Origin of the sequence: Pseudomonas sp. RIT-PI-a, assembly GCF_001187875.1 — a bacterium.
Classification (GTDB): domain Bacteria; phylum Pseudomonadota; class Gammaproteobacteria; order Pseudomonadales; family Pseudomonadaceae; genus Aquipseudomonas; species Aquipseudomonas coleopterorum.
On sequence record NZ_LGIR01000029.1, the window covers coordinates 1 to 54,249 of the forward strand.

Genomic DNA, 54,249 nt, shown 5'->3' on the forward strand with positions numbered 1-54,249 from the left:
TCACTCGGGAGGGCGGGCGGGCACAAGTGACCCTGCGCGATGAAGACGGCGGCGAGCAGGTGTTGCGTGTGGACGCCAGCAGTGTCGTGCTGCAGGAGGGCGATGACGTGTCCGAAGGCGATCAGATCGGCGTGACCCGGCACTGGACGGCCGGACCGATCGCCTGGGGCTTGTGGACCACCCTGTGGCTGTCGCTGGTGTCGGGCGTGGTCGGGCTGCTGCTGGGTCTGGTCACCGGTCTGTGCCGACTGTCGAGCAATCCCACCCTGCGTCATCTGTCCACCGTGTATGTGGAGCTGGTGCGCGGCACGCCGCTGCTGGTGCAGATCTTCATCTTCTACTTCTTCATCGGTACCGTACTCAACCTCTCGCGCGAGTTCGCCGGTGTTGCGGCACTGGCGTTGTTCACCGGCGCCTACGTCGCCGAGATCGTGCGCTCGGGCGTGCAGTCCATCGCCAAGGGGCAGGGCGAGGCCGCCCGTTCGCTGGGCCTGGATGCCGGCCAATCGATGCGTTACGTGATCCTGCCCCAGGCGTTCAAGCGTGTATTGCCACCGTTGGCGGGGCAGTTCATCAGCCTGGTCAAGGACACGTCGCTGGTTTCGGTGATCGCCATCACCGAGCTGACCAAGAGTGGTCGCGAGGCGATCACCACGTCGTTCTCGACGTTCGAGATATGGTTCTGCGTGGCAGCCCTGTACCTGGTCATCAACCTGCCGCTGTCGTATTTCGCCAGCCGGCTCGAGCGGAGGCTTGCGCAAAGTGATTGAAGTACGCGACCTGTTGAAGGTGTTCAATACCCGCGGCCAGGTGGTACGTGCGGTGGATCAGGTCAGCACTCAGGTGGCCAAGGGCGAGGTACTGGTGGTCCTGGGGCCTTCGGGCTCGGGCAAGTCCACGTTCTTGCGCTGCCTCAATGGCCTGGAGGCGTTCGATCAGGGCTCGGTGAGCATCGACGGCCTGCGCCTGGATGACCCCAAGACCAACATCAATGCCTATCGGCGCGAAGTCGGCATGGTGTTCCAGCACTTCAACCTGTTTCCGCACATGACCGTGCTGGAAAACCTCTGCCTGGCGCAGAAGGTGGTGCGCAAGCGCGGCAAGGCCGAGCGCGAGGCCAAGGCCCGTGCGTTGCTGGCCAAGGTCGGCATCGGCGAGAAGGCCGATGCGTTTCCGTCACGGCTGTCCGGCGGCCAGCAGCAGCGCGTGGCCATTGCCCGTGCGTTGTGCATGGACCCCAAGGTGATGCTGTTCGACGAGCCGACTTCGGCGCTCGACCCCGAGATGGTCGGTGAAGTGCTGGAAGTGATGAAGACCCTGGCCGAGGAAGGCATGACCATGGTGTGCGTTACCCATGAGATGGGTTTCGCTCGGGAAGTGGCGGACCGGGTGCTGTTCTTCGACCACGGCCGCTTGCTGGAAGACGCGCCTCCGGCCGAGTTCTTCGATGCACCCAAGGACCCCAGGGCACAGGCGTTCTTGCGGCAGGTGTTGTAGTTCCGCTGCTTGGGTGACTGTGGGGCCTCTTCGCGGACAGAGGGCTCGCCGCCCGCCCCGCTCCCACAGGAGTACGGCAGGAGTTGTGGGTCTGTTGCCTGGCTGACTGGCTGTGTTGGCCTCTTCGCGGGCAGAGACCCGCTCCCACAGAAGTACGGCGGGGGGTGTAGGGTTGTTGCCTGGCTGACTGGCTGCTGGCCTTTTCGCGGGCAGAGATCCGCTCCCACAAGAATCTGCGGCGATCTTGTGGGAGCGGGTCTCTGCCCGCGAAGAGGCCCGCAAGCCCACCACCCAACCTCAAACCTTGAACTGCCCCACCAACCCCTGCAGGTGTGTCCCCAGCCGCGCCAGCTCGATGCTCGACGCTGCGGTCTCCTCGCTCGCCGCCGACGTCTGCTCGGAAACCTCGCGCACATTGAGCACGCTGCGGTTGATCTCGTCGGCCACCACGCTCTGTTGCTCCGCCGCTGCCGCGATCTGCTGATTCATGGCCTGGATCGCCGACACCGTGCGGGTGATGTCGCTCAACGACTGGCCGGCACGGCGAGCCAGTTGCACGCTGCTGTCGGTCATTTCCCGGCTGCTGTCCAACGCGCTCGACACCTGATGAGTCCCTGTTTGCAGGGACGCGATCAACGCCTGGATCTCTTCGGTCGATTGCTGGGTACGTTGGGCCAGGCTGCGTACTTCATCGGCCACCACGGCGAATCCACGACCGGCCTCGCCGGCGCGGGCCGCCTCGATCGCCGCGTTGAGGGCCAGCAGGTTGGTCTGCTGGGCCACGGAGGTGATCACATCGAGCACACCGCCGATCTTGCTGCTTTCCTGCTTCAACTGGTTCATGGCTTCGCTTGAATGCAGCACTTCGGCCGCCAGACGTTCGATCTGGCCCACCGCCTGGCTGACCACCCGATCGCCTTCGCGTGCCTGCTGATCGGCAGCCACAGCGGCCTCGGACGCCTCTTCGGCATTGCGCGCGACTTCCTGCACGGTAGCGGCCATCTCATTCATGGCGGTGGCGACCTGATCGGTTTCGACCTTCTGCGCATTGACCCCGGCACTGGTCTGCTCGGTGACCGCGGACAACTCCTCGGCCGCGCTGGCCAATTGCGTCACGCCTTCGCTGATGCCGCCCACCAGTTCACGCAGGTTCAAGGTCATGCGCTGCAAGGCCAGCTGCACCTGGCCCAGTTCGTCACGCCGAATAATGGCCGGCGACTGTCTCAGGTCGCCGGACGCAACTCGTTCGACACTGGCCAGGGTCTGGCGCAGGGGGCCGACGATCTGCGCGGTAATGGCCCATGCCGCGGCAATGCCAAGCAAGGTTGCCAACGCTGCCGCTGTTGCCAGCCACGCTTTGGCACGGGCCGTATCGGCATCGCGCTTGGCGGTCTGCGAGTCGCCGAGTCGATCGCTCAGATCAAGCAGCGAGGTCCCCAACGTCGTCATCTTGTCGATGCTCTGAAGAGTGGCCTGCTGATTCTCGCTGAATTGCGCCACCGCGGCGCGGTAGGCGCTCAAGGCTTCTCCAGCCTGCTGCAGGCGCCCGGTGAGTTCACTGGATACGCTGGCCTGTGCAGCGGCGACCGAGGCGATCGCCTGGTCGATGGCCGTCAGTGCCGGCTGGCGCGCTTCGTCCTTGGCGCTGTAGGTGTAGCCACGCACCTGGAAGCGAGCTTGCTGGATCAGCCGACTGGTTTCCACCAGCGTGCTGAACGCCGACAGGTCACCTTGGCCGAGCAGGGCTGCCTGCACCTGATTGACTTCGGCAACGGCGCGGTCGGCGGTGCTGCCCAATTGACTGCGCGCGGCCTCGCGACCCTGGATCGACAGCAGCGACGCGGCGAATGCCTGGCGATAGGCCTGGGTAGCCGCTATTTCCTGTTCGACCAGCGCTATATCTTCGGACATCACGAGGGTGTGCTGTGCGATCACCAGGTTGGCATCGAGCTCATCGAGCAGGCGAGTGACGGTGTCGGCACCGGAACTGCCTTTCTGCAATTCGAACGATTGAGCGGCGATGCGCAGGTCGCGCATGCGGTCATCGAGTATGGAAATGCTGGTGATCTTGTCGGCCCGCTCGATCAAGCGGGACAAGCCAAACCAGCCGGTGGCGGCGATCAGCAGCGTAAGCAGTAGCACCAACCCGAAACCGATCCCCAGTTTCAGGTTGACGCTCAGATTGCCCAGGTAACGGGCAAAGGTGTTCGACATGATTGAAGCTCCCTTTCAGGCCGACGGCGTGATTGTCGGCAGTTCAAGGGCATCGGCGTGAATGGAAGAAACTCGATAGTGGCATGTAACTAAATGCGGCGGCCGCTGTCACCTTCAGCTGTAGCCGCTTCAGAACAGCCGGGCGAGCAACACCGCCACCGCAGTTTCGACCCGCAGAATGCGTTCGCCCAGCTGGACAGGCTGCAGGCCCGCCTCCTTGAGCAGATCGATCTCGTAGGGAATCCAGCCGCCTTCCGGGCCGATGGCCAGCGTGACCGGCTCGGCGAGCTGGCGCGGGCAGGGCGGATAGTCGCCGGGGTGCCCGACCAGGCCCAAGGTGCCGGCGCACAGGGCCGGCAGGCGATCTTCGACGAAAGGCTTGAAGCGCTTTTCGATCACTACTTCCGGAAGCTGCGTGTCGCGGGCCTGTTCCAGACCCAGCACAAGCTGTTCGCGAATCGCGGCGGGTTCCAGGAAAGGGGTCTGCCAAAAGCTCTTCTCGACCCGGTAACTGTTCACCAGCACCACCTTGGCGACCCCCATGGTGGCAATAGTCTGGAATACCCGACGAAGCATCTTCGGCCGGGGCAGCGCCAGGATCAGGGTAAGCGGCAGCTTGGCCGGTGGTGCCTGGTCGAGCACCACGTCCAGCTCGGCTTCGTGACCCTCGAGACGGACCACTTCGGCACGGCCCATCAGGCCGTCGAGCTTGCCCACCCGCAGGCTGTCGCCCAGCTCCACGCGGTGCACGGCCTGCATATGGGTGAAGCGGCGGTCGCGCAACACCACCTTGTCCGGCGCGATGAAATCGGCCGTTTCGAGCAGCAGCAGGTTCATGCCCGGGTCGCGGGCGGCTGGTCGTTGCGATCGTCTTCCTCGGCGGGTTCGTCACCCCGCTTGCGGATCAGTGCGCCGAACAGGATGCCGATCTCGAACAGCAGCCACATCGGCACTGCCAACAGCGTCTGCGAGAAGATGTCCGGTGGAGTCAGGATCATGCCGACCACGAAGCAGCCGATGATCACATAGGGGCGAATCTTGCGCAGGTACTTCACGTCGACCACGCCGATCCACACCAGCAGCACCACTGCTACGGGAATCTCGAACGCCACGCCGAAGGCGAAGAACAGCGTCATGACGAAATCCAGGTAGCTGGCGATGTCGGTGGCCATGGTCACGCCCACAGGCGTGGCACTGGCGAAGAACTTGAAGACCAGCGGAAAGACCAGGAAATAAGCGAAGGCCATCCCGGCATAGAACAGAAAGATGCTCGACACCAGCAACGGTATGGCGATGCGCTTTTCATGCTTGTACAAGCCCGGCGCGATGAAGCCCCAGACCTGATGCAGGATGATCGGCACGGCCAGGAACAGCGAGACCATCATGGTCAGCTTGAACGGGGTGAGGAACGGCGAGGCCACGTCGGTGGCGATCATCGTTGCGCCAGCCGGCAGGTATTCGCGCAGCGGCGCCGATACCAGGGTGTAGATCTGTTGGGCAAACGAAAACAGCCCGGCGAAGACCAGAAAGATTACGGCAACGCAGCGCAGCAGCCGCGTGCGCAGTTCGGTCAGGTGCGAGACCAGCGGCATGGGCTGGTCATTTTCCGGAATTTCGCTCATGGGGCTCGCGGTGGCTGTGTAGGTTCATTGGAGGTGACGGGTATCGCGACCGCTGCGGCGCTGCTGGTATCGCGCTCGATCACGTCGGCCTGTTGCGCGGCAGTGGCCACGCTGGTCGGGGTGACGGCGGCGCTCACCGCATCGCGGTCCAGCACCGGCTGTGCCTGAGCTCCTGGCGCGATGGGATCGGCCAGCGGCGCAGGAGGCTCGCTCGGCCGCGCAGGACGCTGCGGGTCGAGAATCTTGCGCGCCTGCTCCTCCAGCGACAGCACGTGCTCGTTGTGCAATTGACGACGAATCTCGTCGGCGCCTATCTCGCGCTCGACTTCGGTCTTGATCGCATTGAAGCTGCGTTTCAGACGCCCGATCCACAGCCCTGCGGTTCGCGCGGCGCCGGGCAGTCGTTCAGGGCCCAGCACCAACAGGGCGATGAGGCCCACGAGCATGAGTTCACTGAAGCTGATACCGAACATTGATCAGTCTTTCCTGATGGGTTCTTCGACTTTCTGATGCTGGCCGTCGAGGGTGTGCGGCGGGGTCAGCGGCGAGCTGGCCTGCGGGTGCACCGGCTGGGTGGGCTGTTCGGCAGCCGGTTTGTCGTCGTCGTTCATGGCCTTGCGAAAGCCTTTTATCGACTCGCCCACGTCGGTGCCCAGGTTCTTGAGTTTCTTGGTGCCGAAGACCAATACCACGACGATCAGGATGACGATCCAGTGTTTCCAATCAAACAGACCCATGATTCAACTCCTCCAAAAAAACATTTCAGGCTGACGGCAGGCGGGCGGCTTTCTCATCGTGACCGGACAGACCGAAGCGGCGGTCCAGTTCATCGAGTACAGCCTGTGGGTGTTGGCCGAGTTGTGCAAGCATGACCAGGCTATGGAACCACAGATCGGCGGTTTCGTAGATGACATCGCTGCAGTCGCCGCTGTGCGCGGCGTCCTTGGCGGCAATGATGGTCTCGACCGATTCCTCGCCCAGCTTTTCCAGAATCTTGTTCAAACCCTTGGCGTACAGGCTGGCGACATAGGAGCTGTCGGCGCTGGCGCCCTTGCGTTCTTCGAGTACCGCGGCAACGCGGTCCAGGGTGTCATTCATGGCCATGGCCTGTGTGATAGATGGCGTCGGGGTCTTTCAGGACCGGATCGACGACGGTCCATTTGCCGTCCTCGAAGACCCGATAGAAGCAGCTTTGGCGGCCGGTGTGGCAGGCGATGTCGCCGATCTGTTCGACGCTGAGCACGACCACGTCGGCGTCACAGTCCAGGCGCAGTTCATGCAGCTTCTGCACGTGGCCGGACTCCTCGCCCTTGCGCCACAGCTTGCCACGCGAGCGTGACCAATAGATGGCCCGGTTTTCGGCGGCGGTCAGCGCCAGTGCTTCGCGGTTCATCCAGGCCATCATGAGGATGCGCCCGGTCTTGTGATCCTGGGCAATCGCCGGCACCAGGCCGTCGCGGTCCCATTTGATCTCGTCCAGCCAGTCTTTCATGTGCGACTCCGACAACAGAGAGGGCTAGTGTGCCAGCCGATGGCGCCACTGGCTATCGGCGCACGACCAGGTACAAGCCCGATGCCAGCATCAACCAGGCCGGCCAGGCCTGCACACTGTCCAGGGCAATGCCGGAGACGGCGGTCACTGTCCCACCCACCAACAAGGCACCGCCGAGCAGCCGCAGGGCCCACCGATCATGGCGTTGCTCCCAGGGCGGTGGTGGATCCTTGCGATGAGGCTGAGACATCCGTTCGAGTAGATCGCGGGTCATGTTGGCCAGATGCGGCAATTGCTCGACCTGCGATTGAACATTCTGAAACAAAGATTTCGGGCTGACCCGCTCGCGCATCCAGCGTTCGAGGAACGGCTGGGCGGTGCTCCACAGGTCCAGGTCCGGGTACAGCTGGCGGCCCAGGCCTTCGATATTGAGCAAGGTCTTCTGCAACAGCACCAGTTGCGGCTGCACTTCCATGTTGAAGCGCCGCGCGGTCTGGAACAGGCGCATCAACACCTGGCCGAAGGAAATGTCCTTGAGCGGCTTCTCGAAGATCGGCTCGCACACGGTACGGATCGCCGCTTCGAATTCGTTGAGCTTGGTTTCCGCCGGAACCCAACCCGAATCGATGTGCAATTGGGCGACGCGGCGGTAGTCGCGCTTGAAGAAGGCGAACAGGTTGCGCGCCAGGTAATCCTGGTCTTCGGGGGTCAGGCTGCCGACGATGCCGCAGTCGATGGCGATGTAGCGCGGGCTCCAGGGCGCCACGGTACTGACGAAGATATTGCCCGGGTGCATGTCGGCGTGGAAGAAGCTGTCGCGAAAGACCTGGGTGAAGAAAATCTCGACACCGCGCTCGGCCAGTAGCTTCATGTCGGTGCGCTGGTCGGCCAGGGCGGCCATGTCGGTGACCTGCACGCCGTAGATGCGCTCCATCACCAGCACCTTGGGCCGGCACCAGTCCCAGTACACCTGGGGCACGTAGAGCAGATCCGAATCTTCGAAGTTGCGCCGTAGCTGGCTGGAGTTGGCTGCCTCGCGCAGCAGGTCGAGCTCGTCGTAGATGGTCCGCTCGTAGTCGGCGACCACGTCCACCGGGTGCAGCAGGCGGGCGTCGGCCGACAGTCGCTCGGCCTGGCGGGCCAGCAGGAACAGCCAGGCCAGATCCTGGCCGATGACCGATCTGAGCCCTGGACGGATGACCTTGACCACCACCTCTTCGCCAGTCTTGAGCCGCGCCGCGTGCACTTGGGCCACCGAAGCCGAAGCCAGCGGCTCGACGTCGAAGCGACTGAACACGTCGGTGATCTTCGCCCCCAGCTGCTGTTCGATCAGGGCCATGGCCTGCTTGGGATCGAACGGCGGTACGCGGTCCTGCAGCAGCATCAGCTCATCGGCGATGTCTTCGGGCAGCAGGTCGCGGCGGGTGGAGAGGATCTGCCCGAACTTGATGAAGATCGGCCCCAGGTCCTGCAACGCCAGGCGCAGGCGCGCGCCCCGGTTGAGCTCCTGGCGGCTGCGCGGCAGCCAGCGCCAGGGCATGGCGAAACGGGTGATCTTCAGCCACCACGGCAGTGGCAGGGCGAACATCAGGTCATCGAGGCGGTAGCGGATCACGACGCGCTGGATGCGCAACAGACGGCGGACGGCAAGCAGCTTCATGCGTTATCGCTGGAGTTGTGGGATCGGGCGAGGCGCTCAATACGCGCCTCGAGGCGTTCGACATCGACTTTCAAAGCATCCAGCTCATTGAAACGGGCCTGGGCTTCCTGCTCGCCTACCAGGGTACGCGCTTCCTCGGCCAGGTATTCGCCCAAATTCTGGGTCGCCGTGGCCAGACCTTCACGGGTCCAGCCCGTGCGGCTGCGCAGGTGCCCGGCCAGCAACGAGGTCGGCACCGGGCCAAGCCAGCGTGAGACTTCGTATTCCCAGTCCAGTTCAAGGTCCTGCAGCACCTTCACCAGCTCGAGCAGGGCAGCGCTGTCGCCGTCCAGATCGACCTGGGGGCTGTGCAGCACGGCGGTCTTGTCTTTGCGCAGCGCCAACTGCACCAGGCTGGCGGCCGGCGCCCGCAAGGTGCAGTCGGCCGGCGTGGCCCATTGCTGGGCCAGCATCAGGCCATTGCCACTGGGCAGGACGTAGAGCGTAAAGGAAGGCTGGCGACCCTGGATGGCAATCACCTTGCCATGCAGGTGCGCCAGGCGCGGCAGCGCCGTGGCGTCCAGACGCAGCACACGGTTGAGGCCGTGTTCGACACTGGCGATCAGGCCGCCGAGCAACATCAGGGCTTGATCCCGCGGTGCAGCGCGACGATGCCGCTGGTCATGTTGTGGTAGGTGACGCGGTCGAAACCGGCCTGCACCATCATGGCCTTGAGGGTTTCCTGATCAGGGTGCATGCGGATCGACTCGGCGAGGTAGCGGTAGCTTTCCGAATCATTGGTGATCAGTTTGCCGGCCAGCGGCATGAAGGCGAACGAATAGGCGTCGTAGACCTTGGACATCAGCTTGTTGGTGGGCTTGGAGAACTCCAGCACCAGCAGGCGACCGCCCGGCTTGAGCACACGCAGCATGGAGGCGATGGCCGCTTCCTTGTGCGTGACGTTGCGCAGACCGAAGGCAATGGTCACACAATCGAAGTGATTGTCGGGGAACGGCAGCTTTTCGGCGTCGGCCTGGACGAACTCGATGTTGCCGGCCACGCCACGGTCGAGCAGTCGGTCACGACCGACCTTGAGCATGGAGGCATTGATGTCGGCCAGTACGACCTGACCGGTCGGCCCGACCAGATCGGAGAACTTGCGTGCCAGATCGCCCGTACCACCAGCGATGTCCAGCACTCGGTTACCCACGCGCACGCCGGACAGTTCGATGGTGAAGCGCTTCCACAACCGGTGCATGCCGCCGGACAGCACGTCGTTCATCAAGTCGTACTTGGCCGCTACCGAGTGGAACACCTCGGCGACCTTTTCGGCCTTCTGGCTTTCCGGTACGTGCTTGTAGCCGAAGTGAGTGGTGGGTTCGGCATCGCCGCCTTTGCGCTGATCATTCATATCGCTGTCACCAGGAAAAATTACGCACCATTCTAAGCCGCACAAGGGCGCTTTGTCTTGGCGCGATGGATTGCCAGGGCATCCGCGTTAAACTGTGCGCCATTGAACCCATTACCCGGAGTCCCCGATGACCCAGATCAACGTCGAACGCAAACACAATCTGGGCCGCGATGCGGCGCGGCAGAAGGCTGAGGTGGTGGTGCAGAAGCTGATCGACCGCTATGACGTGCAGGCCACCTGGCAGGGCGATACGGTGGCGGTCAAGCGCAGCGGCGCGCAGGGAACCGTGCAGATCGACGACGAAGCGATTCGAATCGACCTGAAGCTGGGCATGATGCTGGCGATGATGAGCGGAACGATCCAGAGCGAGATCGAAAAGGCGTTGGACAAGGCCCTGGCGGCCTAGAGCATCAACCTCACCACGGACTCGGCGGGGTCGCGGGATTTTCCAGCGGCGCGCAACTGTTCCAGGTAGTCGGCCCAGAGCTGCTCCTGGCGCAGCGCCAACTGGTACAGGTAGTCCCAGGTGAACAGGCCGCTGTCATGGCCATCGTCGAAAGTCAGCTTCAAAGCGTACTGGCCAGCTGGTTCCACCTTGGTCAGGCCAACCCCCAGTTTCCCCACCTGCAGAATCGGCTTGCCGTGGCCCTGAACCTCGGCGGACGGCGAGTGCACGCGCAGGAACTCGGCGGGCAGGTGGAACACCTCGTCGGGACCATACGTCAGGCTCAGGGTCTTGGAGGCCTTGTGCAGGTTGATGGCGCTCGGGATTTTGCTCATGGTCGTTCTCGATATCCCAGCAGTGCCTGCTCCGTGGCCGCTGACCGCTCCTACGAACCCAGCCTGCGGGAACGATCATTGACGTTGCCCGCGAGCCGCGTCCCGTAGGAGCGGTCAGCGGCCGCGAAGGCCGCACCACGGCATGACAGGCCGTACTACAGAATGTAGCGCGACAGGTCTTCGTTCTGCGCCAGCTCGCCCAGATGGCTGTTCACATACTCGGCATCGATCTGGATCGGCGCTTCGCTGTGCGCGGCAGCCATGTCACCGGCGCTGAACGAGACTTCCTCCAGCAACCGCTCCAGCAGCGTGTGCAGGCGACGGGCACCGATGTTCTCGGTCTTTTCGTTGACCTGCCAGGCGATCTCGGCCAAGCGCTTGATGCCTTCGGGCACGAACTCGATGTTCAAGCCTTCGGTCTTCAGCAGCTCGCGATACTGTTCGGTCAGCGACGCATGAGGCTCGCTCAGGATGCGCTCGAAATCCTGCGGGCTCAATGCCTTGAGTTCGACGCGAATCGGCAGGCGACCCTGCAACTCGGGCACCAGGTCGCTCGGCTTGCTCAGGTGGAAGGCGCCCGAAGCGATGAACAGGATGTGGTCGGTCTTGACCATGCCCAGCTTGGTGTTGACCGTGCAGCCTTCGATCAACGGCAGCAGGTCGCGCTGCACGCCTTCACGGGACACGTCGGCGCCACCCACGTTGCCGCGCTTGGCCACTTTGTCGATTTCATCGATGAAGACGATACCGTGCTGCTCGACTGCTTCCAGCGCCTTGGCCTTGAGCTCTTCTTCATTGACCAGGCGACCGGCCTCTTCGTCGCGGACCATTTTCAGCGCGTCCTTGACCTTAAGCTTGCGGCTTTTCTTCTTGCCCTTGCCCATGTTGGCGAACAGGCTCTGCAGCTGGTTGGTCATTTCTTCCATGCCGGGAGGGGCAGAGATGTCCACGCCGCCCATCTGCTCGGCCACTTCGATCTCGATTTCCTTGTCGTCCAGCTGACCTTCGCGCAGACGCTTGCGGAACAGCTGGCGGGTGTTCGAATCGTTGCTCACCGGCTCTTCGTTGAAGCCTGCACGGGCAGCAGGCAGCAGCGCGTCGAGAATACGCTCTTCGGCTGCGTCTTCGGCGCGATGGCGGACCTTAACCATTTCCTGCTCACGCAGCAGCTTGATGGCCGCATCGGCCAGGTCACGGATGATCGATTCGACATCGCGGCCCACGTAGCCGACTTCGGTGAACTTGGTCGCTTCGACCTTGATGAACGGCGCATTGGCGAGCTTGGCCAGGCGGCGTGCGATTTCAGTCTTGCCGACGCCGGTCGGGCCGATCATCAGGATGTTCTTGGGCGTCACTTCGACGCGCAGCTCTTCAGGCAGCTGCATACGCCGCCAGCGGTTGCGCAGGGCAATGGCGACGGCGCGTTTGGCATCGTCCTGGCCAATGATATGGCGATTGAGTTCGTGGACGATTTCGCGGGGGGTCATGGACATGGTGTGTTCCGGACTCGAAGGTTCAGTGCGCGTGGTCTTCTGTGAAGATCATCCCAGGTGGGCGCGGCGACTGATCACTGGGCGAGATCCTGCTCCTCGATGGTCATGTTGTGATTGGTGAACACGCAGATGTCGCCAGCAATGCCCAGGGCGGTCTCGACGATTTCACGAGCGCCCAGCTCGGTCTTCTTCAACAGTGCGCTGGCAGCGGCTTGCGCGAAGGCACCACCGGAACCCATGGCAATCAGCCCGTCTTCGGGTTCGACGACGTCACCGTTGCCGGTGATGATCAAGGAAGCATCCTTGTTGGCCACGGCCAGCATCGCCTCCAGGCGGCTCAGCGAGCGGTCGGTACGCCACTCCTTGGCCAGCTCCACGGCGGCACGGACCAGATGGCCCTGGTGTTTCTCGAGTTGACCTTCGAAACGTTCGAAGAGGGTGAAGGCGTCGGCGGTGGCACCGGCAAAGCCGGCGATGACCTGACCGTGGTACAGGCGCCGGACTTTCTTGGCGTTGCCTTTCATCACGGTGTTGCCGAGGGAAACCTGGCCGTCGCCGCCCATGACGACTTTGCCATGACGGCGGACTGAAACGATGGTGGTCAAGGGGAGAGTCTCCACGCAGCGGGGCGAAAATGCCCTGATGGAAACGGATATGGGGGTGGGTGAGGGGATTTCAACCTTTGCAGGTTGTGGGGCGCGTGGAGACAGCTTGCGGCGTATCAGGAAATTTGCGGTGGGCCCTTCGCGGGCAGAGCCCGCTCCCACAGGGCCCCGCTCCCACAGATGCTGCGCGCACCTGTGGGAGCGGGGCGGGCGGCGAGCCCTCTGCCCGCGAAGGGCACACCGCCGATGTGCAGACTTACTGCCGAATCTGCCTTTGCTGCAACAGCAGGTTACTAAATCCACTGCCCGCCAGTTGCTTCTGCGCCACGGTCAGTTGCTCGCGGTTGCTGAACGGACCCACCAGTACCCGGTACCAGGTGTCCTCCTTGACCGTTCCGGACTCGACGTTCACCGACTGCCCCAGCAGGATGATCTGCGCCCGTACCCGGTCGGCGTCCGCCTGCTTGCGGAACGAACCGGCCTGCAGATAGAACTGGGTGGTCGCCGCGGGCTTGATCACGGGCGGGGCCGGCGGCGGAGTCGCGCCGCTGAGCGCCGCCTGGGCGCGGGCTGTATCGATCTTGGCCGCTTCGGCCGGCGTGCCGGGGGCCTGGGCCGGAATCGGGGGTGTCTTCTCGGGAACCGCCTCGGGCGGCACGATGACCTCCGATTCCGGCAGCAGGGTGTAGAAGTCGTACTTGGGCTTGACCGGTGCCTGAGGGCTGGGCGGGGTCTTGTTCGCCTCGGCGATCTTCTCCGCCTTCGCCTGCTCGGCCTTGACGCGCTTGACGTCGCCGTTGCCCGGCTCCAGCTTCATCAGGAACACCACGAACGCGCCCACGCTCAGGCCGATCGCCAGCCACAGCCAGCCCGGGATGGGCTTCTTGGCAGGTGCGGAATTGCGGCTGGCGCCACGTTTGGGTGCAGGTTTCTTCTTGGCAGCCAACTTACATACGCTCCAGTGTTTCCAGGCCCAACAGAGCCAATCCTTGCTTGAGGGTGCGGCCGGTCAGCGCCGCCAGGCGCAGGCGGCTTTGTTGCTGAGCGGGGTTTTCGGCCGCCAGGATCGGGCAGTTCTCATAGAAGCTGGAGAACAGCCCAGCCACATCGTACAGGTAAGTACACAGCACATGGGGCGTGCCTTTCTCACCGACGGTGTTCAGCACTTCGGTGAATTGCGCCAGCCTGGCCGCCAATTCCTTCTCGTGTTCGGCTTCCAGCACGATCTGGCCTTCGACGTCCGCGAAATCCTTGCCCAGCTTGCGGAACACCCCGGCCACACGGGTGTAGGCGTAGAGCAAGTACGGCGCGGTATTGCCTTCGAAGTTGAGCATCAGGTCGAAGTTGAAGCTGTAGTCGCTGGTGCGATGCTTGGACAGGTCGGCATATTTCACCGCGCCGATCCCCACGGCCTTGGCGATCACCCGCAGGTCAGCCTCGGCGACCTCGGGGTTCTTTTCCTTGACCAGGGTGTAGGCGCGTTGCTCGGCTTCGTCGAGCAGGTCGACCAGCTTCACGGTGCCGCCGTCGCGGGTCTTGAACGGGCGGCCATCGGCGCCGTTCATGGTGCCGAAGCCCATGTGCTCGGGCTGCATGCCATTGCTGATGAAACCGGCGCGCCGCGCCACCTCGAACACCTGCTGGAAGTGCAGGGCCTGACGCTGATCGACGAAGTACAGCGCGCGGTCGGCCTTGAGCACGTTGCTGCGATAGCGCAGCGCAGCCAGGTCGGTAGTGGCATACAGATAGCCGCCACCGGCCTTCTGCACGATCACCGGCAGTGGGGTGCCTTCGGCGGTCTTGAATTCTTCGAGGAACACGCACTGCGCGCCGTTGCTTTCCACCAGCAGGCCCTTGGCGCGCAGGTCGGCGACCACGTTGGCCAGGTCGTCGTTGTAGGCGCTTTCGCCCATCACGTCGGCCGGGGTCAGCTTGACGTTCAAGCGCTCATAGGTGCTCTGGCAGTGGGACAGGGAGATTTCGTTGAAGCGCTTCCACAGCGCCAGGCACTCGGCGTCGCCGGCCTGCAGCTTGACCACCAGGCCGCGTGCGCGCTCGGCGAATTCCTCGGATTCATCGAAGCGCTGCTTGGCTGCGCGATAGAAATTCTCCAGGTCGGAGAGTTCGTCGCTGGTAGCGGGTTTCTCCTGCAGGTAGGCGAGCAGCATGCCGAACTGCGTGCCCCAGTCACCGACGTGGTTCTGGCGGATCACGGTGTCGCCGAGGAACTCCAGCACATTGGCCACGCCATCGCCGATGATCGTCGAGCGCAGGTGGCCCACGTGCATTTCCTTGGCCAGGTTGGGTGCCGACAGATCGACCACCACGCGCTGTGCCGGGCCGGCCTTGCGCACGCCGATGTGGGCATCGGCCAGTGCAGCATCCAGGCGCGCGGCGAGGGCGGCACTGTTCTGGAAGAAGTTGAGGAAGCCGGGACCGGCGATCTCGACCTTGCTCACTCCCTCATCGGCCGGCAGCGCGGCAATCAGCTTTTCTGCCAGGTCACGTGGCTTCATGCCGGCAGGCTTGGCCAGCATCATGGCGATGTTGCTGGCGAAATCGCCGTTCTTCTTGTCTCGCGAGTTTTCCACCTGGATTGCCGGCGTCAGACCTTCTGGCAGCACACCTTCGGCGACGAGGTGGGTCAGGGCTTGTTGAATCAGCTGGCGAATGGTGTCTTTCATGGGGTTCTCGGTCGACCGCGGGTACGGCGGTGCTGGATGCGCGGGTGGAAAAACTGGGCATTATCCGGTTGTTGGCAGGGGTTGCCAACCCGCAAATCCCCCCCTGCAAGCCACCACCCCTGCAGCAGAGGCGCAAGCCGCGTCAGCAGACGCCGCCGATCCGCGCTCCAGGTGCGCCTATCTCAATACAAATCCACCGGGTCCACATCCAGCGACCAGCGTACCTGCCGCCCGCTCGGCAGTTGCTCCAGTTGCAGCATCCAGGCATTGAGCAAGCGGTGCAGCGGTGCTCTCAGCGTTGCCTGCACCAGCAGCTGCGCCCGGTAGCGTCCGGCGCGGCGTTCCATGGGGGCTGGTACCGGCCCCAGCAGTTCGAGACCGCCCAGTGCCAGTTGCGCCACCAAGGCTTCGGCGGCGGCGCAGGCTTCGTCCAGAAAGGCTTCGGCCTGGCCCGGCTTGTGGGCCTCGGCGCGCAGCAGCGCCAGGTGCGCGAAGGGTGGCAGGCCGGCGGCGCGGCGTTCGGCCAGGGCCTGCTCGGCGAAGGCGAAGTAACCCTGCTCGGTCAATTGCACCAGCAGCGGATGGTCGGCCAGGTGCGTCTGGATGATCACCTTGCCTGGCTCTTCGGCACGCCCGGCGCGGCCGGCCACCTGAACGATCAATTGCGCCATGCGCTCGCTGGCGCGGAAGTCACCGGAGAACAGCCCACCGTCGGCATCGAGGATCGACACCAGGGTGACCCGTGGGAAGTGGTGCCCCTTGGCCAGCATCTGGGTGCCGATCAGGATGCACGGTTGGCCCTTCTGGATGGTCGCGAACAACTGGTTCATCGCGTCCTTGCGCGAGGTGCTGTCGCGGTCGACGCGCAGCACCGGGTAGTCGGGAAACAGGATCGCCAGGCGTTCCTCGGCGCGCTCGGTGCCGGCGCCCACCGGCCGCAGGTCCACGGTGCCGCACTTGGGGCACTGGCGCGGTACGCGTTCGACGTGGCCGCAGTGATGGCAGCGCAACTCGCCCGAGCGCTGGTGAACGGTCGTGCGCGCATCGCAGCGCGGGCACTCGGACAGCCAGCCGCAATCGTGGCACAGCAGGGTAGGGGCAAAGCCGCGGCGGTTGAGAAACACCAGCACCTGCTGGCCGTTGGCCAAGGTCTGGCCGATGGCCTGCTGCATCGGTCCGCTGATGCCGCTGTCCAGCGGTCGGCTCTTCACATCCAGGCGCAGGAACTTGGGCTGCTGGGCGCCGCCGGCGCGATGGTCGATGCGCAGCAGGCCGTAACGACCGGTGTAGGCATTGTGCAGACTTTCCAGGGACGGCGTGGCCGAGCCCAGGACGATGGGAATGTCTTCCTGGCTGGCGCGCACCAGCGCCAGGTCACGGGCGTGGTAGCGCAGGCCTTCCTGCTGTTTATAGGAACCGTCGTGTTCTTCGTCGATGATGATCAGCCCAGGGTTCTTCATGGGCGTGAACAGCGCCGAGCGGGTGCCGATGATGATGTCGGCCTCGCCGTCGCGGGCGGCCAGCCAGGCGTCGAGACGGTCGCGGTCGTTGACCGCCGAATGCACCAGCGCGATGCGTGCGTTGAAGCGCTGTTCGAAACGCGCCAGGGTCTGCGGCCCCAGGTTGATCTCCGGGATCAGCACCAGGGCCTGCTTGCCGGCCTCCAGGCACTCGTGAATCAGTTGCAGGTACACCTCGGTCTTGCCACTGCCGGTCACGCCCGCGAGGAGAAACGCGTGGAAGCCACCCAGGCTGGCGCGGATCGCCTCGAAGGCGGCGCGTTGCTCTTCGTTGAGCGGCAGTTCCGGTTGCGCCAGCCAGTGTTCCGCGCGTGGGCCGGGGCCATGGCGGCGCACTTCGACGCTGACCAGTTGCTTGGCCAGCAGCAGGTCGAGGCTGTCCTTGTTCAGTTGCAGTTTGCTCAACAGCTGATGCGCCACGCCATGGGGATGCTGGGCCAGGGTCTTGAGCGCGTCGCGCTGCTTGGGCGCGCGGGCGATACGCGGGTCGTCCAGGCGTGCATCGGCGGCGGCGTGCCAGAAGCGCTCCTGGCGGGCCTCGGCCGGTTCCCCCTGGCGCAGCAGCACCGGCAGTGCCCAGCTGAGGGTGTCACCCAGGCCGTGCTGATAGTACTGCGAGGTCCACAGGCACAGCTTGAATAGCGCAGGCGGCAGCGGGCTGACCGGATCGAGCAGGGCAATGGCCGGCTTGAGTTTGTCGGCCGGTACCTCGCTGTGGCTGACCACCTCGACCAGTATGCCGATCATCTCCCGCCGCCCGAACGGTACCCGCAGGCGCATGCCCGGGGTGAACACGGTCTGCGCCGTGTGGGCGGGCGCCTTGTAGTCGAACAGGCGTCGCAGCGGCGAGGGCAGGGCGAGGCGCAGGATGACGTCGGGCACGCGGGAATTCTCTTGAGTGGAGGCGACTGCAATCGTGGGCGGAGCCAGGGTCACGGCGGGGGACCGCGCTCGAAGGATTCGAGGGGCGCAGCCTAGCAGACGACGGTCGGCGCAAGCGACAACTTGCGTGTTCGCCGGATTCTGTTAATATACGCGGCCTAATTACGTGCGGTACTCGACAATGGTGTCGGGTGGCGGCACGCAGCCTGAGGAAGTCACCATGAAAGCCGATATCCATCCAGTATACGAAGCCATCGACGCTACCTGCAGCTGCGGTAACGTCATCAAGACCCGTTCGACTCTGGCCAAGCCATTGAGCCTCGACGTCTGCTCCGAATGCCACCCGTTCTACACCGGCAAGCAGAAAACCCTGGACGTTGGCGGTCGTGTTGACCGTTTCAAGCAGCGTTTCGGCGGTTTCGGCGCCAAGAAAGCTTGATTGGTTTGCTCTCGCTGTTGAAGAAGGCGCCCCGAGTGGGCGCCTTTTTTGTGGGCGCCTTTTTTGTGGGCGTCTTCTGGCTGGGCGCCGCACAGGCGGAGGTCTACTGCCCGGCTCCGGGCGGGCTGAGCACCGCTCAGGTACGGCAGGTCATCGACGGCGATACCCTGCGCCTGCAGGATGGCCGCAGCGTTCGGCTGATTGGTGTCAATGCGCCGGAGATCGGTCGCAAGGGGCAGAGTGACGAGCCCTACGCGGTGGCCGCCCGGCGCCGGTTGCAGGCGTTGGTCGATGACAGCGACGGCTTAGTTGGCCTGCAGCTGGGTCGCGAAAGCAAGGATCGCTATGAGCGTACCCTGGCCAACGTCTATGGCCGCGGCGGCTTGAACTTCGAGGCGCAATTGCTGGCCGAGGGGCTGGCCTTGCAGGTTGCGGTGGCGCCCAACGTCGACCAGGTCGCGTGCCAGCAGAGTGCCGAACGTGCGGCGCGACAGGCCGGGCTGGGCATCTGGCGTCAGTCGCCGGCCATTGCTGCCGCGCAGGTGGAGCGCGCCGGTTTTGCCCTGCTCGGTGGGCGCGTCAGCAAGGTCGAGCGCAACCGCGCCGGGGCCTGGATCGAACTCGACGACTCGGTGGTGCTGCACGTCGCGCCCAAGGTGTTCGGGCTGTTCCCGGACGGCTGGCTCGATACCCTCGAAGGTCGCCAGGTCGAGGCGCGCGGCTGGGTGCTGGATCGCAGTCGGCGCGGCAATCAGGGCGCAGGACAGTTGCGCTGGATGCTGCCGGTCAGCGACCCCGCCATGGTGCAGATACAGCCCTGAGCCTGTCGACGGCGGCGAGGCATTGGTTGATCCGCAGGCCTTGAACAGGCCTTTCGCGGACCTGGCCATACCCGCCGAAAGTCGTAGGCCAGGGGCCTTGACGCAAGTGACTGGGTAGTCTTGTCGGGTGTAGGCATCTTGCGTATCCTCGCGGGTCTCGTCAGACCAACAGTAAAAGCGGAACGCCCCCATGTCAGATTTGAAAACTGCCGCTCTCGAGTACCATGCCCATCCACGCCCAGGCAAACTGAGCGTCGAACTCACCAAGCCCACTGCCACCGCCCGTGATCTGTCGCTGGCCTACAGCCCAGGCGTGGCCGAGCCCGTTCGCGAAATCGGTCGCGATCCCGAACTGGCCTACAAGTACACCGGCAAGGGCAACCTGGTAGCGGTCATCTCCGACGGCACCGCCATCCTGGGCCTGGGCAACCTCGGCCCACTGGCTTCCAAGCCGGTCATGGAAGGCAAGGGCGTTCTGTTCAAGCGTTTCGCCGGCATCGACGTCTTCGACATCGAAGTGGACTCGGAAAGCCCGCAGGCCTTCATCGACACCGTCAAGCGCATCTCGATCACCTTCGGTGGCATCAACCTGGAAGACATCAAGGCGCCCGAGTGCTTCGAGATCGAACGCGCCCTGATCGAACAGTGCGACATTCCCGTGTTCCACGATGACCAGCACGGTACCGCCATCGTCACCGCAGCCGGCATGATCAACGCCCTGGAAATCGCTGGCAAGACCTTGGAAGACGCCAAGATCGTCTGCCTCGGCGCTGGCGCTGCGGCCATCTCCTGCATGAAGTTGCTGGTGAGCATGGGCGCTCGCATCGAAAACATCTTCATGATCGACCGCACCGGCGTGATCCACGCCGGCCGCGACGACCTGAACCAGTACAAGGCAGTGTTCGCCCACACCACCGACAAGCGCACCCTGGCCGATGCCCTGCAGGGCGCCGACGTGTTCGTCGGTCTGTCGGGTCCGAACCTGTTGAGCGCCGAAGGCCTGAAGTCGATGGCGGCCAACCCGATCGTGTTCGCCTGCTCCAACCCCGATCCGGAAATCTCCCCGGAATTGGCGCACGCCACCCGTGACGACGTGATCATGGCCACCGGCCGTTCCGACTACCCGAACCAGGTCAACAACGTCCTGGGCTTCCCATTCATCTTCCGTGGTGCCCTGGACGTTCGCGCCAAGCGCATCAACGAAGAAATGAAGATCGCCGCTGCCAACGCGCTGCGCGAACTGGCCAAGCTGCCGGTCCCTCAGGAAGTCTGCGATGCCTACGGTGGCATCTCCCTGGAGTTCGGCCGCGAGTACATCATTCCCAAGCCAATGGACCCACGCCTGATCACCCTGATCTCCGACGCCGTGGCCAAGGCCGCGATCGAGACTGGTGTGGCCACCCTGCCGTACCCCAAGCACTACCCGCTCAAAAGCGTGGATGACGTGTTCAACGGTTGATCCCTTGAAAGCCTCATAAAAAAAGCCCCGGCTCGCGAGAGTCGGGGTTTTTTTTGGCCTGCTCTGTGTGTTCGCGGCCACTGGCCGCTCCTACGGGTGTACGCGATCCATGTAGGAGCGGCCAGTGGCCGCGAAGGGGTCGATGCGGTCCGGGATCAGAACAGATCGATCGGCGCCGATTCATCGGCCGGGAGTGGGCTGCCTGGTGCGCTGCCGCCGCCGAACTCGCTGTTGGAGGGCGGGGTGTCTTCGCTCTTGAACAGTTCGAAGTAGGCGCCGGGTGTGCCCGGGGCAGCCGCACGGCCGCTGATCGGGTCCACCCGCAGGCTCAGGATACCTTCGGGCTCGGGCTGCACGTGGGTAGGTTTGTCTTTCAGTGCGGCGCCCATGTAGGTCATCCAGATCGGCAGTGAAACGGTGCCGCCAAACTCGTGCCGGCCCAGGGTTTCGGGCTGGTCGAAGCCGGACCACACGGTGGTGATGTAGTCGGCGTTGTAGCCCGAGAACCAGGCATCCTTCGAATCGTTGGTGGTCCCCGTCTTGCCGGCCAGATCGGTTCGGCCCAGCGCCATGGCGCGGCGCCCGGTGCCCTTCTTGATCACGTCCTCGAGCATGCTGGTAAGGATGAACGCGGTGCGTCCGTCGATGACGCGCTCGGCGATCACCGGTGCCGGTGGCGCGCCTGGAGTCAGGGTCGCGTCGACGCCGATCGGTGCCGGTTCCGGCGCAGGCGTGCCTGGCGCGGGCTGAGGCGACGCGGCAGCGACTTCGTCAGCCGGTACGGTCGGCGGATTGGCGCGGAACAGGGTTTCACCGTTGCGGCTGTCGATCCGCTCGATCAGGTAGGGCGACACCTTGTAGCCGCCGTTGGCGAACACGCTCCAGCCAGTGGCGATTTCCATCGGCGTCAAAGTCGCGGTGCCCAGCGCCAGTGACAGGTTGCGCGGCAGGTCCTGCTTGTTGAAGCCGAACTTGCTGATGTAGTCGATGGTGCTGTCCACGCCCAGGCTCTGCAGAACCCGAATGGACACCAGGTTGCGCGACTTGTACAGCGCTTCGCGCAGGCGGATGGGGCCCAGGAAGGTGTTGGTGTCGTTCTTAGGTCGCCAGACCTTGTCCACCGATTCATCGACGAACACGATGGGCGCATCGTTGACCAGGCTGGCGGGCGTGTAGCCCTTGTCCAGCGCGGCACTGTAGATGAACGGCTTGAAGCTCGAACCTGGCTGGCGCTTGGCCTGCATGGCGCGGTTGTAGTTGCTCTGCTCGAACGAGAAGCCGCCGACCAGGGCGCGGATGGCACCGGTACGCGGGTCCAGCGAGACCAGCGCGCTCTGCACGGTCGGTACCTGGCTGAACTTCAAGGTGCCATCGTCTTGACGCTGCACGCGGATCAAGTCGCCGACCTGCGCGACGTCCGCAGGCTGTGTCGGCATGCGTCCGACGCTGTTGGTGTTCATGAACGGGCGCGCCCATTTCATGCTGTCCCAGGCGATCGATTCCTGCTTGTCGTCACGGGTGAGCACGACGATCCCGGTCTTGTCGACCTTGGTCACGATGGCCGGCTCCAGGCCGTTGAGCGGACGCTGGCGGGTCAGTTCGACCGCCCACTCGCGTGGCGTCTTGCCCGGCAGGCGCGCTTCGGGTCCACGGTAACCGTGGCGCTGATCATAGGCGATCAGCCCGGCACTGATGGCGTGGTTGGCGTCTTCCTGCAGGTTGCTGGGCACCGTGGTGGTGACGTTGAAACCCTGGGTGTAGGCGTCGCTGCCGTAGCGCCCGACCATCTCAGCGCGGGCCATCTCGGCGATCCACGGCGCGCTGACTTCCGGCGTGGGCACGTGGTAGCTGGCGTTGAGCGGCTCGTTGATGGCGGCGTTGTAGCTGGCTTCGTCGATCTTGCCCAGGCGGAACATGCGCCCCAGGATCCAGTCGCGACGCTCCTTGCTGCGCACCGGGTTGGCCAGCGGGTTGAAGCGCGACGGCGCCTTGGGCAGGCCGGCGATCATCGCCATCTGCGCCAGGCTGACGTCGCGAATCGACTTGCCGTAGTACACCTGTGCAGCGGCTTCGATACCGTAGGCCCGGTTGCCCAGGTAGATCTTGTTCACATACAACTCGAGAATCTCGTCCTTGGTAAGTTGGCGCTCGATTTGCAAGGCAAGAAGGATTTCAGTGATTTTGCGGGAAAAACTACGTTCGGACGTCAAGAAATAGTTCTTGGCGACCTGCATGGTGATGGTACTGCCGCCGGTCTGGATATGACCGCTGCGCACCAGCTGCGAGGCGGCGCGCATCAGGCTGCTGGGGTCGACGCCGTAATGGTTTTCGAAATTGTCGTCCTCGGCGGACAACAGGGCTTGGATGAAATGTGGCGGAATCTCGGCGAACTTGATCGGCGAGCGGCGCATCTCGCCGAACTCGGCGATCAGTTTTCCGTCGCTGCTGAACACCCGCAGGGGGATCTGCAGCTCTACGCTGCGCAGGGCGTCGACAGACGGCAGGCTGGGGCTAAGATACAGAAATGCCCCACTGAGCACGAGCAGCAGCCCGCAGAACACGGCGAGGAAAGACCACCAGAAAAACTTCAGCAGGCGTATCAAGGCTTTTGGATTTCCAGATAAAAGAATGGGTTAAGCGCAGCACGCGGTACGTGGAAAAAACGCTGGGCATTATAAGCATTTTTCGGCCCGGAGCGTCATTTGCGCTTCTGTCAAGACTGCTATTAAATGCCCCGTACGACAAAGGGTCCGTAAGTCGCGGATAGTAATAGGGAATCGGTTGTGCGTGGACTCTTCAGCAAGAAAGCACATTCGCTATTGGGTATCGATATCAGCTCCACATCGGTCAAACTGCTCGAGCTGAGCCGCACGGGCAACCGTTTCCGGGTCGAGTCGTATGCCGTGGAGCCGCTGCCAGCCAATGCCGTGGTCGAAAAGAACATCGCCGAGCTCGAGGGCGTGGGCCATGCCTTGAGCCGCGTGCTGGTCAAGGCGCGTACCGGCACGCGCATCGTGGCCGTGGCCGTGGCCGGTTCCGCAGTGATCACCAAGACCATCGAGATGGACGCCGGGCTGTCTGACGACGAACTGGAAACCCAGCTCAAGGTCGAGGCCGACCAGTACATTCCCTATCCGCTGGAAGAAGTCGCCATCGACTTCGAGGTGCAGGGCTATTCGGCGCGCAATCCGGAGCGGGTGGAAGTCCTGCTGGCCGCCTGTCGCAAGGAGAACGTCGAGGTGCGCGAGGCCGCCCTGGCCCTGGCCGGGCTGAGCGCCAAGGTGGTCGACGTCGAGGCGTATGCCCTGGAGCGCGCTTTCGGCCTGCTCACCGCGCAGCTGGCGGGGGGCAATCAGGCCCTGACCGTGGCCGTGGTGGACATCGGCGCGACCATGACCACCCTCAGCGTGCTGCACAACGGCCGCATCATCTATACCCGCGAGCAGCTGTTCGGCGGGCGTCAGCTGACCGAGGAAATCCAGCGCCGCTATGGCCTGTCCAACGAGGAAGCCGGCCTGGCCAAGAAGCAGGGCGGGCTGCCCGACGACTACGTGGCCGAAGTGCTGCAGCCGTTCAAGGACGCCGTGGTGCAGCAGGTGTCGCGCTCGCTGCAGTTCTTCTTCGCCGCTGGCCAGTTCAACGATGTCGACTACATCATGCTCGCCGGTGGTACTGCCTCCATTTCCGGTCTGGATCGGCTGATCCAGCAACGCCTGGGCACCCCGACCCTGGTGGCCAACCCGTTCGCCGACATGGCCCTGAGCAGCCGAGTCAATGCCGGCGCCCTGGCCAGTGACGCACCGGCCCTGATGATCGCCTGTGGCCTGGCGCTGAGGAGCTTCGACTAGATGGCAAGGATCAACCTGCTGCCGTGGCGCGAGCAGCTGCGTGAAGAGCGCAAGCGACACTTTCTGATGGCCATGGCCGGTGTAGTGGTAGGCGCCATCGCGATCATCTTTCTGGCAGACCGATTCATCGGCAATGCCATCGACATCCAGACGGCGCGCAATGCCCACCTGCAGTCCGAGATCGTCCTGCTCGACCAGCGCATCAAGTCGATCAGCGAGCTCAAGGCGCGGCGCAAGCAGTTGCTCGAGCGCATGAAGACCATCCAGGACCTGCAGGGCAACCGGCCGATCATCGGGCGCATCTTCGACCAGATGGCGCGCACGCTGCCTGACGGTGTGTACTTCACCGATGTGAAGATGACCGACAAGAACATCGCCATTGCCGGCGCTGCCGAAACCAACAATCGCGTGTCCGACCTGCTGCGCAACCTCGATGCCTCGCCCTGGCTGGAAGCCCCGACCCTCAACGAGGTCAAGGCCAACACCAGTGCCGACGTCAACGGCGCCAACAGTTTTCAGCTGACCGTGCGCCAGACGGCGCCGGTGCCGGCCGATGGGGATGACAAATGAACCCTTCGAGCTGGATGGACAGCCTGCGCAAGGTCGAGCTCAGCGAACTGGACCTCAACAACATCGGATCCTGGCCCAACGCCGTCAAGGTGATCGCCGGCGTGCTGCTGATGGCACTGATTCTGGGCCTGGGCTACAACTTTCACATTTCCGACCTTGAAGCGCAGTTGCAGCAGCAGGCCGACCAGGAGACTACGCTCAAGGAGCAGTTCTCCACCAAGGCTTTCCAGGCGGCGAACCTGGAGACCTATACCGAACAGATGAAAGAGATGGAAACCTCGTTCGGTGCCATGCTGCGACAATTGCCCAGCGACACAGAGGTTCCGGGCCTGCTCGAAGACATCACCCGCACCGGTCTGGGCTCGGGGCTGGAGTTCGAGGAAATAAAACTGTTGCCTGAAGTGACCCAGCAGTTTTATATCGAGCTGCCGATACAGATCAGCGTGACCGGCACCTACCATGACTTGGCCACTTTCGTCAGCGGTGTGGCCAGCCTGCCGCGGATCGTCACCCTTCACGATTTCGAAGTGAAGCCGGTGGATCCCAAGGCCAGCAACAGCCAACTGCGCATGAGCATCCTGGCCAAGACCTACCGTTACAATGACCAAGGCCTGCCTGGGACGAATGCGGTACCGGCACAGGGGCAAGCGAAATGAGGGCGGTTTTCGTGGCAGGTCTGGCGCTGTGCACGCTGGTGCTGGCCGGTTGTGGTGGCGGCGGCGATTTCGCCGACCTGGATGCATTCATGGCCGAGGTCAAGGCGCGGCCCAAGGGCAAGATCGAACCGATACCGCGCTTTGCGCCCTATCAGGCGTTCAGCTACGAGGCTGCGTCTCTGCGCAGCCCGTTCCAGCCACCGATCAAGATCGAACTGGTGAACAGGCAGAAGGGGTCCAGGCTCATCAAGCCGGACACGACGCGGGTCAAGCAATTCCTGGAGGGTTTCAACATCGAGGAATTCGAAATGGTCGGTACGCTGGGCAATGCCGGCGGACGCTACGCCCTGATGCGTGGTGCCGGTGGCGTGCATCGACTGAAGGTGGGCGATTACCTGGGTCGCAACGACGGGCGGATCATCGCCATCAGCGATGCCCAGGTCGATGTCATTGAAATCGTTCCCGATGGGGATGGTGGTTGGTTGGAGCGGCCTCGCACCATCCCGCTCAAAGAGCGCTCGTAAAGGGCTGGGTCAAGCATGTCTAGTGGAACTCGAAAATGAACAGGATTCTCTCAGCCTTCGGTATTTCGCTAGGGATAGCGATGCTTTCACCGATTGTCATGGCCGCGAACTTGAAGACGCTCGACGTTGCTTCCCTGCCCGGTGATCGTGTCGAACTCAAGCTCTCGTTCGACGGTCCGGTCACGGCACCGCGCGGCTACACCACCGAGCAACCGGCGCGCATTGCCCTCGACTTGCCCGGTGTGACCAGCCAACTGGGCGCGCGCAGCCGAGACCTGGGTGTGGGCAACGCTCGCAGCGTGGTCGTGGTCGAGGCCACCGACCGCACGCGGGTCATCGTCAACCTGACCAAGCTGGCGCCTTACAGCACCCGCGTGCAGGGCAACGACCTGTTCGTGCTGGTGGGCGAGGGCGCCGCTGCGCTGCAGGGCACGTCGCTGCCGGCCCCGACGTCCACGCCGACCACGCCCCGTCCCGCGTCGCGACCGGCAGCGGTACCTTCGCCGGCGCCAGCGACCTCGCGAGCGGCGGTACCGGCCGGGCGCGCCATTCGCAACGTCGATTTCCAGCGCGGCGAGCTGGGCGAAGGCAATGTGATCATCGATCTCAGTGACCCGACCATCAGCCCCGACATTCAAGAGCAGGGCGGCAAGATCCTCCTCAACTTCGCCCGCACGCAACTGCCCGAGGCGTTGCGTGTGCGCCTGGACGTCAAGGATTTCGCCACCCCGGTACAGTTCGTCAATTCCTCGGCCAGCGCCAATGGCGCGACCGTGTCCATCGAACCCAGCGGCACCTTCGACTACTCCTCGTACCAGACCGAAAACCGGCTGACCATCAGCGTGCGACCGCTGACCAACGAGGACGTGGCGCGGCGCAACGTCGAGCGCAACGTCTATACCGGCGAGAAGCTGTCGCTGAATTTCCAGGACATCGACGTGCGTTCGGTGCTGCAATTGATCGCCGACTTCACCAACCTCAACCTGGTGGCCAGCGACACCGTGCAGGGCGGCATCACCCTGCGCCTGCAGAACGTGCCATGGGACCAGGCGCTGGACCTGGTGCTCAAGACCAAGGGCCTGGACAAGCGCAAGGTCGGCAACGTGTTGCTGGTGGCGCCGGCCGACGAGATCGCTGCCCGCGAGCGCCAGGAACTGGAGTCGCAACGGCAGATCCAGGAACTCGCGCCGCTGCGCCGTGAGCTGATGCAGGTCAACTACGCCAAGGCTGCCGACATCGCCAAGCTGTTCCAGTCGGTAACCCGCGGTGAAAACGTCGAGACCGAGCGCGGCTCGATCACGGTCGACGAACGCACCAACAACATCATTGCCTACCAGACCCAGGACCGCCTCGACGAACTGCGCCGCATCGTCACCCAACTGGACATCCCCGTACGGCAGGTGATGATCGAAGCCCGCATCGTCGAGGCCAACGTCGGCTACGACAAGGCGCTGGGCGTGCGCTGGGGCGGCTCGACCAACCTGCGTGGCAAGCACAACTGGACTGCCTACGGCCTGGACAACAACGGCGACGAAGCCGGCAACACCGGCGCCGACGTAGGCAGCAACACGCCCTTCATCGATCTGGGCGCCGCCGATGCGACCTCCGGCATCGGCCTGGGCTTCGTGACCAACAACGTCCTGCTGGACCTCGAACTCAGCGCCATGGAGAGCACCGGCAACGGCGAGATCGTCTCGCAGCCCAAGGTGGTGACCTCCGACAAGGAAACCGCGAAGATCCTCAAGGGCACCGAGGTGCCGTACCAGGAGGCCAGCTCCAGCGGTGCCACCACGGTATCGTTCAAGGAGGCTTCGCTGTCGCTCGAAGTGACGCCGCAGATCACCCCGGACAGCCGCATCATCATGGAAGTGAAGGTCACCAAGGATGAGCCCGACTACCTGAACGCCGTACTGGGCGTGCCGCCCATCAGCAAGAACGAGGTCAACGCCAAGGTGCTGGTCAACGACGGCGAAACCATCGTCATTGGCGGGGTTTTCTCCAACACGCAAAGTAAAACCGTGGACAAGGTGCCCTTTTTGGGCGACGTGCCGTATGTTGGGCGCCTTTTCCGTCGGGATGTCGTGTCGGAAGCCAAATCCGAGCTGCTGGTATTCTTGACACCGCGTATCATGAATAACCAGGCGATTGCTGTGAGTCGTTGATTCTGTGCGAAATTTGATACTTGTTGGGCCAATGGGTGCAGGCAAGAGCACCATTGGCCGTCTGCTGGCCAAAGAGCTTCGGTTGCCGTTCAAGGATTCCGACAAGGAAATCGAGACCCGTACCGGGGCGAATATCCCGTGGATCTTCGACCAGGAAGGCGAGGTCGGCTTTCGCGATCGCGAGCAGGCCATGCTGGCCGAGCTGTGCGAATTCGACGGTCTGGTGCTGGCCACCGGCGGTGGCGCCGTCATGCGCGACGCCAATCGCCAGGCACTGCACGCCGGTGGGCGTGTGGTGTACCTGCACGCCTCGGTGGAGCAACAGGTGGGCCGCACGGCGCGTGATCGCAATCGGCCGCTATTGCGTACCGCCAATCCAGAGGCCACGCTGCGGGCCCTGCTGGCGGTGCGCGATCCGCTGTACCGCGAGATCGCCGGTCTGGTGGTGCAGACCGACGAGCGTCCGCCGCGCATGGTGGTGCTCGATATCCTCGAACGTCTGCAACGCCTGCCGCCGCGCTGAGGCGCGTGTAGCCGAGGGTGTTCGCAGCGCTTGCAGGGCCGTTTGGCGCTAACGTGATTTCATGGAAGCTGTTTTCAGAAAAACAAGAGTGGGGACAGATGCAGACACTCAAGGTTGACCTCGGCGAGCGCAGCTATCCGATCTACATCGGCGAAGGGTTGCTCGATCAAGCCTCATTGCTGGCCCCGCACATTGCCGGGCGAAAGGTGGCGGTCGTCTCCAACGCCACGGTGGCGCCGCTCTACCTGGATCGCCTGACCCAGACCCTGGGTGCCTACTCGGTGGTGCCCGTGGTGCTGCCAGACGGCGAAGCCTTCAAGAACTGGGAAACCCTGCAGACCATTTTCGATGCCATGCTCACCGCACGGCTGGATCGACGCGTCACGGTCATCGCCTTGGGCGGCGGCGTCATCGGTGACATGGCCGGGTTTGCCGCCGCCTGCTATCAGCGCGGCGTCGATTTCATTCAGGTGCCGACCACGCTGCTGTCCCAGGTCGACTCGTCGGTGGGCGGCAAGACCGGCATCAACCATCCGCTGGGCAAGAACATGGTCGGCGCGTTCTATCAGCCGCAGGCGGTCCTGATCGACACCACGACCCTGGCCACGCTGCCGCCGCGCGAGCTGTCGGCGGGTCTGGCCGAGGTGATCAAGTACGGTTTCATCTGCGACGAGCCGTTCCTGGGCTGGCTGGAAGAACACGTCGATGCCCTCAGGGCGCTCGACCAGGCCGCCCTCACGGTGGCCATCGCTCGCTCCTGCGAAGCCAAGGCCCGCGTGGTCGGGGCGGACGAACGCGAGTCGGGTGTGCGGGCCACACTGAACCTGGGGCATACTTTCGGCCACGCCATCGAAACCCATATGGGGTATGGTGTGTGGCTTCACGGCGAAGCCGTGGGGGCTGGTACGGTGATGGCGCTGGAGATGTCCATGCGCCTGGGCTGGATCACCCAGGCCGAGCGGGACCGCGGCATTCGTCTGCTGCAGCGCGCCGGTTTGCCGGTGGTGCCGCCAGCGGAAATGACGCCGGCCGATTTCCTCGAGCACATGGCGATCGACAAGAAAGTGCTGGATGGCAGTCTGCGCCTGGTGCTGCTGCGCAGCCTGGGCGAAGCGGTGATCACCGCCGACTACCCGCATGATGTGCTTCAGGCGACCCTGGAAGCGGATTACCGCGCCATCGTCGCCGGGCTGGAAGCCTGATTGTGATGGCGCTCGCCGCCCGCCCCGCTCCCACAGGTGTTGAGCCCGGCGTATTCCAGCAGGACGTGATGCCAGCAACCCATCAACGATTCACCTTTGTTCTACGAGAGTTCGATGACAAGTCTGCATGCCGATGAGGCCTTTCTCGGCCACTACCAATTGGATCATGACCCCTTCGCCGCAAGGGTGCCTGGCTTCAAATTCTTCCCGGCCCAACGCAAGCCGGTGCTGGGGCAATTGCACCATCTGGCGCGCTACAGCCAGCTGTTGCTGGTAGTCACCGGCCCGCACGGCAGTGGCAAGACGCTCCTGCGCCAGGCCCTGGTCGCCAGTACCAACAAGCAGTCGGTGCAAAGCATCGTGGTCTCGGCGCGCGGTGCCGGTGATGCCGCGAGCGTGCTGACCCAGGTCGCCCAGTCGCTCAACCTCAATACCCTGGAAGTGCCGGCCATGCTGGCGCAGATCGTCCAGCTGGGGCTCACCGGGCAGGAAGTCTACCTGCTGGTGGACGACGCGGAACAACTCGACGAATCCGCACTCGAAGCCCTGCTGGCGTTGGCGGCGGGCACTGCGGACGGGCGCCCTCACGTGTTCCTGTTCGGCGAGCCTTCCTTGATCGCGGGCCTGGAGCAGTTCAGCGCCGGGCAGGAATTGTTCCACGTGATCGAGCTGCAACCGTACAGCCTCGAGGAAACCCGCGAATACCTGGCGCTGCGTCTGGAAGGTGCCGGGAAGGGTATCCAGTTGCTCACCAATGACCAGATTGCCGACATTCACGAGAACTCGGATGGTTGGCCAGGGGCCATCAACCAGGTTGCTCGTGATACGTTGATCGAGGCCATGATCGCTAGCCGCTCGTCGGTGAAGCGTCCTGCTATGGGGTTTAAGATGCCTAAGAAACACGTATTGGCGATTTCCGCCGTTGTCGTCGTCGCGGTGGCCGCCGCCTGGCTGATACCCAGCCGCGATGGCAAGGCACCGAGCACCACCGAACAGGCTCAGTTGCCGATGGGTCAGGGGCAGCCAACTGCCGCCCAATCCAACAACGGCAATCCGTCGGTCGAATTCAATGGCAGCACCCAGTCGTTGCCGATGAACGGGCAACAGCCGGTCATGCGCGGTCCGCTGGCCGAATCCACCGGCATGGGCGATGGCGACGAAACCGGCGCTGCCGTGAACACTTCGCCACAGCCACCGACCGTCACCACCACCGCGCCACCTGCGGGCGTGCCTGCAGGTGCACCGGCTGCGGTTGCGCCCACGCCGACGCCTGCACCTGCACGTCAGGCGGCGCCGGTGGCGACCACCAAGCCTGCACCTGTCACCGCTGCCAAACCGGCGCCTGCGCCTGCACCGACCGTGGCCGCCAAGCCGGCTGCTGCCGCTGCTGCCAAGCCTGCTGCCGGTGGCAGCTGGTACGCCGGCCAGTCGCCGAGCAACTACGTCGTGCAGATCCTGGGAACCAGCAACGAAGGCGCTGCGCAGGCCTACGTCAAGGAGCAGGGTGGTGACTTCCGTTACTTCAAGAAAACCCTGCAAGGCAAGCCACTGTACGTGATCACCTACGGCAGCTTCGCGAGCCGCGATGCAGCGGTTGCCGCCATCAAGAACTTGCCAGCCAAGGTCCAGGCTGGTAAACCTTGGCCTCGCACTGTCGCCAGCGTCCAACAGGACCTCGCGACAGCTCGCTGATTGTCGGGCGGCACCTATCCCCGCCGCCCCACCCTCCGGCGTCATCTGAATCCCGAGCCTGCTACGCATTGTGTAGCAGGCTTCGCCGTCCCTGTCCCACCGTTTGTTGTCGAAGGCTCAAGCACGGGCCTTGTAGACATGCGGGCTTGCGCTGTCGAGCTGCGGGATTCAGAATCCAGTCTAGGTCGCTATCACAATAGCTCGCTGGAAAACGTTCACATTTGCGACAATTGAGTTATTGATTTCGTCGCTGAATTTGTGACCACCCGTTGCGCTGTGTACAATAACCTCCCTTTTGCCTCCGCAAAGCCGGCGTACGTTCGGCGCGCATGGTAACTAGTTGAATCGAAAAGAAATTGCCTCGAAAAGAGGCAGCCTGGTGAGAATGTGTCTATGAAAACAGGTCTGTATCGTCCGGATGAATTCAAGGATAACTGCGGTTTTGGCCTGATTGCCCATATGTCGGGCGAGCCCAGCCATAACCTGTTGCAAACGGCCATCGAGGCCCTGACCTGCATGACCCACCGCGGTGGGATCAACGCCGACGGCAAGACCGGCGACGGGTGCGGCTTGCTGATCCAGAAGCCCGACCTGTTCCTGCGTGCCATCGCCAAGGACCATTTCGGCAGCGAACTGCCCAAGCAGTACGCCGTGGGCATGGTCTTCTTCAACCAAGACCCGGTGCGCGCGCAAGCGGCCCGCGACAACATGAATCGCGAGATCGAAGCCGCCGGCCTGCAACTGATCGGCTGGCGCGACGTGCCGATCGATACCAGCGTGCTCGGCCGTCTGGCCCTGGAGCGCCTGCCCAAGATCCAGCAAGTGTTCGTCGGCGGTGAAGGCCTGAGCGATCAGCAGTTCGCGATCAAGCTGTTCAGCGCCCGTCGCCGTTCGTCCGTGGCCAACGCGGCCGACACCGACCATTACATCTGCAGCTTTTCGCACAAGACCATCATCTACAAAGGCCTGATGATGCCGGCCGACCTTACGGCCTTCTACCCGGACCTGTCCGACGAGCGTCTGCAAACCGCCATCTGCGTGTTCCACCAGCGCTTCTCGACCAATACCCTGCCGAAGTGGCCGTTGGCCCAGCCCTTCCGCTTTCTCGCCCACAACGGCGAGATCAACACCATCACCGGCAACCGCAACTGGGCTCTGGCCCGTCGCACCAAGTTCGCCAACGATCTGATCCCGGACCTGGAAGAGCTCGGCCCGCTGGTCAACCGCGTGGGTTCCGACTCCTCCAGCATGGACAACATGCTCGAACTGATGGTCACCGGTGGCATCGACCTGTTCCGTGGCGTGCGCATGCTGATTCCGCCGGCCTGGCAGAACGTCGAGACCATGGACCCCGACCTGCGGGCGTTCTATGAGTACAACTCGATGCACATGGAGCCGTGGGACGGTCCGGCCGGTGTGGTCATGACCGACGGCCGCCATGCCGTGTGCCTGCTCGACCGCAACGGCCTGCGCCCGGCGCGCTGGGTCACCACCAAGAATGGCTACATCACCCTGGCGTCGGAAATCGGCGTGTGGAACTACCAGCCCGAGGACGTGATTGCCAAGGGCCGTGTGGGCCCGGGCCAGATCCTGGCGGTCGATACCGAAACCGGCCAGGTCCTGCACACCGATGACATCGACAACCGCCTGAAGTCGCGCCACCCCTACAAGCAGTGGCTGCGCAAGAGCGCGCTGCGTATCCAGTCGACCATGGAAGACAACGACCACGGTTCGGCTTTCTACAGCAGCGACCAGCTCAAGCAGTACATGAAGATGTACCAGGTGACCTTCGAGGAGCGCGACCAGGTGCTGCGCCCGCTGGGCGAGCAGGGCCAGGAAGCCGTGGGCTCGATGGGCGACGACACGCCGATGGCCGTGCTGTCCCATCGGGTCCGTACGCCTTACGACTATTTCCGCCAGCAGTTCGCGCAGGTCACCAACCCGCCGATCGACCCGCTGCGCGAAGCGATCGTGATGTCGCTGGAAATCTGCCTGGGCGCCGAGCGCAACATTTTCCAGGAGTCCCCGGAGCACGCTTCGCGGGTGATCCTCAGTTCACCAGTCATTTCGCCCGCCAAGTGGCGCTCGCTGATGAACCTGGATCGGCCAGGCTTCGATCGCCAGGTCATCGAGCTGAACTACGATGAAGCCATGGGCCTCGAGGCCGCCGTGCGCAACATCGCCGATCAGGCCGAGGAAGCCGTGCGCGCCGGACGTACCCTGCTGGTACTCAGCGACCGCAACATCGCGCCGGGCAAGCTGCCGGTGCACGCGTCGCTGGCGACCGGTGCCGTGCACCATCGCCTGACCGAAAAGGGTCTGCGCTGCGACAGCAACATCCTCGTGGAAACCGCCACCGCCCGCGATCCGCACCACTTCGCGGTGCTGATCGGCTTCGGTGCTTCGGCGGTCTATCCGTTCCTGGCCTATGAAGTGCTGGGCGACCTGATCCGGACCGGTGAAGTGCTGGGCGACCTCTACGAGGTGTTCAAGAACTACCGCAAGGGCATCACCAAGGGCCTGCTCAAGATTCTGTCGAAGATGGGCATCTCCACCGTGGCCTCGTACCGCGGCGCCCAGCTGTTCGAGGCCATCGGCCTGTCCGAGGAAGTCTGCGAGCTGAGCTTCCGCGGCGTGCCGAGCCGGATCAAGGGTGCGCGTTTCGTCGACCTGGAAGCCGAACAGAAAGCGCTCGCTGCCGAAGCCTGGAGCACGCGCAAGCCGATCCAGCAAGGTGGCCTGTTGAAGTTCGTCTACGGCGGCGAGTACCACGCCTACAACCCCGACGTGGTCAACACCCTGCAAGCCGCCGTGCAGCAGGGCGACTACAGCAAGTTCAAGGAATACACCGCGATCGTCGACAACCGTCCGGTGTCGATGATCCGCGACCTGCTCAAGGTCAAGACCCTCGACCAGCCGCTGAGCATCGACCAGATCGAACCGCTGGAAGCGATTCTCAAGCGTTTCGATTCGGCCGGGATTTCCCTGGGTGCGCTGTCGCCCGAGGCTCACGAAGCGCTGGCCGAGGCGATGAACCGCCTGGGCGCGCGTTCCAACTCCGGTGAAGGCGGCGAAGACCCTTCGCGCTACGGCACCGTGCGCAGCTCGAAGATCAAGCAGATCGCCACTGGCCGGTTCGGCGTAACTCCCGAGTACCTGGTCAACGCCGAAGTGCTGCAGATCAAGGTGGCCCAGGGCGCTAAGCCCGGGGAGGGCGGTCAACTGCCCGGCGGCAAGGTCAACGGCCTGATTGCCAAGCTGCGTTATGCCGTACCTGGCGTGACCCTGATTTCGCCACCGCCGCACCACGACATCTACTCCATCGAGGACTTGTCGCAGCTGATCTTCGACCTCAAGCAGGTCAACCCGGCCGCGCTGGTGTCGGTGAAGCTGGTGGCCGAGGCGGGCGTGGGCACCATCGCCGCCGGTGTGGCCAAAGCCTATGCCGACCTGATCACCATTTCCGGTTACGACGGCGGCACCGGGGCCTCGCCCCTGAGCTCGATCAAGTACGCCGGCGCGCCGTGGGAACTAGGCCTGGCCGAAACTCACCAGACCCTGCGCGGCAACGACCTGCGCGGCAAGGTGCGGGTACAGACCGACGGCGGCCTGAAAACCGGCCTGGACGTGATCAAGGCGGCCATTCTGGGCGCCGAGAGCTTCGGCTTCGGTACCGCGCCGATGATCGCCCTGGGCTGCAAGTACCTGCGTATCTGCCACCTGAACAACTGCGCCACCGGCGTGGCCACGCAGAACGAGAAGCTGCGCAAGGACCACTACATCGGCACGGTCGACATGGTGATCAACTTCTTCACCTACGTGGCCGAAGAAACCCGCGAATGGCTGGCCAAGCTGGGCGTGCGCAGCCTGGGCGAGCTGATCGGGCGCACCGACCTGCTGGAAATGCTGCCCGGTGAAACCGCCAAGCAGCAGCATCTGGACCTGACCCCACTGCTGGGCAGCGACCAGATTCCGGCGGACAAGCCGCAGTTCTGCGAAGTGGATCGCAACCCGCCGTTCGACAAGGGCCTGCTGGCCGAGCAGATGGTGGAAATGGCCTTGCCGGCGATTCAGGGCAAGACCGGTGGCGATTTCGAGATGAACATCTGCAACTGCGACCGTTCGATCGGTGCGCGCATCTCCGGCGAGATCGCCAAGTTGCACGGCAACCAGGGCATGAACGCCAACCCGCTGACCTTCCGCTTCAAGGGCACTGCAGGTCAGAGCTTCGGCGTGTGGAACGCCGGTGGCCTGAACATGTACCTGGAAGGCGATGCCAACGATTACGTCGGCAAGGGCATGACCGCTGGCAAGCTGGTGATCGTGCCGCCCAAGGGCAGCCCGTTCAAGACCCAGGACAGCGCCATCATCGGCAACACCTGCCTGTACGGCGCCACGGGCGGCAAGCTGTTCGCCGCCGGCACTGCAGGTGAGCGTTTCGCAGTGCGCAACTCCGGTGCCCATACGGTCGTTGAAGGCACGGGCGATCACTGCTGCGAATACATGACTGGCGGTTTCGTCTGCGTGCTCGGCAAGACCGGCTACAACTTCGGCTCGGGCATGACCGGCGGTTTCGCCTACGTGCTCGATCAGGACAACAGCTTCGTCGACCGGGTCAACCACGAGCTGGTGGAAATCCAGCGCATCAGTGGCGAAGCCATGGAAGCCTACCGTACTCACCTGGAACGCGTGCTGGCCGAATACGTCGCCGAAACCGACAGCGAATGGGGCCGCAACCTTTGGGAAAACCTGGACGACTACCTGCGTCGCTTCTGGTTGGTCAAGCCCAAGGCCGCCAACCTGAAATCGCTGCTGTCCAGCACCCGTGCCAACCCGCAGTGATATGCGCCTGAAGAGTTTGATGAGGTTTTAACAATGGCTGAACGTCTGAGTAATGACTTCCAGTTCATCGAGGTCGGGCGCAAAGATCCGAAGAAGAAACTGTTGCGTCAACGCAAGAAAGAGTTCGTGGAAATCTACGAGCCCTTCAAACCCGCGCAGTCGGCCGACCAGGCCCACCGCTGCCTGGGCTGTGGCAACCCGTACTGCGAATGGAAGTGCCCGGTGCACAACTTCATTCCCAACTGGTTGAAGCTGGTCGCCGAGGGCAACATCCTCGCGGCCGCCGAGCTGTCGCACCAGACCAACACCCTGCCCGAAGTGTGCGGCCGGGTGTGCCCGCAGGATCGTCTGTGCGAGGGTGCCTGCACCCTCAACGACGGTTTTGGCGCAGTGACCATCGGTTCGGTGGAGAAGTACATCACCGACACCGCGTTCGCCATGGGCTGGCGTCCGGACATGTCCAAGGTCAAGCCGACCGGCAAACGCGTCGCCATCATCGGCGCCGGCCCGGCCGGGCTGGGTTGCGCCGATGTGCTGGTGCGCGGTGGCGTGACCCCGGTGGTGTTCGACAAGAACCCGGAAATCGGCGGCCTGCTGACCTTCGGCATTCCCGAGTTCAAGCTGGAAAAGAGCGTGTTGAGCAATCGCCGCGAAGTCTTCACCGGCATGGGCATCGAGTTCCGCCTGAACACCGAGGTGGGCAAGGACATCAGCGTCGAGCAGTTGCTGGAAGAGTACGATGCCGTGTTCATGGGCATGGGCACCTACACCTACATGAAGGGCGGCTTCCCCGGTGAAGACCTGCCTGGCGTGCACGACGCGCTGGATTTCCTGATCGCCAACGTCAACCGCAACCTGGGCTTCGAAAAGTCGCCGGAAGATTTCGTCGACATGAAGGGCAAGAAGGTCGTGGTGCTGGGCGGTGGCGACACGGCGATGGACTGCAATCGCACGTCGATTCGCCAGGGCGCCAAGGCGGTGACCTGCGCCTATCGTCGCGACGAGGCGAACATGCCGGGCTCGCGCAAAGAGGTGAAGAACGCCAAGGAAGAAGGGGTGAAATTCCTCTACAACCGTCAGCCGATCGCCATCGTGGGTGAAGACAAGGTCGAAGGCGTGAAGGTGGTCGAGACCCGTCTCGGCGAGCCCGATGCCCGTGGCCGGCGCAGCCCCGAGCCGATTCCGGGTTCCGAGGAGATCATCCCGGCCGATGCCGTGGTGATCGCTTTCGGCTTCCGCCCAAGCCCTGCGGCCTGGTTCCAGGACCACAGCATCCAGACCGACAGCCAGGGCCGAGTGGTGGCACCGGAACAGGGTCAGTTCAAGCATCAGACCAGCAACCCGAAGATCTTCGCCGGCGGCGACATGGTGCGCGGCTCTGACTTGGTGGTCACCGCTATCTTCGAAGGCCGCAACGCCGCCGAAGGGATCCTGGATTACCTGGAAGTCTGATACACCTCACCCCCCCCTTTGTGGGAGCGGGGCGGGCGGCGAGCCACTCTGCCCGCGAAAGGGCCACTGCAGTACTTCAGGTACACCGCGGTGGCTTCTTCGCGGGCAGAGTGGCTCGCCGCCCGCCCCGCTCCCACAAGGTTGCTGCGGTATTTCAGGTGCACCGCGGTGGATTCTTCGCGGGCAGAGCCCGCTCCCACAGATGCTCTTCCCCCAGGTTTACTGCCACAGATGCTCTTCCACCGGTTTTCTGCCTGAGGTTTTCTCCTATCGGTTTTGTGTCAGCGCAGCTCAGGCGCGCATGACCGTATGGATATCCGCTGCCAGCTCGCGCACGCGGGCTTCTTCGGTGTCCCATGAGCACATGAAACGGGCGCCGCCGCTGCCGATGAAGGTGTAGAAGCGCCAGCCCTTGGCGCGCAAAGCTTCCAAGGCCGGTTCCGGCATCTGCAGGAACACGCCGTTGGCCTCCACCGGAAACATCAACTCCACCCCCGGTATACCCTCGACCAGCGCCTTGAGCAGCTGGGCACAATGGTTAGCGTGCCCCGCATGCTTGAGCCAGGCATCGTTCTCCAGCAAGCCCACCCAGGGCGCCGACAGGAAGCGCATCTTCGAGGCCAGTTGGCCCGCCTGCTTGCAGCGATAATCGAAATCTTCGGCCAGATCATGATTGAAGAACAGGATCGCCTCGCCCACCGCCATGCCATTCTTGGTGCCACCGAAGCACAGTACATCCACGCCCGCCTTCCACGTCAGTTCGGCTGGCGAGCAGCCCAGAAACGCGCAGGCGTTGGCAAAGCGCGCGCCGTCCATGTGCAGGTTCAGGCCGAGCTCCTTGCAGGTGGCGCTGATGGCCCTGAGCTCTTCGGGACGGTACACGCTGCCCACTTCGGTGGCCTGGGTCAGGGTGACCACACGCGGCTTGGGGTAGTGAATGTCCTGGCGCTTGAGCGCCACTTCGCGAATGGCCTGTGGGGTCAGCTTGCCCATTTCCGTGCGCGCGGTGAGCAATTTGGAGCCATTGGAGAAGAACTCGGGGGCACCGCATTCGTCGGTCTCGACGTGAGCGGTTTCCGAACAGATGACGCTGTGGTAGCTCTGGCACAACGACGACAGGGCCAGGGAGTTGGCTGCAGTGCCGTTGAAGGCGAAGAAGACTTCACAGTCGGTTTCGAACAGGCGGCGGAATTCATCGGCGGCGCGTGCGGTCCACTGGTCGTCGCCATAGGCGCGCTGATGGCCCTGATTGGCCTGTTCCATGGCCGCCCAGGCCTCGGAGCAGATGCCCGAATAGTTGTCGCTGGCGAACTGTTGGGTTTGGTCGTTCATGGGCGGTCCTTGGTGTTAGTTATGGGAAGCACTGTAAACCAACTGTGAGAGATGTGTCGTCTCAGCGGGCCTCTTCACCTGTGGGAGCGGGCTCAGCCCGCGAAGAGGCCGGCATGAGCAACCCACAAACTTGAGGCTATCCACAGATGACCCGCAACCGCTCACTGGACCTGCTTAAATGGTTGGCCATGCTGTGCATGGTGCTCGACCATCTGCGCTATGTCGGCTGGTCGCTGGACTTCCTCTATGTACCGGGTCGCCTGGCGTTCCCCTGGTTCTGCCTGGCCATCGCCGCCAACCTGATGCGCCGTCCGGACGCCCCCCTGGGTGGCCGCTACCTGGCGTGGTTGCTGATCTTCGCTGCGCTTTCGGAAATCCCTTACCGCCTGTTCGTCTATCCCGCCGACACCCTCAACGTCCTGCCGACCCTGGCCCTGGGTCTGGTGGCCGCCAAGGCCTGGCAGCAACGGCGACAACCGGCCATGGCCGCGCTCGGCTGTGCGGTACTCGTCGCTGCTATTGTCTTCGACCACCACTTGATGTTCGGCCTGGCCGGCGTGCTGCTGCCGCTGGGCTTCGTGCTCGCCTGGCAGCGCCCGCAGTACTGGGCACTGCCATTGGGCGTGCTGTGCCTGGCCGCCAACGCCTGGAGCAACCTGTTCGAATCGGCACGCCACCTCTACTGGCCGGCCATCGGCGGCATCGTCGCCTGCCTGCTGGCACCGGGGCTGGGTCTGCTTGTGCTGCGTACCGATGTGCGCCATGCCGTTGTCCCCATGCGCCGCTGGGCCTACGCCATCTACCCCCTGCATTTTCTTGCCCTGCTGGGCCTTCGCCTGCTGTTGCGCGCGCTCTGACGCTGGCCTGATCGCGCCATGTCGTAAACGAACCTCTGCAAGGCGCGCGCAGGCATTTGGTCGGATCGCGCCGGCCCTACCATCGCTCTCAAAGGGGGCAGCCGCCGACGGTCGCCTTCGTCCAACAAGCCAGGCGCCGCGCCGCCGCTGGGGAGACTGCGATGTTCAGCAAAGAAGATCAGATCAAGGGCTATGACGACGTCCTGCTGGCGGCCATGAACGCCGAGGATCAGCGTCAGGAAGACCATATCGAACTGATCGCCTCGGAAAACTACACCAGCAAGCGCGTGATGGAGGCCCAGGGCAGCGGCCTCACCAACAAGTACGCCGAAGGCTATCCAGGCAAGCGCTACTACGGTGGCTGCGAGCATGTGGACAAGGTCGAGCAACTGGCCATCGATCGCGCCAAGCAGCTGTTCGGCGCCGACTATGCCAACGTCCAGCCTCACTCCGGTTCCCAGGCCAACGCCGCCGTCTACCTGGCGCTGCTGCAGGCTGGCGACACCGTGCTGGGCATGAGCCTGGCCCACGGCGGTCACCTGACCCACGGCGCCAAGGTCAGCTTTTCCGGCAAACTCTACAACGCCGTTCAGTACGGCATCGACACCGACACCGGTCTGATCGACTACGACGAGGTCGAGCGCCTGGCCGTCGAGCACCAGCCGAAGATGATCATCGCCGGCTTCTCGGCCTACTCCAAGACCTTGAATTTCGCCCGGTTCCGCGAGATCGCCGACAAGGTCGGCGCCTACCTGTTTGTCGACATGGCCCACGTGGCCGGGTTGGTTGCCGCCGGCCTGTACCCCAACCCGATTCCGTTCGCCGACGTGGTCACCACCACCACCCACAAGACCCTGCGTGGCCCACGTGGCGGCCTGATCCTGGCCCGTGCCAACGAAGCCCTGGAAAAGAAATTCAACGCCGCCGTGTTCCCCGGCGGTCAGGGTGGCCCGCTGATGCACGTGATCGCCGCCAAGGCGGTGTGCTTCAAGGAAGCGCTGGAGCCTGAATTCAAGACCTACCAGCAGCAGGTCATCGACAACGCCCAGGCCATGGCCGGGGTGTTCGTCGAGCGCGGCTACGACGTGGTCTCCGGCGGCACCGACAACCACCTGTTCCTGGTCAGCCTGATTCGTCAGGGCCTGACCGGCAAGGATGCCGATGCTGCCCTGGGTCGTGCCCACATCACCGTGAACAAGAACGCGGTACCCAACGATCCGCAATCGCCCTTCGTGACCTCGGGCCTGCGCATCGGCACCCCGGCAGTCACCAGTCGTGGTTTCAAGGTGGCCCAGTGCACGGAGCTGGCCGGCTGGATCTGCGACATCCTCGACAACCTGGGCGATGCCGACGTCGAGGCCAACGTGGCCCGCCACGTGACGGCCCTGTGCAGCGACTTCCCGGTCTACCGCTGAGAGTGGAGTGAACACCATGCAACGTTATTCTGGCTTCGGCCTCTTCAAGCACTCGCTCAGCCACCACGAAAACTGGCAGCGCATGTGGCGCACGCCGACCCCCAAGAAGGTCTACGACGTGGTCATCGTCGGCGGCGGTGGGCACGGTCTGGCCACTGCCTACTACCTGGCCAAGGTCCACGGCATCACCAACGTGGCCGTGGTCGAGAAGGGCTGGCTGGGCGGTGGCAATACCGCGCGCAACACCACCATCGTGCGTTCCAACTACCTGTGGGACGAGTCGGCGCACTTGTACGAGCACGCCATGAAACTCTGGGAAGGCCTGTCCCAGGACATCAACTACAACGTGATGTTTTCCCAGCGCGGCGTGTACAACCTGTGCCACACCCTGCAGGACATGCGCGACTCCGAGCGCCGCGTCAGCGCCAACCGCCTCAACGGCGTGGACGGCGAACTGTTGAACGGCAAGCAGGTGGCCGAAGAGATTCCCTACCTGGACTGCAGCAAGAATACCCGTTACCCGATCATCGGCGCCACCGTCCAGCGGCGTGGCGGCGTAGCCCGTCACGACGCCGTGGCCTGGGGCTATGCCCGCGCCGCCGACGCCCTGGGCGTGGACCTTATCCAGCAGACCGAAGTGATCGGTTTCCGCAAGGAAAACGGCGTGTGCATCGGTGTCGAAACCAACAAGGGTTTCATCGGTGCCAAGCGCGTCGGTGTGGTCACCGCCGGCAACTCCGGGCACATGGCCAAGCTGGCTGGCTTCCGTCTGCCGGTCGAGTCTCATCCCTTGCAGGCGCTGGTGTCGGAGCCGATCAAGCCCATCATCGACAGCGTGATCATGTCCAACGCCGTGCATGGCTACATCAGCCAGTCGGACAAGGGCGACCTGGTCATCGGTGCCGGTATCGACGGTTGGGTCGGCTACGGCCAGCGCGGTTCGTACCCGATCATCGAGCACACCCTGCAAGCCATCGTCGAGATGTTCCCGGTGCTCTCGCGCGTGCGCATGAACCGCCAGTGGGGCGGCATCGTCGACACCACGCCGGACGCCTGCCCGATCATCTCCAAGACCCCGGTGCCGAACATGTTCTTTAACTGCGGCTGGGGCACGGGTGGCTTCAAGGCCACACCGGGCTCGGGCCATGTGTTCGCTGCCAGCCTGGCCACCGGTGAAATGCACCCGCTGGCCAAGCCGTTTTCCATCGAGCGCTTCCACAACGGCGCGCTGATCGACGAACACGGCGCTGCCGCCGTCGCCCACTAACAGGAGAAACGATCATGCTGAACATCTTCTGTCCACACTGTGGCGAGCTTCGCAGCGAAGAAGAATTCCACTGCTCGGGCCAGGCGCACATCGCCCGCCCGCTCGATCCAGGCGCGTGCACCGACGCGCAGTGGGGCGAGTACATGTTCTTCCGCAACAACCCGCGTGGCCTGCAGCACGAGCTGTGGATCCACGCCGCCGGTTGCCGCCAGTATTTCAATGCGACCCGCAACACGGTCACCTATGAAATCCTGGAAACCTATCGCATCGGCAGCCAGCCCCAGTTCGTCGAGAAGACTATCGACGAAACCCCTCAAATCGCCTCGGGAGATCAGCCATGAGCCAGGTCAATCGCCTGTCCAACGGCGGACGTCTGGACCGCAGCAAGAAGCTGACCTTCACCTTCAACGGCACGACCTACGTCGGCTATGAAGGCGACACCCTGGCCTCGGCCCTGCTGGCCAATGGCGTCGACGTGATCGGCCGCAGCTTCAAGTATTCGCGTCCGCGCGGCATCGTTGCCGCAGGCGCCGAGGAGCCCAACGCGGTGCTGCAGATCGGCGCCACCGAGGCCACCCAGATTCCCAACGTGCGGGCCACTCAACAGGCGCTGTACCAGGGCCTGGTCGCCACCAGCACCAACGGCTGGCCGAACGTCAACACCGACATGATGGGTATCCTGGGCAAGGTCGGCGGCAAGCTGATGCCGCCCGGCTTCTACTACAAGACCTTCATGTACCCGCAGTCCTTCTGGATGACCTACGAAAAGTACATCCGCAAGGCCGCCGGACTGGGCCGCTCGCCGACCGAAGTCGATCCGGATTCCTACGACTACATGAGCCGCACCTGCGACGTGCTGGTGGTCGGCGCCGGCCCGGCCGGGCTGTCTGCCGCCCTGGCCGCGGCGCGCAGCGGTGCGCGGGTGATCCTGGCCGACGAGCAGGAAGAGTTCGGCGGCTCGCTGCTCGATACCCGCGAGAGCCTGGACGGCCAGCCGGCCGGTGAATGGGTGAAAGCGGTCATCGCTGAACTGCAGGGTCTTCCAGACGTCACCTTGCTGCCCCGTGCCACGGTCAACGGCTATCACGACCACAATTTCCTGACCATCCATCAGCGCCTCACCGACCACCTCGGCGACCGTGCACCGATGGGCCAGGTGCGCCAGCGCATGCACCGGGTTCGCGCCGGGCGTGTGGTGCTGGCCACCGGCACCCACGAGCGGCCGCTGGTGTACGGCAACAATGACGTGCCGGGCAACATGCTGGCCGGCGCCATTTCCACCTACGTGCGCCGCTACGGCGTGGCACCGGGCAAGAAGCTGGTGCTGTCGACCAACAACGACCACGCCTACCGCGTGGCCCTGGACTGGTACGACGCCGGCCTCAAGGTCGTCGCCGTGGCCGATGCCCGGCACAACCCGCGTGGTGCGCTGGTCGAGGAAGCCCGCGCCAAGGGCATCCGTATCCTGACGTCCAGCGCGGTGATCGAAGCCCGTGGCAGCAAGCACGTCACGGCAGCGCGCGTCGCCGCCATCGACGTCAGGGCACACAAGGTGGCCAGCCCCGGCGAGTGGCTCGACTGCGACCTGATCGGCAGCTCGGGCGGCTACAGCCCGGTGGTCCACCTGGCCTCGCACCTGGGCGGCAAACCGATCTGGCGTGAAGACATCCTCGGCTTCGTGCCTGGCGAAGCCCCGCAGAAACGCGTGTGCGTGGGCGGCGTGAACGGCGTGTATGCCCTGGCCGATGCCATGGCCGACGGGTTCGAAGGCGGGGCAAGGGCCGCGTCCGAGACCGGTTTCGGCATTGTCGAAGGCACCTTGCCGAAAGTCTTGAGCCGCGTCGAGGAGCCCACCCTGGCGCTGTTCCAGGTCCCCCACGACAAGGACACGGCACGCGCGCCCAAGCAGTTCGTCGACCTGCAGAACGACGTCACCGCGGCCGCCATCGAGCTGGCTACCCGTGAGGGCTTCGAGTCGGTCGAGCACGTCAAGCGCTACACCGCGCTGGGCTTCGGTACCGACCAGGGCAAGCTGGGCAACGTCAACGGCCTGGCCATTGCCGCCCGTTCGCTGAACGTCACCATTCCGGAAATGGGCACCACCATGTTCCGCCCCAACTACACGCCGATCACCTTCGGTGCAGTAGCGGGCCGTCATTGTGGTCACCTGTTCGAGCCGGTGCGTTTCACCGCGCTGCATGCCTGGCACGTGAAGAACGGTGCCGAGTTCGAAGACGTCGGCCAATGGAAGCGCCCCTGGTACTTCCCCAAGCGCGGTGAGGACATCCATTCCGCCGTCGCCCGCGAATGCAAGGCGGTGCGCGACAGCGTCGGCCTGCTGGACGCCTCGACCCTGGGCAAGATCGACATCCAGGGCCCGGACGCGCGCGAATTCCTCAACCGCATCTACACCAACGCCTGGACCAAGCTGGACGTGGGCAAGGCGCGCTACGGCCTGATGTGCAAGGAAGACGGAATGGTCTTCGACGACGGCGTGACCGCCTGCCTGGCCGACAACCACTTCCTGATGACCACCACCACCGGTGGTGCGGCGCGAGTCCTGCAGTGGCTGGAACTCTACCAGCAGACCGAGTGGCCGGACCTGAAGGTGTACTTCACCTCGGTCACCGACCACTGGGCGACCCTGACCCTGTCCGGGCCCAACAGCCGCAAGCTGCTCGGCGAAGTGACCGATATCGAGCTGGACAAGGACGCTTTCCCGTTCATGACCTGGAAGGAAGGGCAGGTGGCAGGCGTGCCGGCACGGGTGTTCCGTATCTCCTTCACCGGCGAGCTGTCGTACGAGGTCAACATCCAGGCCGACTACGCCATGGGTGTGCTGGAGAAGATCATCGAGGCAGGCAAACAGTACAACCTGACCCCCTATGGCACCGAGACCATGCACGTGCTGCGCGCCGAGAAGGGTTTCATCATCGTCGGCCAGGACACCGACGGCTCGATGACTCCGGACGACCTGAACATGGGCTGGTGCGTTGGCCGAACCAAGCCGTTCTCGTGGATCGGCTGGCGCGGGATGAATCGCGAAGACACCGTGCGCGAGGAGCGCAAGCAGTTGGTGGGACTCAAGCCGATCGATCCCGACAAATGGTTGCCCGAAGGCGCTCAGTTGGTGTTCGACCCCAAGCAGGCGATCCCCATGAGCATGGTCGGCCACGTGACGTCGAGCTACGCCAGCAACTCGCTGGGTTACTCGTTCGCCATGGGTGTGGTCAAGGGCGGTCTCAAGCGCATGGGTGAGCGGGTGTTCTCGCCCCAGGCCGATGGCAGCGTGATCGAAGCCGAAATCGTTTCCTCGGTGTTCTTCGATCCGAAGGGCGAGCGGCAGAACATCTAAGCCCCGCTTCAGATAGCCTCAACAGCATTCACTGACAGGTGCAGCAAAATGACCACAGTCAACGTATACCAGCAACGCCCCACCTCGGGCGCCAAGGCCGAAGACCCGCTTCACCACGCCGACCTCGCCAGCCTGGTCGGCAAGGGCCGCCAGGGTGCCGGTGTGACCCTGCGCGAGAAAAAGCTGCTGGGTCACCTGACCCTGCGCGGAGACGGCCATGATGCGACCTTCGCCGGCGCCGTGCACAAGGCCACCGGCCTGGAACTGCCGGGCGCCTTGAGCCTGGTCAGCAACGGCGAGACATCGCTGCAATGGCTGGGCCCGGACGAGTGGCTGCTGATCGTTCCCGGTGGCGATGAGTTGGCCGCCGAGCAGCGGTTGCGCGAGGCATTGGCCGGGCTGCATGTGGCGGTGGTCAACGTCAGCGGCGGCCAGTCGCTGATCGAGCTGAGCGGGCCGAACGTGCGCGACGTGCTGATGAAGTCCACCAGCTACGACGTGCACCCGAGCAATTTCCCGGTGGGCAAGGCGGTGGGGACAGTGTTCGCCAAGTCCCAACTGGTCATCCGCCGCACCGGCGAGGAAACCTGGGAGCTGCTGATCCGCCGCAGCTTCGCCGACTACTGGTGGCTGTGGTTGCAGGATGCTTCGGCCGAGTACGGGCTGAGCATCCAGGCCTGACCGCACTGGAATTTCACAGCCCTGTAGGAGCGGTCAGCGGCCGCGAACCAGGCGCCGCGGTGCATCAGACATACCACGGTGCGCCGTTCGCGGCCGATGACCGCTCCTACAGTCGTCTTGACCCCGACACCAAAGGACTACCCATGAGCCGTGCCCCTGATACCTGGATCCTCACCGCCGATTGCCCAAGCGTTTTGGGCACGGTGGACGCGGTCACGCGCTACCTGTTCGAGCAGGGCTGCTATGTTACCGAGCACCATTCGTTCGACGACCGGCTGTCGTCGCGCTTCTTCATCCGAGTAGAGTTTCGGCAGCCCGACGGTTTCGACGAGGCCGCCTTTCGCGCCGGCCTGGCCGAACGCGGTGCCAGCTTCGGCATGATCTTCGAGCTGACCGCACCGCAGTATCGGCCCAAGGTGGTGATCATGGTGTCCAAGGCCGACCACTGCCTCAACGATCTGCTCTACCGCCAGCGCATCGGCCAGTTGCCCATGGACGTGGTCGCGGTGATCTCCAACCATCCGGACCTCGAGCCGCTGGCGCGCTGGCACGACATTCCCTACTACCATTTCCCCCTCGACCCCAAGGACAAGCCATCGCAGGAGCGCAAGGTGCTGCAGGTCATCGAACAGGCCGGCGCCGAGCTGGTGATCCTTGCCCGCTACATGCAGGTGTTGTCACCGGAGCTGTGCCGCCGCCTGGACGGCTGGGCGATCAACATTCACCACTCGTTGCTGCCCGGTTTCAAGGGCGCCAAACCGTATCACCAGGCCTACAACAAAGGCGTCAAGCTGGTCGGGGCGACCGCACACTACATCAACAATGACCTGGACGAAGGGCCGATCATCACCCAAGGTGTAGAAGTGGTCGATCACAGTCACTACCCCGAAGACCTCATCGCCAAGGGCCGCGACATCGAATGCCTGACCCTGGCCCGAGCGATCGGCTACCACATCGAGCGCCGCGTGTTCCTCAACGCCAACCGCACGGTGGTGCTGTAGCGTTCGGCCCCAGATGTACCGCGCCGTCACTGACGCGGCTTGCGCCGCTGCTACAGATGACCGCGCATTCCTGTAGCAGCGGCGCGAGCCGCGTCAGGGCAGCACACGAATCAACGCATGACCGCAGCACGCAAAACCCAAGCTCAACAACAACAAACAGCGAGGTGAAAGCATGTCTGGTAATCGTGGAGTGGTGTATCTGGGCTCCGGCAAAGTCGAAGTGCAGAACATCGATTTTCCCAAAATGCAGGACCCGCGAGGCAAGCGCATCGAACACGGTGTGATTCTGCGCGTGGTCTCGACCAACATCTGCGGCTCCGACCAGCACATGGTCCGCGGCCGTACCACGGCTCAGGTCGGCCTGGTGCTGGGCCATGAGATCACCGGCGAGGTGATCGAGGCCGGTCGCGACGTTGAGCACCTGAAGGTCGGTGATCTGGTGTCCGTACCCTTTAACGTCGCCTGTGGTCGTTGCCGCTCCTGCAAGGAGCAGCACACCGGCGTTTGCCTGACCGTCAACCCGGCGCGTCCGGGCGGCGCCTACGGCTACGTCGATATGGGCGACTGGGTCGGCGGCCAGGCCGAGTTCGTTCTGGTGCCCTATGCCGACTTCAACCTGCTCAAACTGCCGGACCGCGATGCGGCCATGGAGAAGATCCGTGACCTGACTTGCCTGTCCGACATTCTGCCAACCGGTTACCACGGTGCCGTGACCGCAGGCGTTGGCCCCGGCAGTACCGTGTACGTCGCCGGCGCCGGGCCGGTCGGGCTGGCCGCCGCGGCCTCTGCGCGTCTGCTGGGCGCAGCCGTGGTCATCGTCGGTGACGTCAACCCCACACGCCTGGCGCACGCCAAGGCTCAGGGCTTCGAGATCGCCGACCTGTCCCAGGACACCCCGCTGCACGAGCAGATCGCCGCCTTGCTGGGCGAGCCGGAAGTGGACTGCGCCGTCGATGCGGTGGGCTTCGAGGCACGCGGTCACGGCCACAGCGGCGCCAAGGCGGAAGCCCCGGCGACCGTGCTCAACTCGTTGATGGGTGTGGTGCGCGTGGCCGGCAAGATCGGCATTCCCGGCCTGTACGTCACCGAAGATCCGGGCGCGGTGGATGCAGCGGCAAAGATGGGCAGCCTGAGCATCCGCTTCGGGCTGGGCTGGGCCAAGTCGCACAGCTTCCACACGGGCCAGACGCCGGTGATGAAATACAACCGGCAACTGATGCAGGCCATCATGTGGGACCGCATCAAGATCGCCGACATCGTCGGCGTGGAAGTCATCTCGCTGGACGACGCCCCGCGCGGCTACGGCGAATTCGACGCGGGCGTACCGAAGAAATTCGTCATCGACCCGCACAAACTGTTCAGCGCCGCCTGATCACAACCGCTCCCACACCCTCTGCCCGCGAAAACGCAACGCGTTATACGTGACGCACCGAGATCCCCTGTGGGAGCGGGGCGGGCGGCGAGCCCTCTGCCCGCGAACAGCCCACCGCGCAGTCCCTGAACGACCGCGTCGCTGCTTTCGCGGCCACCGACCGCTCTTACCGGGGGAACTCTCCCGCAACTCCCCGCCATTACACAATTTTCACCCTCAAGGAACATAATGGGACCGAACTGCCGTTTGACGACGGTCCGCCTATCTGTCCCCGAGGTTGCTGCACAATGAACATCACTCGCGCCATGGCCCTGGCTTCCCTGATGGCCGTTGCCACCAGTCCGGTCTTCGCTTTCAACCTGAACGACGCGGTCAACGCCGCTGCCACCCTGCAGAACGGCAAGCAAGGCAACAACGCTGCCGTGGCTGCCGCACCGGAAGCCGCAGGCCTGCTCAACACCTTGGGCTCGACCCTGAACATCACCCCGACCCAGGCCATCGGCGGCACCGGCGCCATGCTGGGCCTGGCCAAGAACCAGCTGAGCACCGCCGACTATGCACAACTGAGCAAGTCCGTTCCCGGCATCGACAAGCTTTCGGGCAACAATGCCCTGGGTGGCTTGAGCGGTCTGAGCGGTCTGCTCGGCAAATCCGACCAGAAGAATATCAGCGCCCTGAACAACGCCCTGGGCGATGTCAAAACCACCAGCGACATGAACAACGCCTTCAGCGCGCTGGGCATGAACAGCGGCATGGTCGGCCAGTTCGCGCCAGTGATTCTGCAATATTTGGGGCAACAGGGCGTCGGTGGTCCGCTGCTCAAGAGTCTGGGCAGCGTCTGGGGCACCGGGACGGGCAGCTAAGCCTGCGCTGGATCAGCGATTGAGTTCGGCGCGCAAGGCGTCGATGCGCTGATCCTTTTCGGTCCAGAGCTGGTTGACCCAGTTCTGGACGGTCAAGCGGAAGTCCGGATCATTTTCGTAGTCGCCATCGATCAGCTCCGCGTCGATGGCTCGCGACTGGATATCCACGATCACCCGCAGCACATCACCACACAGCAGGTTCCAGAATCCCGGAATGGCCGTACCCGGATACACCACCGTCACGTCCAGCAGACGGTCGAGTTGTGGCCCCATGGCCGCCAGCACGAACGCCACGCCACCAGCCTTGGGCTTGAGCAGGTAGTTGAACGGTGAAGCCTGTTCATCGCGCTTGGCCGGGCTGAAGCGCGTACCTTCCAGGTAGTTCACCACCGTCACGGGCTGGCGCTTGTACAGCTCGCATGCGGCCCGGGTGATCTCCAGATCCTTGCCCTTGAGTTGCGGATGCCTGGCCAGAAACGCTTTGCTGTAGCGCTTCATGAAGGGGTAATCCAGCGCCCACCAGGCCAGGCCCAGCAGCGGGACCCAGATCAGTTCCTTCTTGAGGAAAAACTTGAAGAACGGCGCCCGCCGGTTCAGCGCTTGAATCAGCGCCGGAATGTCGACCCACGACTGGTGGTTGCTCACGACCAGATAGGACGTGTCCTGGCGCAGGTCCGCCGCGCCGCGTATGTCCCACTGGGTCGGCACGCACAAAGCGAAGATGAGTTTGTCGATCTCGGCCCAGGTTTCAGCGATCCACACCACGGCTGCCGATGCCCAATCACGATAACGCATTGGCAGCACCAGCTTGATCAGGGCGAACACCAGCAGGGGGCCGATGAACACCAGGGTGTTGAGCAACAGCAGCAGGGCAGTCATACAGCCGGTGAGCAGGCGACGCATAGAACGACTCGGGGGTATTCACGGCCGGCAATCATAAGCACAAGCGAGTGCCGAGCCAATTCCGGCACGCGGTTTCGTCAACAAATGTTTCACTTTTCATTGGGTATGCTGAGCCCATACCGTTTGCAGCACCGATCGCCTTCACCGGCCCTCGCTCAAGGAAAAGCTTCAGTGAAATCCGTTCTCGCATTGCTGTCCGTATTGGCGCTGCCGGTCATGGCCGCCGAACCCACGCTGTATGGTCGCTTTGAATACATCAAAGTGCCGGAAATCGGTGGTCAGGTCTTCAAGGCCAAGATGGACACCGGCGCACTGACTGCCTCGCTGTCGGCCAAGGACATCCAGACCTTTACCCGCGACGGCGACGATTGGGTACGTTTTCGCCTGGCCACCAAGGACGCCGACAACAAGGTGTACGAGCACAAGATCTCGCGTATCAGCAAGATCAAGAATCGCACCGAGGAAGCCGACGACGGCGAGGGCGCCGAAGTCTCGCAGCGTCCCGTGGTGGACCTGGAACTGTGCCTGGGCGACGTCAAGCGCACCATCGAGGTCAACCTGGTCGACCGCAGCAAGTTCAACTACCCCCTGTTGATCGGCGCCAAAGGCCTGCGCGAGTTCAAGGCCGCGGTCAACCCCGCCCGCCGTTTCGTCGCCGACAAGCCGGACTGCTGATTCTGGCCGTGGCAGGCCGACGTGCAGTCGTCCCGATAGGCGTGCCTACAAAGCAAGCAACAATCTCCCGTTTTCCATGCTCCAATGCGGGTATATATTATGATGTATACCCGCATTGGAGATGGATATGTCACAGACAGCGAAAGTCTTCGTTAACGGCCGAAGCCAAGCCGTGCGCTTGCCTGCCGCCTTCCGATTCGATACCGATGAAGTCTTCATACGGCGCGATCCCGAGACCGGCGATGTGATTTTGTCCAGAAAGCCCGACTCATGGGATGAGTTTCTGGCACTTGTCGCTCAAGGCGGCGTTCCAGACGATTTCCTGAGCGCCGACGATCGCACGCAGATGGCTCGCGGAAACCGCGATCCACTCGACGGTATTCCCGAATGAAGCAACTGATGCTGGACACCAATACCGTTAGTCACCTGCTCAAGGGGCATCCGGGTGTCATCACGAACCTGAGCGCTGTGCCCATGACATCGGTGTGCATCTCCTCCATCACCGAGGCAGAATTGCTTTATGGCCTGGCCAAGCGGCCGTCTGCGCAGCGGTTGGCGGGGATTGTGACCGCGTTCCTGAAAACCATCGATATTCTTCCTTGGGGCAGCCAGGCAGCCCAGGCCTATGGTTCGAGCCGAGCCACGGGCGAGGGTCGTGGGCACTGTCTGGGCGCATTGGACGGCCTTATCGCCGCCCATAGCCTTTCGCTCGGGATGACACTGATCACCAGTGACAAGGCGTTTCGCTTGGTCGAGGGGCTTGAGGTACAGGACTGGTGCGAGGTTGCGTAAGCACTCCCTCCGTGTCAGGCCGACGGCATAGTCGAGCGTAGCGACTCGCGCTGACTCACCTCGGCAAACCAGCCGGCCAACCCCGGATAACGCTGCCGCCACGCTGACTCCGGCATGCGAAAATCCACATACCCCAGCGCACAGGCCACGCCGATTGCCGCGATATCGAACGCTGCGCTCAACTCCGCGACCGCCGTGGCTTCCAGATACGCCAGTCCCCGTTCGATCTTCTCGGCCTGATTATCCAGCCACAACGGCCAGTGCAGCTCAGGCGGCCGCAGGGCCTTCTCGTAGCGAATCAGCACGGCCGCGTCGAGCATCGCATCCGCCAGTGACGCCACCGTCAACCGCCGCCAGCGCGACGCACCTTCCCGAGGGATCAGCGGGTTGCCCACATGCTGGTGATCCAGATACTCCAGGATCACTCGGCTGTCATGCAGCGTAGTGCCGTCTTCGAGCACCAACGCCGGAATCTTCCCGGCCGGGTTGTCCTGGTTCACTGACGCATCCGGACTGACAGGGCTCAACACCACCGTCTTCAGGGCGACCCGCTCCAACTGACCGGTCTCATACAGCAGCACCATGACCTTGCGAGCAAAGGGGGAGGCGGGGTTGTGATAGAGCGTCATGGCGGGCATGAGGTGTTCTCCTTGGATAAGGAGTTACCCTGTATCAGCTTGGAGACGGGGTCAAGCCGTCCCAACTCGATTGTGATCCAAAGCTCTCGGACCTGGATTGTCTTGGCCAGGAATGCAGGCGCGTAGCCCGAGTTATGCACAGGGCTGACGCTCAGCGTTCTGCTATTTCCGCTATGCCTTTGAGCAGACCTTGCTCCCTTCTCAACAGATGCCAAGGCCCATCGGCAACGATCCTGCCCTGCTGGATAACCAGAACTCGATCGAAACGCGCCAATGCGTCGATATCGTGAGTGACGCAGATCAACCCTTTTCCTTTGAATGCATCCATCAAGGTGTCCCACGTTGCCATGGCCAGCTCTTGATCGAGCGAAGCGGTTGGCTCGTCGAAGAGATTGAAGCGTCCAGGCCTGTTGAGTAGTCGAAGCAGGCTGAGTCGCTTGGCTTGTCCGCCGGAGAGATTGGACGCGGTATCGTTGAGATTCAACTGGCTGAGAAGTGCCTCCAATGACAACTTCCGCGCTTGCTCCAGCACTTCAGGTCCAGCGGCATGGCCATACATCACGCCCGATTCCAGATCGCCCGGCAGGAATACCGGACTTTGCGGGCAATAGCGCAGTGCGCGTAGCTGTGAGGCCCCGCAGATCCGCTGAACGCCGATGGCATTGATACCAGGTGCAGATAAATATCACCGAGTTGAGTCATACACAACGTTTACGCACAGCCCTACGTCCCGAAAAACTGTAGGATTTTTAACAGCGGAATATCAGACGAATTAGCTGCAAAGTAGGACGCAATCTTCAGTTATTCAAAGCAGAGCGGTTTATCCTGTAGGACTCGACAGCGTCGGGTGAGCAAATTTTTTGTGGGAGCGGGCTCTGCCCGCGAAGGGGCCTAGGTTCGCAATACACATCATCAGGCCATACGCCGAATGCACGAAGCCGTCGCCTTCGCGAGGTATCCCTACGATAACTGCGCAAGCTGCTCCAGCGATTGCATCCTGATCCTGGATTACCTAAGCGCAGATGACCCCACCGGTGCACGGCCCAGCTCAGCCCCTCCTGACCAACCC

49 protein-coding genes and 1 pseudogene are annotated in these 54,249 nt (G+C 63.5%); 28 read left to right on the forward strand and 22 right to left on the reverse strand.

Going from position 1 to position 54,249, the window contains the following annotated elements; all coding sequences use genetic code 11:
- Both AC788_RS16985 and AC788_RS16990 read left to right on the forward strand, forming a co-directional pair.
- On the forward strand, positions 1 to 770 hold a 770-nt coding region (locus tag AC788_RS16985; RefSeq protein WP_049861786.1), incomplete at its 5' end, for an amino acid ABC transporter permease.
- A complete protein-coding gene (locus AC788_RS16990; RefSeq protein ID WP_043193705.1) occupies positions 763 to 1,497 on the forward strand; it encodes an amino acid ABC transporter ATP-binding protein in 735 nt (244 codons plus the stop codon). The genes AC788_RS16985 and AC788_RS16990, both read left to right, overlap by 8 nt.
- A gap of 297 nt (positions 1,498 to 1,794) precedes the next feature.
- On the opposite strand, the gene AC788_RS22265 is transcribed toward AC788_RS16990, so the two are convergent.
- The 11 genes and pseudogenes from AC788_RS22265 to ubiE form a co-directional block, all read right to left on the reverse strand.
- Entirely contained in the window at positions 1,795 to 2,658 is an 864-nt protein-coding gene (locus AC788_RS22265; protein WP_376787049.1) for a methyl-accepting chemotaxis protein, read from the reverse strand.
- A pseudogene (locus tag AC788_RS22270) lies at positions 2,650 to 3,711 on the reverse strand (methyl-accepting chemotaxis protein); the annotation flags it as partial. The pseudogene AC788_RS22270 and the gene AC788_RS22265, both read right to left, overlap by 9 nt.
- Before the next feature lie 129 nt (positions 3,712 to 3,840).
- Positions 3,841 to 4,548, reverse strand: a complete 708-nt coding sequence (locus tag AC788_RS17000; RefSeq protein ID WP_049861750.1) for a 16S rRNA (uracil(1498)-N(3))-methyltransferase — start codon at positions 4,546 to 4,548, stop codon at positions 3,841 to 3,843.
- Positions 4,545 to 5,333 carry a twin-arginine translocase subunit TatC gene (gene tatC, locus AC788_RS17005; RefSeq protein ID WP_049861751.1) on the reverse strand — a complete coding sequence of 263 codons (789 nt, stop codon included), beginning with the start codon at positions 5,331 to 5,333 and terminating at the stop codon, positions 4,545 to 4,547. Before tatC ends, AC788_RS17000 begins: the two co-directional genes overlap by 4 nt.
- Positions 5,330 to 5,806: a Sec-independent protein translocase protein TatB gene (gene tatB, locus AC788_RS17010; protein ID WP_049861752.1), complete on the reverse strand. Its 477-nt coding sequence runs from the start codon at positions 5,804 to 5,806 to the stop codon at positions 5,330 to 5,332. The genes tatC and tatB overlap by 4 nt, the downstream gene beginning before the upstream one ends.
- A 3-nt stretch (positions 5,807 to 5,809) precedes the next feature.
- A complete protein-coding gene (locus AC788_RS17015; RefSeq protein WP_049861753.1) occupies positions 5,810 to 6,070 on the reverse strand; it encodes a twin-arginine translocase TatA/TatE family subunit in 261 nt (86 codons plus the stop codon).
- A gap of 25 nt (positions 6,071 to 6,095) precedes the next feature.
- Positions 6,096 to 6,431: a phosphoribosyl-ATP diphosphatase gene (locus AC788_RS17020; protein ID WP_049861754.1), complete on the reverse strand. Its 336-nt coding sequence runs from the start codon at positions 6,429 to 6,431 to the stop codon at positions 6,096 to 6,098.
- The gene (hisI, locus tag AC788_RS17025) at positions 6,424 to 6,825 is read right to left on the reverse strand and encodes a phosphoribosyl-AMP cyclohydrolase (RefSeq protein WP_049861755.1); all 402 of its coding nucleotides are present in this window, start codon (positions 6,823 to 6,825) and stop codon (positions 6,424 to 6,426) included. Before hisI ends, AC788_RS17020 begins: the two co-directional genes overlap by 8 nt.
- Before the next feature lie 52 nt (positions 6,826 to 6,877).
- Complete coding sequence (ubiB, locus tag AC788_RS17030; protein WP_049861756.1) at positions 6,878 to 8,485, reverse strand: ubiquinone biosynthesis regulatory protein kinase UbiB; 1,608 nt, start codon at positions 8,483 to 8,485, stop codon at positions 6,878 to 6,880.
- Positions 8,482 to 9,105 (reverse strand): ubiquinone biosynthesis accessory factor UbiJ, encoded by a 624-nt coding sequence (locus AC788_RS17035; protein ID WP_049861757.1) that lies wholly within the window; start codon positions 9,103 to 9,105, stop codon positions 8,482 to 8,484. Before AC788_RS17035 ends, ubiB begins: the two co-directional genes overlap by 4 nt.
- Positions 9,105 to 9,875 (reverse strand): bifunctional demethylmenaquinone methyltransferase/2-methoxy-6-polyprenyl-1,4-benzoquinol methylase UbiE, encoded by a 771-nt coding sequence (ubiE, locus tag AC788_RS17040; protein ID WP_043191385.1) that lies wholly within the window; start codon positions 9,873 to 9,875, stop codon positions 9,105 to 9,107. The genes AC788_RS17035 and ubiE overlap by 1 nt, the downstream gene beginning before the upstream one ends.
- A 127-nt stretch (positions 9,876 to 10,002) precedes the next feature.
- Between ubiE and AC788_RS17045 the strand changes: the two genes are divergently transcribed.
- Positions 10,003 to 10,281 carry a polyhydroxyalkanoic acid system family protein gene (locus AC788_RS17045; RefSeq protein ID WP_043191383.1) on the forward strand — a complete coding sequence of 93 codons (279 nt, stop codon included), beginning with the start codon at positions 10,003 to 10,005 and terminating at the stop codon, positions 10,279 to 10,281.
- On the opposite strand, the gene AC788_RS17050 is transcribed toward AC788_RS17045, so the two are convergent.
- From AC788_RS17050 to AC788_RS17075, 6 genes are all read right to left on the reverse strand, one after another.
- Positions 10,278 to 10,655 carry a gamma-butyrobetaine hydroxylase-like domain-containing protein gene (locus AC788_RS17050; protein WP_049861758.1) on the reverse strand — a complete coding sequence of 126 codons (378 nt, stop codon included), beginning with the start codon at positions 10,653 to 10,655 and terminating at the stop codon, positions 10,278 to 10,280. The genes AC788_RS17045 and AC788_RS17050 overlap by 4 nt on opposite strands.
- A gap of 155 nt (positions 10,656 to 10,810) precedes the next feature.
- Positions 10,811 to 12,148, reverse strand: a complete 1,338-nt coding sequence (gene hslU, locus AC788_RS17055; RefSeq protein WP_043191381.1) for an ATP-dependent protease ATPase subunit HslU — start codon at positions 12,146 to 12,148, stop codon at positions 10,811 to 10,813.
- A 74-nt stretch (positions 12,149 to 12,222) separates the two neighbouring features.
- Complete coding sequence (hslV, locus tag AC788_RS17060; RefSeq protein ID WP_049861759.1) at positions 12,223 to 12,753, reverse strand: ATP-dependent protease subunit HslV; 531 nt, start codon at positions 12,751 to 12,753, stop codon at positions 12,223 to 12,225.
- 256 nt (positions 12,754 to 13,009) lie between these two features.
- Positions 13,010 to 13,699, reverse strand: a complete 690-nt coding sequence (locus tag AC788_RS17065; RefSeq protein WP_049861760.1) for an SPOR domain-containing protein — start codon at positions 13,697 to 13,699, stop codon at positions 13,010 to 13,012.
- 1 nt (position 13,700) lies between these two features.
- Entirely contained in the window at positions 13,701 to 15,437 is a 1,737-nt protein-coding gene (gene argS / locus AC788_RS17070; protein WP_049861761.1) for an arginine--tRNA ligase, read from the reverse strand.
- Between the two features lie 182 nt (positions 15,438 to 15,619).
- The gene (locus AC788_RS17075) at positions 15,620 to 17,839 is read right to left on the reverse strand and encodes a primosomal protein N' (protein ID WP_049861762.1); all 2,220 of its coding nucleotides are present in this window, start codon (positions 17,837 to 17,839) and stop codon (positions 15,620 to 15,622) included.
- 220 nt (positions 17,840 to 18,059) lie between these two features.
- Between AC788_RS17075 and rpmE the strand changes: the two genes are divergently transcribed.
- From rpmE to AC788_RS17090, 3 genes are all read left to right on the forward strand, one after another.
- The gene (gene rpmE / locus AC788_RS17080) at positions 18,060 to 18,278 is read left to right on the forward strand and encodes a 50S ribosomal protein L31 (RefSeq protein ID WP_043193699.1); all 219 of its coding nucleotides are present in this window, start codon (positions 18,060 to 18,062) and stop codon (positions 18,276 to 18,278) included.
- A 35-nt stretch (positions 18,279 to 18,313) separates the two neighbouring features.
- Positions 18,314 to 19,099: a thermonuclease family protein gene (locus AC788_RS17085; protein ID WP_442965548.1), complete on the forward strand. Its 786-nt coding sequence runs from the start codon at positions 18,314 to 18,316 to the stop codon at positions 19,097 to 19,099.
- Between the two features lie 190 nt (positions 19,100 to 19,289).
- Positions 19,290 to 20,558 carry a malic enzyme-like NAD(P)-binding protein gene (locus tag AC788_RS17090; protein ID WP_049861763.1) on the forward strand — a complete coding sequence of 423 codons (1,269 nt, stop codon included), beginning with the start codon at positions 19,290 to 19,292 and terminating at the stop codon, positions 20,556 to 20,558.
- Positions 20,559 to 20,713: 155 nt separating this feature from the next.
- On the opposite strand, the gene AC788_RS17095 is transcribed toward AC788_RS17090, so the two are convergent.
- Positions 20,714 to 23,161: a penicillin-binding protein 1A gene (locus AC788_RS17095; protein ID WP_049861764.1), complete on the reverse strand. Its 2,448-nt coding sequence runs from the start codon at positions 23,159 to 23,161 to the stop codon at positions 20,714 to 20,716.
- 180 nt (positions 23,162 to 23,341) lie between these two features.
- Between AC788_RS17095 and AC788_RS17100 the strand changes: the two genes are divergently transcribed.
- From AC788_RS17100 to AC788_RS17145, 10 genes are all read left to right on the forward strand, one after another.
- Entirely contained in the window at positions 23,342 to 24,406 is a 1,065-nt protein-coding gene (locus AC788_RS17100) for a pilus assembly protein PilM (protein ID WP_049861765.1), read from the forward strand.
- A complete protein-coding gene (locus AC788_RS17105) occupies positions 24,407 to 24,976 on the forward strand; it encodes a PilN domain-containing protein (RefSeq protein ID WP_049861766.1) in 570 nt (189 codons plus the stop codon).
- Entirely contained in the window at positions 24,973 to 25,632 is a 660-nt protein-coding gene (pilO, locus tag AC788_RS17110) for a type 4a pilus biogenesis protein PilO (RefSeq protein WP_049861767.1), read from the forward strand. Before AC788_RS17105 ends, pilO begins: the two co-directional genes overlap by 4 nt.
- Positions 25,629 to 26,156: a pilus assembly protein PilP gene (locus AC788_RS17115; RefSeq protein WP_049861768.1), complete on the forward strand. Its 528-nt coding sequence runs from the start codon at positions 25,629 to 25,631 to the stop codon at positions 26,154 to 26,156. Before pilO ends, AC788_RS17115 begins: the two co-directional genes overlap by 4 nt.
- A 35-nt stretch (positions 26,157 to 26,191) precedes the next feature.
- The gene (pilQ, locus tag AC788_RS17120) at positions 26,192 to 28,318 is read left to right on the forward strand and encodes a type IV pilus secretin PilQ (RefSeq protein ID WP_049861769.1); all 2,127 of its coding nucleotides are present in this window, start codon (positions 26,192 to 26,194) and stop codon (positions 28,316 to 28,318) included.
- 4 nt (positions 28,319 to 28,322) lie between these two features.
- Positions 28,323 to 28,841, forward strand: a complete 519-nt coding sequence (gene aroK, locus AC788_RS17125; protein WP_049861770.1) for a shikimate kinase AroK — start codon at positions 28,323 to 28,325, stop codon at positions 28,839 to 28,841.
- Between the two features lie 98 nt (positions 28,842 to 28,939).
- Positions 28,940 to 30,043: a 3-dehydroquinate synthase gene (gene aroB / locus AC788_RS17130; RefSeq protein WP_049861771.1), complete on the forward strand. Its 1,104-nt coding sequence runs from the start codon at positions 28,940 to 28,942 to the stop codon at positions 30,041 to 30,043.
- 114 nt (positions 30,044 to 30,157) lie between these two features.
- Positions 30,158 to 31,735 carry an SPOR domain-containing protein gene (locus AC788_RS17135; RefSeq protein WP_049861788.1) on the forward strand — a complete coding sequence of 526 codons (1,578 nt, stop codon included), beginning with the start codon at positions 30,158 to 30,160 and terminating at the stop codon, positions 31,733 to 31,735.
- 393 nt (positions 31,736 to 32,128) lie between these two features.
- Positions 32,129 to 36,577, forward strand: coding sequence for a glutamate synthase large subunit (gene gltB, locus AC788_RS17140; protein ID WP_049861772.1), 4,449 nt, complete (start codon positions 32,129 to 32,131; stop codon positions 36,575 to 36,577).
- A gap of 33 nt (positions 36,578 to 36,610) precedes the next feature.
- Positions 36,611 to 38,029: an FAD-dependent oxidoreductase gene (locus tag AC788_RS17145; RefSeq protein WP_049861773.1), complete on the forward strand. Its 1,419-nt coding sequence runs from the start codon at positions 36,611 to 36,613 to the stop codon at positions 38,027 to 38,029.
- Positions 38,030 to 38,320: 291 nt separating this feature from the next.
- Here AC788_RS17145 and AC788_RS17150 read toward each other — a convergent pair whose 3' ends face one another.
- Positions 38,321 to 39,361: a threonine aldolase family protein gene (locus tag AC788_RS17150; protein WP_049861774.1), complete on the reverse strand. Its 1,041-nt coding sequence runs from the start codon at positions 39,359 to 39,361 to the stop codon at positions 38,321 to 38,323.
- A gap of 146 nt (positions 39,362 to 39,507) precedes the next feature.
- Between AC788_RS17150 and AC788_RS17155 the strand changes: the two genes are divergently transcribed.
- The 9 genes from AC788_RS17155 (at position 39,508) to AC788_RS17195 (ending at position 50,172) form a co-directional block, all read left to right on the forward strand.
- Positions 39,508 to 40,218: a TraX family protein gene (locus AC788_RS17155; RefSeq protein WP_152965761.1), complete on the forward strand. Its 711-nt coding sequence runs from the start codon at positions 39,508 to 39,510 to the stop codon at positions 40,216 to 40,218.
- A gap of 161 nt (positions 40,219 to 40,379) precedes the next feature.
- Positions 40,380 to 41,633, forward strand: a complete 1,254-nt coding sequence (gene glyA, locus AC788_RS17160; RefSeq protein WP_049861775.1) for a serine hydroxymethyltransferase — start codon at positions 40,380 to 40,382, stop codon at positions 41,631 to 41,633.
- Positions 41,634 to 41,649: 16 nt separating this feature from the next.
- Complete coding sequence (locus tag AC788_RS17165) at positions 41,650 to 42,900, forward strand: sarcosine oxidase subunit beta family protein (protein ID WP_049861776.1); 1,251 nt, start codon at positions 41,650 to 41,652, stop codon at positions 42,898 to 42,900.
- Between the two features lie 14 nt (positions 42,901 to 42,914).
- Entirely contained in the window at positions 42,915 to 43,241 is a 327-nt protein-coding gene (locus tag AC788_RS17170; RefSeq protein WP_043191317.1) for a sarcosine oxidase subunit delta, read from the forward strand.
- Positions 43,238 to 46,255, forward strand: coding sequence for a sarcosine oxidase subunit alpha (locus AC788_RS17175; protein WP_049861777.1), 3,018 nt, complete (start codon positions 43,238 to 43,240; stop codon positions 46,253 to 46,255). Before AC788_RS17170 ends, AC788_RS17175 begins: the two co-directional genes overlap by 4 nt.
- A 48-nt stretch (positions 46,256 to 46,303) precedes the next feature.
- Entirely contained in the window at positions 46,304 to 46,936 is a 633-nt protein-coding gene (locus AC788_RS17180; RefSeq protein WP_049861778.1) for a sarcosine oxidase subunit gamma, read from the forward strand.
- A gap of 143 nt (positions 46,937 to 47,079) precedes the next feature.
- Positions 47,080 to 47,937, forward strand: coding sequence for a formyltetrahydrofolate deformylase (gene purU, locus AC788_RS17185; protein ID WP_043191308.1), 858 nt, complete (start codon positions 47,080 to 47,082; stop codon positions 47,935 to 47,937).
- Between the two features lie 172 nt (positions 47,938 to 48,109).
- Positions 48,110 to 49,309: a formaldehyde dehydrogenase, glutathione-independent gene (fdhA, locus tag AC788_RS17190; RefSeq protein ID WP_043191307.1), complete on the forward strand. Its 1,200-nt coding sequence runs from the start codon at positions 48,110 to 48,112 to the stop codon at positions 49,307 to 49,309.
- Positions 49,310 to 49,596: 287 nt separating this feature from the next.
- Positions 49,597 to 50,172, forward strand: coding sequence for a DUF2780 domain-containing protein (locus AC788_RS17195; protein ID WP_049861779.1), 576 nt, complete (start codon positions 49,597 to 49,599; stop codon positions 50,170 to 50,172).
- Between the two features lie 12 nt (positions 50,173 to 50,184).
- Here AC788_RS17195 and AC788_RS17200 read toward each other — a convergent pair whose 3' ends face one another.
- Complete coding sequence (locus AC788_RS17200; RefSeq protein WP_049861780.1) at positions 50,185 to 51,075, reverse strand: acyltransferase; 891 nt, start codon at positions 51,073 to 51,075, stop codon at positions 50,185 to 50,187.
- A 171-nt stretch (positions 51,076 to 51,246) separates the two neighbouring features.
- Here AC788_RS17200 and rloA2 point away from each other — a divergent pair, with 171 nt between their 5' ends.
- The 3 genes from rloA2 (at position 51,247) to AC788_RS17215 (ending at position 52,542) form a co-directional block, all read left to right on the forward strand.
- On the forward strand, positions 51,247 to 51,750 hold the full coding sequence (gene rloA2 / locus AC788_RS17205; RefSeq protein ID WP_049861781.1) for a retropepsin-like aspartic peptidase RloA2: 504 nt from the start codon (positions 51,247 to 51,249) through the stop codon (positions 51,748 to 51,750).
- Positions 51,751 to 51,877: 127 nt separating this feature from the next.
- Positions 51,878 to 52,141 carry an antitoxin gene (locus AC788_RS17210; RefSeq protein WP_049861782.1) on the forward strand — a complete coding sequence of 88 codons (264 nt, stop codon included), beginning with the start codon at positions 51,878 to 51,880 and terminating at the stop codon, positions 52,139 to 52,141.
- Positions 52,138 to 52,542, forward strand: a complete 405-nt coding sequence (locus AC788_RS17215) for a type II toxin-antitoxin system VapC family toxin (RefSeq protein ID WP_049861783.1) — start codon at positions 52,138 to 52,140, stop codon at positions 52,540 to 52,542. Before AC788_RS17210 ends, AC788_RS17215 begins: the two co-directional genes overlap by 4 nt.
- 14 nt (positions 52,543 to 52,556) lie before the next feature.
- Here the strand turns inward: AC788_RS17215 and AC788_RS17220 are convergent, their stop codons facing one another.
- Positions 52,557 to 53,180, reverse strand: coding sequence for a glutathione S-transferase (locus AC788_RS17220; RefSeq protein WP_049861784.1), 624 nt, complete (start codon positions 53,178 to 53,180; stop codon positions 52,557 to 52,559).
- 151 nt (positions 53,181 to 53,331) lie between these two features.
- The gene (locus AC788_RS17225; protein ID WP_442965549.1) at positions 53,332 to 53,847 is read right to left on the reverse strand and encodes an ATP-binding cassette domain-containing protein; all 516 of its coding nucleotides are present in this window, start codon (positions 53,845 to 53,847) and stop codon (positions 53,332 to 53,334) included.
- Positions 53,848 to 54,249: the final 402 nt, after the last annotated feature.

Bases quoted from the DNA above. Each gene is read 5' to 3' on its own strand.
- purU (WP_043191308.1), top strand. From the start codon at position 47,080: ATGAGCCGTGCCCCTGATACCTGGATCCTCACCGCCGATTGCCCAAGC.
- rpmE (WP_043193699.1), top strand. From the start codon at position 18,060: ATGAAAGCCGATATCCATCCAGTATACGAAGCCATCGACGCTACCTGC.
- AC788_RS17045 (WP_043191383.1), top strand. From the start codon at position 10,003: ATGACCCAGATCAACGTCGAACGCAAACACAATCTGGGCCGCGATGCG.
- AC788_RS17155 (WP_152965761.1), top strand. From the start codon at position 39,508: ATGACCCGCAACCGCTCACTGGACCTGCTTAAATGGTTGGCCATGCTG.
- AC788_RS17180 (WP_049861778.1), top strand. From the start codon at position 46,304: ATGACCACAGTCAACGTATACCAGCAACGCCCCACCTCGGGCGCCAAG.
- AC788_RS17215 (WP_049861783.1), top strand. From the start codon at position 52,138: ATGAAGCAACTGATGCTGGACACCAATACCGTTAGTCACCTGCTCAAG.
- AC788_RS17175 (WP_049861777.1), top strand. From the start codon at position 43,238: ATGAGCCAGGTCAATCGCCTGTCCAACGGCGGACGTCTGGACCGCAGC.
- glyA (WP_049861775.1), top strand. From the start codon at position 40,380: ATGTTCAGCAAAGAAGATCAGATCAAGGGCTATGACGACGTCCTGCTG.
- ubiB (WP_049861756.1), bottom strand. From the start codon at position 8,485: ATGAAGCTGCTTGCCGTCCGCCGTCTGTTGCGCATCCAGCGCGTCGTG.
- AC788_RS17015 (WP_049861753.1), bottom strand. From the start codon at position 6,070: ATGGGTCTGTTTGATTGGAAACACTGGATCGTCATCCTGATCGTCGTG.
- AC788_RS17135 (WP_049861788.1), top strand. From the start codon at position 30,158: ATGACAAGTCTGCATGCCGATGAGGCCTTTCTCGGCCACTACCAATTG.
- pilQ (WP_049861769.1), top strand. From the start codon at position 26,192: ATGAACAGGATTCTCTCAGCCTTCGGTATTTCGCTAGGGATAGCGATG.
- AC788_RS17210 (WP_049861782.1), top strand. From the start codon at position 51,878: ATGTCACAGACAGCGAAAGTCTTCGTTAACGGCCGAAGCCAAGCCGTG.
- fdhA (WP_043191307.1), top strand. From the start codon at position 48,110: ATGTCTGGTAATCGTGGAGTGGTGTATCTGGGCTCCGGCAAAGTCGAA.
- AC788_RS17050 (WP_049861758.1), bottom strand. From the start codon at position 10,655: ATGAGCAAAATCCCGAGCGCCATCAACCTGCACAAGGCCTCCAAGACC.
- hslU (WP_043191381.1), bottom strand. From the start codon at position 12,148: ATGTCCATGACCCCCCGCGAAATCGTCCACGAACTCAATCGCCATATC.
- AC788_RS17200 (WP_049861780.1), bottom strand. From the start codon at position 51,075: ATGCGTCGCCTGCTCACCGGCTGTATGACTGCCCTGCTGCTGTTGCTC.
- AC788_RS17170 (WP_043191317.1), top strand. From the start codon at position 42,915: ATGCTGAACATCTTCTGTCCACACTGTGGCGAGCTTCGCAGCGAAGAA.
- tatB (WP_049861752.1), bottom strand. From the start codon at position 5,806: ATGTTCGGTATCAGCTTCAGTGAACTCATGCTCGTGGGCCTCATCGCC.
- AC788_RS17090 (WP_049861763.1), top strand. From the start codon at position 19,290: ATGTCAGATTTGAAAACTGCCGCTCTCGAGTACCATGCCCATCCACGC.
- AC788_RS17035 (WP_049861757.1), bottom strand. From the start codon at position 9,105: ATGTTGCTCGGCGGCCTGATCGCCAGTGTCGAACACGGCCTCAACCGT.
- argS (WP_049861761.1), bottom strand. From the start codon at position 15,437: ATGAAAGACACCATTCGCCAGCTGATTCAACAAGCCCTGACCCACCTC.
- aroB (WP_049861771.1), top strand. From the start codon at position 28,940: ATGCAGACACTCAAGGTTGACCTCGGCGAGCGCAGCTATCCGATCTAC.
- pilO (WP_049861767.1), top strand. From the start codon at position 24,973: ATGAACCCTTCGAGCTGGATGGACAGCCTGCGCAAGGTCGAGCTCAGC.
- AC788_RS17105 (WP_049861766.1), top strand. From the start codon at position 24,407: ATGGCAAGGATCAACCTGCTGCCGTGGCGCGAGCAGCTGCGTGAAGAG.
- AC788_RS17150 (WP_049861774.1), bottom strand. From the start codon at position 39,361: ATGAACGACCAAACCCAACAGTTCGCCAGCGACAACTATTCGGGCATC.
- AC788_RS17020 (WP_049861754.1), bottom strand. From the start codon at position 6,431: ATGAATGACACCCTGGACCGCGTTGCCGCGGTACTCGAAGAACGCAAG.
- tatC (WP_049861751.1), bottom strand. From the start codon at position 5,333: ATGAGCGAAATTCCGGAAAATGACCAGCCCATGCCGCTGGTCTCGCAC.
- AC788_RS17000 (WP_049861750.1), bottom strand. From the start codon at position 4,548: ATGAACCTGCTGCTGCTCGAAACGGCCGATTTCATCGCGCCGGACAAG.
- AC788_RS17195 (WP_049861779.1), top strand. From the start codon at position 49,597: ATGAACATCACTCGCGCCATGGCCCTGGCTTCCCTGATGGCCGTTGCC.
- AC788_RS17145 (WP_049861773.1), top strand. From the start codon at position 36,611: ATGGCTGAACGTCTGAGTAATGACTTCCAGTTCATCGAGGTCGGGCGC.
- hisI (WP_049861755.1), bottom strand. From the start codon at position 6,825: ATGAAAGACTGGCTGGACGAGATCAAATGGGACCGCGACGGCCTGGTG.
- AC788_RS17220 (WP_049861784.1), bottom strand. From the start codon at position 53,180: ATGCCCGCCATGACGCTCTATCACAACCCCGCCTCCCCCTTTGCTCGC.
- gltB (WP_049861772.1), top strand. From the start codon at position 32,129: ATGAAAACAGGTCTGTATCGTCCGGATGAATTCAAGGATAACTGCGGT.
- AC788_RS22265 (WP_376787049.1), bottom strand. From the start codon at position 2,658: ATGACCTTGAACCTGCGTGAACTGGTGGGCGGCATCAGCGAAGGCGTG.
- AC788_RS17115 (WP_049861768.1), top strand. From the start codon at position 25,629: ATGAGGGCGGTTTTCGTGGCAGGTCTGGCGCTGTGCACGCTGGTGCTG.
- ubiE (WP_043191385.1), bottom strand. From the start codon at position 9,875: ATGAATGATCAGCGCAAAGGCGGCGATGCCGAACCCACCACTCACTTC.
- AC788_RS17165 (WP_049861776.1), top strand. From the start codon at position 41,650: ATGCAACGTTATTCTGGCTTCGGCCTCTTCAAGCACTCGCTCAGCCAC.